Annotated in this window: 43 protein-coding genes (1 of these 43 running past the window's edge); all 43 read right to left on the reverse strand. The window is 37.7% G+C overall.

All coding sequences use genetic code 11. The features are described 5' to 3' along the window. On the reverse strand, nucleotides 1-3,206 hold the 5' portion of the coding sequence (locus KI363_RS10420) for a PolC-type DNA polymerase III (protein WP_158323441.1). The gene continues 1,114 nt to the left of window position 1, outside the view; 3,206 of the gene's 4,320 nt are visible here — the first part of the coding sequence; its start codon is at nucleotides 3,204-3,206; the stop codon falls past the left edge of the window. Between the two features lie 70 nt (nucleotides 3,207-3,276). Continuing rightward, nucleotides 3,277-4,986: a proline--tRNA ligase gene (locus KI363_RS10425; protein WP_212966283.1), complete on the reverse strand. Its 1,710-nt coding sequence runs from the start codon at nucleotides 4,984-4,986 to the stop codon at nucleotides 3,277-3,279. 24 nt (nucleotides 4,987-5,010) lie between these two features. Next, nucleotides 5,011-6,276 (reverse strand): RIP metalloprotease RseP, encoded by a 1,266-nt coding sequence (rseP, locus tag KI363_RS10430; protein WP_212966284.1) that lies wholly within the window; start codon nucleotides 6,274-6,276, stop codon nucleotides 5,011-5,013. A 15-nt stretch (nucleotides 6,277-6,291) separates the two neighbouring features. Continuing rightward, nucleotides 6,292-7,437 (reverse strand): 1-deoxy-D-xylulose-5-phosphate reductoisomerase, encoded by a 1,146-nt coding sequence (dxr, locus tag KI363_RS10435; RefSeq protein ID WP_158323438.1) that lies wholly within the window; start codon nucleotides 7,435-7,437, stop codon nucleotides 6,292-6,294. Between the two features lie 44 nt (nucleotides 7,438-7,481). Further along, nucleotides 7,482-8,276 carry a phosphatidate cytidylyltransferase gene (locus tag KI363_RS10440; protein ID WP_212966285.1) on the reverse strand — a complete coding sequence of 265 codons (795 nt, stop codon included), beginning with the start codon at nucleotides 8,274-8,276 and terminating at the stop codon, nucleotides 7,482-7,484. Beyond that, entirely contained in the window at nucleotides 8,273-9,070 is a 798-nt protein-coding gene (gene uppS / locus KI363_RS10445; RefSeq protein WP_158323436.1) for an undecaprenyl pyrophosphate synthase, read from the reverse strand. The genes KI363_RS10440 and uppS overlap by 4 nt, the downstream gene beginning before the upstream one ends. A gap of 319 nt (nucleotides 9,071-9,389) precedes the next feature. Beyond that, nucleotides 9,390-9,947, reverse strand: a complete 558-nt coding sequence (gene frr, locus KI363_RS10450) for a ribosome recycling factor (protein WP_158323435.1) — start codon at nucleotides 9,945-9,947, stop codon at nucleotides 9,390-9,392. After that, nucleotides 9,947-10,672 (reverse strand): UMP kinase, encoded by a 726-nt coding sequence (gene pyrH / locus KI363_RS10455; protein ID WP_212966286.1) that lies wholly within the window; start codon nucleotides 10,670-10,672, stop codon nucleotides 9,947-9,949. Before pyrH ends, frr begins: the two co-directional genes overlap by 1 nt. A gap of 238 nt (nucleotides 10,673-10,910) precedes the next feature. Beyond that, on the reverse strand, nucleotides 10,911-11,792 hold the full coding sequence (tsf, locus tag KI363_RS10460) for a translation elongation factor Ts (protein ID WP_158323433.1): 882 nt from the start codon (nucleotides 11,790-11,792) through the stop codon (nucleotides 10,911-10,913). Nucleotides 11,793-12,146: 354 nt separating this feature from the next. Then, nucleotides 12,147-12,875, reverse strand: coding sequence for a 30S ribosomal protein S2 (gene rpsB / locus KI363_RS10465; protein WP_158323432.1), 729 nt, complete (start codon nucleotides 12,873-12,875; stop codon nucleotides 12,147-12,149). Between the two features lie 156 nt (nucleotides 12,876-13,031). Continuing rightward, a complete protein-coding gene (locus KI363_RS10470; protein ID WP_158323431.1) occupies nucleotides 13,032-13,577 on the reverse strand; it encodes a hypothetical protein in 546 nt (181 codons plus the stop codon). Nucleotides 13,578-13,585: 8 nt separating this feature from the next. After that, nucleotides 13,586-13,906, reverse strand: coding sequence for a hypothetical protein (locus KI363_RS10475; RefSeq protein WP_158323430.1), 321 nt, complete (start codon nucleotides 13,904-13,906; stop codon nucleotides 13,586-13,588). After that, a complete protein-coding gene (locus KI363_RS10480) occupies nucleotides 13,903-14,682 on the reverse strand; it encodes a FliA/WhiG family RNA polymerase sigma factor (RefSeq protein WP_212966287.1) in 780 nt (259 codons plus the stop codon). Before KI363_RS10480 ends, KI363_RS10475 begins: the two co-directional genes overlap by 4 nt. A gap of 40 nt (nucleotides 14,683-14,722) precedes the next feature. Next, nucleotides 14,723-15,217 carry a chemotaxis protein CheD gene (locus KI363_RS10485; RefSeq protein ID WP_158323428.1) on the reverse strand — a complete coding sequence of 165 codons (495 nt, stop codon included), beginning with the start codon at nucleotides 15,215-15,217 and terminating at the stop codon, nucleotides 14,723-14,725. After that, nucleotides 15,210-15,854, reverse strand: a complete 645-nt coding sequence (locus KI363_RS10490) for a chemotaxis protein CheC (protein WP_212966288.1) — start codon at nucleotides 15,852-15,854, stop codon at nucleotides 15,210-15,212. Before KI363_RS10490 ends, KI363_RS10485 begins: the two co-directional genes overlap by 8 nt. Continuing rightward, nucleotides 15,844-16,314 carry a chemotaxis protein CheW gene (locus KI363_RS10495; RefSeq protein ID WP_212966289.1) on the reverse strand — a complete coding sequence of 157 codons (471 nt, stop codon included), beginning with the start codon at nucleotides 16,312-16,314 and terminating at the stop codon, nucleotides 15,844-15,846. The genes KI363_RS10490 and KI363_RS10495 overlap by 11 nt, the downstream gene beginning before the upstream one ends. Nucleotides 16,315-16,333: 19 nt before the next feature. Beyond that, nucleotides 16,334-18,382 (reverse strand): chemotaxis protein CheA, encoded by a 2,049-nt coding sequence (locus tag KI363_RS10500; protein ID WP_212966290.1) that lies wholly within the window; start codon nucleotides 18,380-18,382, stop codon nucleotides 16,334-16,336. A gap of 12 nt (nucleotides 18,383-18,394) precedes the next feature. Then, entirely contained in the window at nucleotides 18,395-18,985 is a 591-nt protein-coding gene (locus tag KI363_RS10505) for a chemotaxis protein CheB (RefSeq protein WP_212966291.1), read from the reverse strand. Nucleotides 18,986-19,037: 52 nt separating this feature from the next. Beyond that, nucleotides 19,038-19,907, reverse strand: a complete 870-nt coding sequence (locus tag KI363_RS10510) for a MinD/ParA family protein (RefSeq protein WP_212966292.1) — start codon at nucleotides 19,905-19,907, stop codon at nucleotides 19,038-19,040. Then, nucleotides 19,907-21,043, reverse strand: a complete 1,137-nt coding sequence (flhF, locus tag KI363_RS10515; RefSeq protein ID WP_212966293.1) for a flagellar biosynthesis GTPase FlhF — start codon at nucleotides 21,041-21,043, stop codon at nucleotides 19,907-19,909. The genes KI363_RS10510 and flhF overlap by 1 nt, the downstream gene beginning before the upstream one ends. Then, nucleotides 21,040-23,076 (reverse strand): flagellar biosynthesis protein FlhA, encoded by a 2,037-nt coding sequence (gene flhA / locus KI363_RS10520; protein WP_212966294.1) that lies wholly within the window; start codon nucleotides 23,074-23,076, stop codon nucleotides 21,040-21,042. Before flhA ends, flhF begins: the two co-directional genes overlap by 4 nt. A 129-nt stretch (nucleotides 23,077-23,205) precedes the next feature. Further along, nucleotides 23,206-24,288 carry a flagellar biosynthesis protein FlhB gene (flhB, locus tag KI363_RS10525; RefSeq protein ID WP_191967535.1) on the reverse strand — a complete coding sequence of 361 codons (1,083 nt, stop codon included), beginning with the start codon at nucleotides 24,286-24,288 and terminating at the stop codon, nucleotides 23,206-23,208. Continuing rightward, the gene (gene fliR / locus KI363_RS10530; RefSeq protein WP_212966295.1) at nucleotides 24,285-25,064 is read right to left on the reverse strand and encodes a flagellar biosynthetic protein FliR; all 780 of its coding nucleotides are present in this window, start codon (nucleotides 25,062-25,064) and stop codon (nucleotides 24,285-24,287) included. Before fliR ends, flhB begins: the two co-directional genes overlap by 4 nt. A gap of 4 nt (nucleotides 25,065-25,068) precedes the next feature. Further along, nucleotides 25,069-25,338: a flagellar biosynthesis protein FliQ gene (gene fliQ / locus KI363_RS10535; protein WP_158323418.1), complete on the reverse strand. Its 270-nt coding sequence runs from the start codon at nucleotides 25,336-25,338 to the stop codon at nucleotides 25,069-25,071. A 56-nt stretch (nucleotides 25,339-25,394) separates the two neighbouring features. Further along, nucleotides 25,395-26,063 carry a flagellar type III secretion system pore protein FliP gene (gene fliP, locus KI363_RS10540; RefSeq protein WP_158323417.1) on the reverse strand — a complete coding sequence of 223 codons (669 nt, stop codon included), beginning with the start codon at nucleotides 26,061-26,063 and terminating at the stop codon, nucleotides 25,395-25,397. Continuing rightward, nucleotides 26,056-26,736: a flagellar biosynthetic protein FliO gene (locus tag KI363_RS10545; RefSeq protein ID WP_191967534.1), complete on the reverse strand. Its 681-nt coding sequence runs from the start codon at nucleotides 26,734-26,736 to the stop codon at nucleotides 26,056-26,058. The genes fliP and KI363_RS10545 overlap by 8 nt, the downstream gene beginning before the upstream one ends. 6 nt (nucleotides 26,737-26,742) lie before the next feature. Then, nucleotides 26,743-27,105 (reverse strand): response regulator, encoded by a 363-nt coding sequence (locus tag KI363_RS10550; protein ID WP_158323415.1) that lies wholly within the window; start codon nucleotides 27,103-27,105, stop codon nucleotides 26,743-26,745. Between the two features lie 19 nt (nucleotides 27,106-27,124). After that, the gene (gene fliY / locus KI363_RS10555) at nucleotides 27,125-28,285 is read right to left on the reverse strand and encodes a flagellar motor switch phosphatase FliY (RefSeq protein ID WP_158323414.1); all 1,161 of its coding nucleotides are present in this window, start codon (nucleotides 28,283-28,285) and stop codon (nucleotides 27,125-27,127) included. After that, nucleotides 28,275-29,276 carry a flagellar motor switch protein FliM gene (gene fliM / locus KI363_RS10560; RefSeq protein WP_158323413.1) on the reverse strand — a complete coding sequence of 334 codons (1,002 nt, stop codon included), beginning with the start codon at nucleotides 29,274-29,276 and terminating at the stop codon, nucleotides 28,275-28,277. The genes fliY and fliM overlap by 11 nt, the downstream gene beginning before the upstream one ends. A gap of 54 nt (nucleotides 29,277-29,330) precedes the next feature. Then, entirely contained in the window at nucleotides 29,331-29,756 is a 426-nt protein-coding gene (gene fliL / locus KI363_RS10565) for a flagellar basal body-associated protein FliL (protein ID WP_158323412.1), read from the reverse strand. Next, on the reverse strand, nucleotides 29,749-29,967 hold the full coding sequence (locus tag KI363_RS10570) for a flagellar FlbD family protein (protein WP_158323411.1): 219 nt from the start codon (nucleotides 29,965-29,967) through the stop codon (nucleotides 29,749-29,751). Before KI363_RS10570 ends, fliL begins: the two co-directional genes overlap by 8 nt. A gap of 46 nt (nucleotides 29,968-30,013) precedes the next feature. Next, nucleotides 30,014-31,384, reverse strand: coding sequence for a flagellar hook-basal body complex protein (locus KI363_RS10575; RefSeq protein WP_212966296.1), 1,371 nt, complete (start codon nucleotides 31,382-31,384; stop codon nucleotides 30,014-30,016). A gap of 83 nt (nucleotides 31,385-31,467) precedes the next feature. Next, nucleotides 31,468-32,091 (reverse strand): flagellar hook assembly protein FlgD, encoded by a 624-nt coding sequence (flgD, locus tag KI363_RS10580; RefSeq protein WP_158323409.1) that lies wholly within the window; start codon nucleotides 32,089-32,091, stop codon nucleotides 31,468-31,470. Nucleotides 32,092-32,098: 7 nt separating this feature from the next. Then, a complete protein-coding gene (locus KI363_RS10585; protein ID WP_212966297.1) occupies nucleotides 32,099-33,349 on the reverse strand; it encodes a flagellar hook-length control protein FliK in 1,251 nt (416 codons plus the stop codon). Between the two features lie 21 nt (nucleotides 33,350-33,370). Continuing rightward, the gene (locus KI363_RS10590) at nucleotides 33,371-33,955 is read right to left on the reverse strand and encodes a MotE family protein (protein ID WP_158323407.1); all 585 of its coding nucleotides are present in this window, start codon (nucleotides 33,953-33,955) and stop codon (nucleotides 33,371-33,373) included. 20 nt (nucleotides 33,956-33,975) lie between these two features. Beyond that, nucleotides 33,976-34,422 (reverse strand): flagellar export protein FliJ, encoded by a 447-nt coding sequence (fliJ, locus tag KI363_RS10595; RefSeq protein WP_158323406.1) that lies wholly within the window; start codon nucleotides 34,420-34,422, stop codon nucleotides 33,976-33,978. Then, a complete protein-coding gene (fliI, locus tag KI363_RS10600; protein WP_158323405.1) occupies nucleotides 34,419-35,744 on the reverse strand; it encodes a flagellar protein export ATPase FliI in 1,326 nt (441 codons plus the stop codon). The genes fliJ and fliI overlap by 4 nt, the downstream gene beginning before the upstream one ends. Beyond that, complete coding sequence (gene fliH, locus KI363_RS10605) at nucleotides 35,741-36,511, reverse strand: flagellar assembly protein FliH (RefSeq protein WP_191967533.1); 771 nt, start codon at nucleotides 36,509-36,511, stop codon at nucleotides 35,741-35,743. Before fliH ends, fliI begins: the two co-directional genes overlap by 4 nt. Continuing rightward, nucleotides 36,504-37,511 carry a flagellar motor switch protein FliG gene (gene fliG, locus KI363_RS10610; RefSeq protein WP_158323403.1) on the reverse strand — a complete coding sequence of 336 codons (1,008 nt, stop codon included), beginning with the start codon at nucleotides 37,509-37,511 and terminating at the stop codon, nucleotides 36,504-36,506. Before fliG ends, fliH begins: the two co-directional genes overlap by 8 nt. Before the next feature lie 12 nt (nucleotides 37,512-37,523). Further along, a complete protein-coding gene (fliF, locus tag KI363_RS10615; RefSeq protein WP_158323402.1) occupies nucleotides 37,524-39,122 on the reverse strand; it encodes a flagellar basal-body MS-ring/collar protein FliF in 1,599 nt (532 codons plus the stop codon). A 39-nt stretch (nucleotides 39,123-39,161) separates the two neighbouring features. After that, a complete protein-coding gene (gene fliE, locus KI363_RS10620; protein WP_158323401.1) occupies nucleotides 39,162-39,467 on the reverse strand; it encodes a flagellar hook-basal body complex protein FliE in 306 nt (101 codons plus the stop codon). Nucleotides 39,468-39,490: 23 nt separating this feature from the next. Then, nucleotides 39,491-39,943 carry a flagellar basal body rod protein FlgC gene (gene flgC, locus KI363_RS10625; protein ID WP_158323400.1) on the reverse strand — a complete coding sequence of 151 codons (453 nt, stop codon included), beginning with the start codon at nucleotides 39,941-39,943 and terminating at the stop codon, nucleotides 39,491-39,493. A gap of 1 nt (nucleotide 39,944) precedes the next feature. Continuing rightward, the gene (flgB, locus tag KI363_RS10630; RefSeq protein ID WP_212966298.1) at nucleotides 39,945-40,328 is read right to left on the reverse strand and encodes a flagellar basal body rod protein FlgB; all 384 of its coding nucleotides are present in this window, start codon (nucleotides 40,326-40,328) and stop codon (nucleotides 39,945-39,947) included. Between the last annotated feature and the right edge of the window lie 455 nt (nucleotides 40,329-40,783).

Raw genomic sequence — 40,783 nt, forward strand, 5'->3', positions numbered from 1 at the left:
TCTGCCGGAAACTGAATGGGTGTGAAATCATAAATTTCCATATCATCTGGAACAACAATGATACCGCCAGGATGCTGCCCTGTCGTTCTTTTAACACCCGTGCATCCTTGAACTAATCGGTCTACTTCTGCACCTCTCTGCTGAAGATTATGATCTTGGGCATAACCCTTTACATAACCATAGGCTGTTTTTTCAGCAACTGTTCCGATTGTCCCGGCTCTATAAACATAATCTTCCCCAAATAGAACCTTCGTATAGTTATGAGCCTGTGGCTGATATTCACCCGAAAAGTTAAGATCAATATCAGGAACCTTGTCCCCTTTAAACCCAAGGAATGTCTCAAAAGGAATATCGTGTCCATCTTTTTGATAAAGCGTTCCACATTTTTCACACTCTTTATCAGGTAAATCAAAGCCTGATCCGACTGATCCATCATCAAAAAATACGGAGTGCTTACATTCAGGACATACATAATGTGGTGGCAATGGATTAACCTCTGTAATTTCTGTCATTGTTGCCACTAAAGATGAGCCAACTGAGCCCCTGGAGCCAACTAGGTATCCATCATCCAAAGATTTTTTAACCAATTTATGTGAAATCAAATAAATAACGGCAAATCCATGTCCAATAATACTTTTTAGTTCTTTTTCAAGTCTCGCTTCAATAATTTCTGGTAATGGGTCTCCATAAATACTCTTTGCCCGTCCATAACTCATGGAGCGAATTTCCTCTTCAGCCCCTTCAATTTTCGGGGTATACAAATCATCTTTAATGGGCTTAATAGACTCAAGTGAATCAGTAATTGCGTTAGAATTCTCTACCACGATTTTATAAGCCTTATCTGCACCAAGAAAAGAAAATTCAGCTAACATTTCATCCGTTGTTCGAAAATGAACGGACGGAAGGCGATGACGATTTAAGGGATTCGCTCCGCCTTGAGAATTGATTAATATTTGCCGATTAATTTTATTTTCCTCATGTAAATAATGCACATTCCCTGTTGCTACAACAGGAATATCCATTTTTTCGCCCATATCAATAATGTTCGTAATAATATCTTCAAGATCCTTTTGGTCTCTAACAAGCTCCATTTCAATTAAGGGGGCATATACAGGTTTAGGGTGGACTTCAAAATAGTCATAAAAACTTGCAACCTTTTCTGCCTCTTGGCGTCCTTTCTGCATCATCGCTTCAAAGACTTCCCCCTTGTCACATCCTGAACCGATCAATAGACCTTCTCGATATTTTTCCAAAACAGATCTTGGAATACGGGGTACCCGATAAAAGTAATGAAGATGGGAAATAGAAACTAATTTATATAAATTTTTTAATCCAATTTCATTTTTAGCTAAAATCGTACAATGGTAAGGACGAGCACGTTTATAAGCTTCTCCTTCTCCCATATAGTCATTGAATTGATCGTGATATTCAATTCCTTTTTCAGCTGCATCTTTCAACATTTTTAAAAACAAATAACCGGTTGCCTCCGCGTCATAAATAGCGCGGTGATGCTGTGTAAGATCGATATCAAACTTTTTCGCTAATGTATTTAAGCGATGATTTTTCAATTGTGGATATAATAATCTCGCGAGCTCTAATGTATCGATGACTGGATTCGTCGATTTTCCAAGGTCATACCTTTGATAACCTGTATTTAGAAATCCCATATCAAAGGAAGCATTATGAGCAACATAAATAGCATCCCCCGTCCATTCATGGAATCGATGTAGAACGACGTCGATATCAGGGGCATTTTGGACCATCTCATCGGTGATTCCGGTAAGATCAATCGTTGTATTGGAAAGTGGATGATGCGGATTAGCAAAACTTTCGAAAGTATCCACAATCTCTCCTCCACGAATCTTGACTGCTGCTAATTCAATAATCGTGTCATAAATTGCAGAAAGACCTGTTGTTTCCACGTCAAAAACCACAAACTCTGAATCTTCTAATTTAAGATGTGTACTATTATAGGCGATCGGTACACCGTCATCGACAAGATTGGCTTCCAAACCGTAAATAATTTTCATATCATGTTTTTTTCCTGCATTATAAGCTTCTGGAAAAGACTGAACTACAGCATGATCCGTTACAGCAATCGCTTTGTGGCCCCATTTTTTAGCCTGGGCTACATAATTAGACATTGATGTGAGGCCATCCATTTGACTCATGGTCGTGTGAAGATGAAGCTCGACTCTTTTTTCTTCTGCCTGATCCAAACGCTCTCTCGGCTTGACTTCATTAATATCATTCGCAATCATAACGAGATCACGTACAAATGTATCGTTCTGGATACTACCTCGCGCTTTTACCCACATGCCCTTTTTGACCTGTTTTAGGGTTTCTGCATCTTCTTTATCCCGAGAAAACATTTTAACAAGAATGGAATCCGTATAGTCCGTTATTTTAAAGGTTAAAAGTGTACGACCACTACGGAGTTCCCTTGTTTCTGCGTCAAAAATATAGCCCTCGACAGTAACTCTTCTTTCTTCGTCTACTATATTTTTTAAACTTATTATTTCTTCTGTAGGATTGATCGAAATACCAATTGTAAGAGGCCCACTTGCGTTTCCTTTTCTGGCTTCTTTTTCAGATTCCTGTTTCTGCATCTCAACTACTGCCTGCTTGGCTCTTTCTTCATCTTCTTTTTGTTTTGCTTCAAGGAATTTTTGATAATCATCATTTGTTTCTTCTTGATCCATCACCTGGCCATCCAATTGCAAAGGAGGAAAGCCAAATTTCATATAGATATCTTGAATGATTTGACTGTACTTTCGTTTTAATGTTTGTACTTCCGTATCATTTCGGGCGTTAATGAATATAATATTCCCGTTAACTTGTGGGACTTGGTTATTTAATAAGGATAATAGTACTGGAGATATGCCATCTAGCTCTTGAATGCAATGTGTCCAATAGGCTTGAACCATATCCTCCGTAATGGTGGAATCTTCTGTTGTAATTTCAAAACTAATGGAAGCAATATGTTGAAAAGACTGCTGCAGTTTTTGTGCAAATTGAATGAACAATTCATATGGAAGTATTTTTTCAAATTGAAAAGAAAAATGCCATATTTTTTTTTGGCGTTCCACAACTAACTTAGTAATTTCAGCATGCTGAAAAAAAGGCATACTAGCATCCTCAGTCAGTCCGATTTGTTGTAATAACACTTGAAATCTTTTTCTTTTAGAGGCGGGATCATTTGCCATTTCTCTCTCTCCCATCCTTGTTATTAATTTTCCAACGGAATAAGGCACCCTTTTTATAGGGTACCTTAAATTACTCCCCGCTTTTTAATAATTGTGCAATTGTTGCTAGTAGTTCTGCTTTATGAATCTCAAAGGTTTCACTTGAATTTCTCAACTTGACTTCTAGAATACCATCTGCAGCTTTCTTGCCAATTGTGACTCGTATTGGTAAACCAATTAAATCGGCATCTTTAAACTTCACACCAGGTCGTTCTATACGGTCATCCATTAAAACTTCATATCCTTGCTGCAGCAACTCTTGATATAAGCTTTCAGCAAGATCTTTTTGTTCTTCATTCTTCATATTGATTGGAATTAAATGGACTTGATAAGGAGCAATGTTTTTGGGCCATTTTAGACCATGTTCATCATTGTATTGTTCGGCAATGGCAGAAAAAGTACGAGAAACTCCTATCCCATAGCATCCCATTATGATGCTTTGCGCCTTTCCATTTTCATCTAAATATTTTGCCTCTAGTGCATCACTGTACTTCGTCCCTAATTTAAAAATATGTCCTACTTCAATTCCACGAGCAAAATGAATTGTTCCATTCCCATCTGGTGAAGGGTCTCCCTCTTTGATGAAACGAAGGTCTGCATATTGATCTACTTTAAAATCTCTTTCAGGTTGAACCCCGGTAAAATGGTATCCTTCTTCATTTGCTCCACACACTGCGTTCACCATTGATTGTATCGCAAGATCAGCATAAATTTTGATTTCAGAAGGTAATTGAACTGGTCCAATAGAGCCAACTGAACACCCTAGAAGTTTTTCAATATCTGCATGCTCTGCCAATTCAACGGACTCAGCCTGTAATATATTTTTCACCTTAATGTCATTAATTTCATGATCTCCACGTACCAATATCAAAACAAATTCCCCATCAACATTAAAAACAAGTGACTTTATACAATCCTCTGATTTAACTTCCAAAAAAGAAGAGATGTCTTCAATCGTTTTTTGATTCGGTGTTTCAATCTTTGTTAATGACCGTTCAGGCTCAGTTGATCTCTCGTATGTTCGTTTTACCTCAGCCATTTCAATATTCGCGGCATATGGGGATGAGTCAGAGTAAGCAATCGTATCCTCACCAATCTCCGATAAGACCATAAATTCTTGTGTATCTTTACCGCCAATTGCTCCTGAATCAGCTAAAACGGCGCGAAAATCCAAACCACATCTTGAGAATATATTGTTATAAGCTTCATAGATCTTATCATATACTAAATCAAGGCTTTCTTGATTTGCATGGAAGGAATAGGCATCCTTCATAATAAATTCACGGCCGCGTAATAAGCCAAATCTAGGGCGTTTTTCATCACGGAATTTTGTTTGGATTTGATACAAAGTGAGCGGAAGCCGCTTATATGATTTTAATTCATCCTTCACAATGGCCGTAATCACTTCCTCATGAGTAGGCCCTAACGCAAATTCACGGCCATGTCTGTCCTCCATCCGCATTAACTCTGCCCCATAACCATCCCAACGTCCGGATTCCTGCCATAATTCAGCAGGTTGCAAAGTGGGCATTAAAATTTCCGCTGCTCCTGCCTTCTCCATTTCTTCTCTGATGATTTTTTCTATTTTATCTAACGCTCGTTTGGCAAGCGGCATATAAGTGTACACACCACTAGCTGTTTGTCTAATAAACCCTGCGCGAAGAAGAAGCTGATGGCTTTTTACTTCGGCATCAGCAGGAACTTCACGAAGTGTGGGAATCAATGTCATACTTTGTCTCATTTGGCACCCCGACCTTTACTATAATTAATGAATAAAAAATCTTTGAATATCGTTCCATGTGACAACGATCATTAACAGCATAAGCAACGCAAAGCCGATAAAATGAACAACACCTTCCATTTGACGATCAACTGGTTTTCCTCTTAAGGCTTCAACACCAAAAAACAGAAGACGTCCACCATCAAGGGCAGGAATAGGTAAAAGGTTCATAATCCCTAGGTTGATACTGAGTAAACCTGTCCAGCGAAGAAGATTTAATAACCCTGTTTGCACTACTGTTTCCGTCGTTTTATAAATCCCAACTGGTCCAGAGAGCATATCTATGGAAAAATTCCCTGTCACAAGTTGTCCAAGTAACTTAAAAATTTCAATTGTCATAAGATAAGTTTCTTGGAACCCGCTTAACGCAATCTTGCTAAATGATTTATCTAACTCTGCCTGTACTCCTATTAAACCGATCGGTTCACTTTCTTCCACCTCTTGTTTTTCGGGAACAACGGGAATCTCTAAAGTTTGTTGATCCCTTTCAATCGTAAATACTAATTCTTCATTAGGATGTGCTCGCACAATGGATGTCATATCCGTGAATGTCTTAACTTCAGAACCATCGATACTTAAGACAATATCTCCCTCTTGAAACCCAGCTTCTTCTGCCGGACTACCTGGCAAGACATTTCCAAAAACAGCTTCTTTTACAGGCACCCCTTGGATCATTGATATAATTGTGAACACAACAACCGCTAAAATAAAATTAAAAAGTGGGCCGGCGAAAATCGTCATCGCTCTTTGACTTAGCTTTTTAGAAGCAAATTGACGGTCCCATGGCGCGATTTGGGTTTCTGTTTGATTCTCGACAATGACTGCTTCACGGGAAAGTTGGAAAGTTTTCAGTGAATCATCTTCCATGTCCTCATACCCACTAATAAATAATTGGTGTTCTAGATCGGCTTTTTCCACTTCGACGGTTCGGGCATTTGGAAAGCGATCCCGACCATTAAGAATAATCTTCGTGACAATTCCATTTTCATCAAGCAGGAGGCCAATCCTGTGACCTGGTTTGATTTCTGCCATTTCTGGATCTTCGCCAGCCATTCTCACATAGCCACCAATGGGAAGTAAACGGATTGTATAAATCGTCTCATTTTTTTTATAAGAAAAAACTTTCGGTCCAAAACCGATCGCAAACTCCCTTACTAAAATCCCAGCTCTTTTGGCAAAAATAAAATGCCCGAACTCATGAAAAAACACAAGAGCTCCAAAAATGATAATAAACGATATAATCGTATTCAACCGGCATAACCACCTTTATAAAGAGAGTGAATGAACATAATTTCTCGTTTCGGAATCTACTTCCCGAATGGTTCGTAAATCAGGATATTTAATATTCTGATGATGTGTGAGTGCTTTTTCTATTAGATTTTCAATCATTAAAAAGGAAATTTTACCATTTAGAAACTGGTTCACTGCCACTTCATTGGCTGCATTTAATACAGTTGGCATTGAGCCCCCTATTTTTCCCGCCTCATAGGCAAATCGCAAGCAAGGGAACCTTTCTGTATCCATTTCCTCAAAATGAAGTTTCCCTATTTTTACAAGGTCAAGCGACTCTCCGGCCTGAAGAGGTAGTCGTTCTGGAAAACTAAGCGCATATTGAATCGGAACTCTCATATCAGGACTACCTAGCTGTGCAATCACACTACTATCATGATACTCCACCATTGAGTGAATAATACTTTCCCTATGTAATACCACTTCAATTTGATCATAAGGAATTCCGAATAGCCAAAACGCTTCAATAACCTCTAATCCCTTATTCATCATTGTAGCAGAATCAATCGTTATTTTGGAACCCATCGACCAATTTGGGTGAGCAAGCGCCTGTTGAAGTGTCACTTGCTCAAGCTCTTTCCTCGTAAGATCTCTGAAACTTCCGCCTGAAGCAGTAAGAATGAGACGTGATACAGTTCCTGTTCTTTCACCATTTAAACATTGAAAAATAGCAGAGTGCTCACTGTCAACTGGAAGAATCGATACTTGTTTTCGCTTCGCTGCTTCCATAACAATATGACCAGCCGTAACAAGTGTTTCTTTATTCGCTAGTCCGATCGTTTTTCCTGCTTCAATCGCCATTAAAGTAGGCTCTAAACCAACGCTTCCCATCACGGCATTTAAGACAAAATCTGCCTTATGATGAACAGCCGCTTCAATCAGGCCATCAACTCCATAAGCAAGGGTAGTGCGTGGAAATTCACTTTGCAATTGCTCACAATCAGCTTTTTCCTGTACAGAAACAAATTGTGGTGCAAATTCCGCAATGATCTTTCTTGTTAATTCTATATTTTTTCCCGCAGTCATTGCCACTAATCCATAATGGTCTGGGTTTTTCCTAATAATATCAAGCGTCTGTGTACCAATGGAACCCGTAGCTCCTAATAAACTTATGAACTTCATTATTTTCTCTCCTTATAACCAAAGCGCTCGTTCGAAGTAAACAACTAGGGGAGCTTTGTTAATAAAAAGTACAGTAATGGTAAGACAAATAACCAACTATCACATCGATCTAACATGCCGCCATGTCCAGGGAAAATCCGCCCTGAATCTTTGACAGCAAAATGCCGTTTCAAAGCCGATTCAGCCAAGTCACCTAGTTGTCCAAATATAGACAAGATTACCGTGATGATCATTAACTTAATGGGAGTTACCGGGATATTAGTGAAAATAGCAAAGACAATCGCAACGATAATAGCTGAAAGTATCCCTCCAATAAAACCACCTATTGTTTTATTAGGGCTAATTTCGGGCCAAAGTTTACGTTTCCCAAAGTATTTGCCAACAAAATAAGCTCCCGAATCTGTCAACCAGACGACGAGTAGAGCAAAAAATAATAAAATGAGTCCTTCTTCTCGAATCTGGATCATGTAATAAAAACCGATTCCGATATAAAAAATTGAAAAAAACGTAAAACCTGTTTGATCAAAATTAAACTTATTTTTTACGATAACCGTATAAGAAAGAAAAATTAAAACGACAATAAATGAAATTTCCATTTTCGATAAATCAAAAAAATAGAGTCTTTCATACAAATCAGGAGGCAATAGAAAAATCCATAGGAACAAAGTTGCTAATCCTCCGTGTACAGAAAAAATTGATAGCTTCTTCATTTGCAATAATTCATAAAGAGCAATAGTTGCCATCACGTAAGTTAATATTAAGAATGGTATGCCTCCAATGATAACAATTGGCAAAAAAACGGCTATAAGTATAGCTGCTGTAATGATTCGTTGCTTCATCTTTTGGACTCCTCTTCATTTAATCCACCATATCGTCTTGTTCGCTGTTGAAAAGCTTCAACAGCCTCGATAAGTTGTGTTTCAGAAAAATCCGGCCATAATACATCGGTAAACCATAATTCAGTATAGGCAATTTGCCAAAGCATAAAATTACTTAATCGCAGTTCTCCACTAGTTCGTATTAGTAAATCCGGATCGGATAGAGATTGAGTCATTAAATAACGTGAAAAACATGAGTCAGTAATTTCATCCGGCGTTAATCGATCATTTTTAATATCCGCCGCTAAATGTTTGATTGCATCAATGATCTCAGCTCTTCCACCATAATTTAATGCAAAATTTAAATTTAAGCCTGTATTTTCTTCCGTTTTCCTTATTGCATCATCCACCGCTCTTTTTGTTTTTTGAGGGAGCCGACTTCTATCCCCAATCATCGTAACTTTAACATTTTCTTCAATTAATTCCGGTAAAAAACTGCCTAAAAATTCCTCCGGCAGTCCCATCAAATAATCGACCTCGAATTTTGGTCGTTTCCAATTTTCGGTTGAAAATGCATATAAGGTTAAGGTTTTGATATTTAGTTGATTAGCCAGCATTGTAATTTTTCTAACAGTTCTCATACCCTCGTGATGCCCAGCAACTCGAGGCAATGCCCGTTTTTTTGCCCATCTTCCATTACCATCCATAATAATCGCTACATGTTCTGGAATTGGGTGATCTAAAATCCGTGTTACCCTCTCGTTCATCGTGGTTTGTTTTTCGGGGGTATTCCATAATTTTAATTTTTTAAACATGAAAGGGTCCTCCATCAGCGTTGCATCCTATTTGACCTTAATCCATATCTTACCATAGGATGGAAGGCGCATCATACACTTTCTAATTATTTATGCAATAACCATGGATACTATTATAAAGAAAAAATTACTTTTTGGATAGTAACACACTAGGAAGACCAATAACACCGGTTAGATATTAGGGCTGACAGTGTGTTGTTTCCGATATTCCATATTTGAAGATCAGTCTGAAAGCCAGGACATGGTGTCCCTTTTAATGAGGAAATTAAAGTATAAAAGCTCCCAATATAGATGAATTGGGAGCCGGTCATTTAAGAGATCATACTTCAAGCACTTCTTGTTCTTTTTCCTTTGTAATCGTGTCAATTTGGTTAATGTACTCATCTGTTAGTTTTTGAATATCATCTGTGTAACCACGAAGCTCATCCTCAGTAATATCCCCCGATTTTTCTAGCTTCTTAAGGTCTTCATTTCCATCACGTCTAATATTTCGGATCACGATTTTAGCATTTTCAGATTCTTTTTTTACGAGCTTGACTAATTCTTTTCTTCGCTCCTCAGTAAGTTGCGGAATCGTTAGTCTAATTAATGAACCATCATTAGCTGGATTTAAACCAAGATCTGACTTTAAAATAGCTTTTTCAATATCTCCGATAATTGTCTTATCATATGGCTGAATAACCAACATTCTTGCTTCTGGAACAGAAATGGATGCCATTTGATTAATAGGCGTTGGTGCACCGTAATAATCTACTGAAATTTTATCTAAAAGAGATGCGCTGGCACGTCCCGCCCGTATACTCGAAAGATCTCTTCTATATGCTTGAATCGATTTTTCCATTTTGTCTTTAGTACTAGAAATAACTTGATTTGCCATTATTCCTTCCCCCTAACTAAAGTTCCGATTTGTTCGCCCATAACAGCTTTCTTTACATTGCCATTTTCCGTAAACGAGAAAACGAGGAGTGGGATATCATTATCCATACATAAAGATGAAGCAGTGGAATCCATTACACCTAAACCTTCTTTTAAGACGTCTAGGTAAGAAAGCTGCTCATATTTCTTCGCATCTTTATCAAACTTAGGATCAGCATTATATACACCATCTACGTTGTTTTTCGCCATTAGGATCACTTCAGCTTCGATTTCCGCCGCACGTAAAGCCGCTGTTGTATCTGTAGTGAAATAAGGATTTCCAGTTCCTGCCGCAAAAATAACAACTCGATGTTTCTCTAGATGACGAATCGCTCTTCTTCTAATATAAGGTTCGGCTACTTGTCGCATATCGATAGAGGTTTGCACACGTGTTTCAATTCCAAGTTGCTCCAAACTATCCTGTAGAGCTAGTGAATTCATTACAGTCGCCAGCATTCCCATGTAATCGGCAGTTGCTCGATCCATGCCCATTTCACTGCCTACTTTGCCACGCCAAATATTTCCAGCCCCCACAACAACAGCCACTTCAACACCTAATTCAGCGACCTCTTTAATTTGACCAGCAATCGACTTAATGACGGACGGATTAATGCCAAATCCTTCCGTCCCAGCCAAGGCCTCTCCGCTGAGTTTCAGAACCACTCTCTTGTATTTTGGCTTGTCCATATGAACCTCCAGTGTAATCTCTTATGTATCTTTTTCAAAATAGGGAACACAATGTGTTCCCATATAGAGGATGTTCAAAAAGTCCGGTAAAAATGACACTGCGAATTTCTTCGTTGGCTTGCTTCTCCGCTGCTCATGTATCTAAATGCATACATTCCGCTGCTCGAAGGCTGCGCCGCCTCGAACTTCTTGGTCCTTTTTATCCTCCTTTTTGAACTCGTGCATATACTAACCTGTATTATTTTTTGATTTGACTCATAACTTCTTCAGCGAAGTTTTCTTGACGTTTTTCAAGGCCTTCACCGACTTCGTAACGGACGAAATCACGAACAGTTGCCCCTTTTGATTCAACAAATTTACGAACCTTTTGATCAGGATCTTTTACAAAAGACTGGTCAAGTAGGCAAATTTGTTCAAAGAATTTCCCTAAACGCCCTTCAACCATTTTTTCAACGATTTTTTCAGGTTTTCCTTCATTTAAAGCTTGTTGGGTTAAAACTTGACGCTCACGGTCAACCTCTTCTGCTGAAACTTGATCACGAGAAATATATTTTGGATTGATAGCGGCAATATGCATTGCTACATCTTTCGCTACATCCTGGTCAGTTGTTCCTTCAAGAACAGTTAAAACACCAATTCTTCCACCCATATGCAAATATTCACCAAATGCGTCTTGGTCAGATTTCGTTTTAACTGCAAAACGGCGTAGGGTAATCTTTTCGCCGATTTTTGCAATCGCACTGTTAATATATTCGCTAACCACTTGACCATTTGACATTTTTTGTTCTAATGCTGCTTCAACAGAGTCTGGGTTGTTTTCAAGTAAATGCTTCGCCAATTCCTTTACAAGTTCTTGGAAAGATGCATTTTTAGCAACGAAGTCTGTTTCAGCATTCACTTCAAGAATCACTGCTTTATTTCCTTCACTTAAAATGAAAGTTGTTCCTTCAGCTGCAACACGATCTGCTTTTTTAGCGGCTGAAGCGATCCCTTTTTCACGAAGGAAATCAACTGCTTTTTCCATATTTCCATCTGTTTCAGTTAAAGCCTTTTTACAATCAAGCATCCCTGCGCCTGTTTTTTCACGCAGTTCCTTTACCATTTGTGCCGTAATTGCCATATTATAGTCCTCCCTATTCTGCTTCCAAATTTAAAGTTTTAAAGGAATCTTATTTGATAAAAAAGGTGATAAGTGTTCACCACTTCATCACCTTTGTTCGTCACGATTATGAATTGGTCTATCTCGCAACACTATTAGTGCGTGTTCAAAAAGGAGGATGAAAAGGACCAAGAATTTCAAGGCGGCGCAGTTTCGAGCAGCAGAATGTATGCTTTTAAATACATGAGCACAAGGAAAGCTTCCCCGAATCCGCATCGCACGCCGGAAAAGTGGTTTTCTTTTCCAAGGAGCGAAGAAACAGCCAGCGAAGAAATTCGCAGCGTCATTTTCACCGGACTTTTTGAACATCATCTATTAAACGTTAGCTGTATCAGATACTTCCTCAGCTTCTTCAACTTCCGCTTCTTTTTGAACTTCAAGCAAAGCATCAGCCATTTTAGAAGTTAATAATTTAACCGCACGGATCGCATCATCATTTGCTGGAATCACATAATCGATTTCATCTGGATCACAGTTTGTATCAACAATACCAACGATTGGAATATTTAATTTGCGTGCTTCTGCAACAGCAATTCTTTCCTTACGTGGGTCAATAATGAAAATAGCATCTGGAAGGTCTTTCATATCTTTAATTCCACCTAAGAAGCGAACAAGTCGATCATATTCCTTTTTCAACATAACGACTTCTTTTTTAGGAAGGACTTCAAATGTCCCATCTTCTTCCATTTTTTCGATCGCTTTTAAACGCTCAATTCTAGATTGAATGGTTTCAAAATTCGTTAGAGTCCCACCTAACCAACGATGGTTTACATAATAATGTCCTGCGCGTTCAGCTTCATCTTTGACAGATTCTTGAGCTTGTTTTTTCGTTCCTACGAAAAGAACTTTACCATTGTTTTCAGCTAGCTCTCTCATAAAGTTATAAGCTTCCTCAACCTTCTTAACTGTTTTTTGAAGGTCAATAATATAAATACCGTTACGCTCCGTGAAAATATATTTTTTCATTTTTGGATTCCAACGGCGTGTTTGGTGTCCAAAATGAACACCTGCTTCTAATAATTGTTTCATTGAAATGACTGACATTTCTGTTTCCTCCTCGGTTTTTATCCTCCGTCCTGGTCATATCTTGTACAAACTGTTCGAAAGTAGAGTTCCAATCAGCACCTTGTAACAAAATCGCAGAACGTGTGTATTAACACCATCAATGAATATAGCATAAACAAATGATCATATCAAGTATTAAGAATGCATATTTTTAAATTTTAAGGCAAGACTTACCTCTGTTTTTCCCTTGTTTAATCGTTGGGCAATGTCTTCAGCGGATAATCCCTTTGCATGAAGGGATTGAACTTGATCAGCAAATAAGTTGATCTGAGACAGATTTTCCGAATCCTCTTCACTGTCTTTTATTCCCGATTGCTCTGCAGAACTTACATGATACGCTTTTTCCGCTTGCATCCTCGCAAAGTTCTTCGTCTCCACAGTAGGTAGCTCATCGATTTTTTGTTTTTCTCTTCCAACGATTTCTTCTTTTTCGATTGTACTCGACTCTTTGCCCTTAGCTTGTTGTGATTTACGTAGGTCATCCAACTTCGACATAAATAATTGATTTTCCTCCTTAATTTCCAATAAAAAGCTTGTCATTAATTCTTCTGTCTCTGCTTGCACTTTTTGCTGGGCTTTTTCCATCTCCATGAGCCGATTTTGTCGCATATATAACAATATAACAGTAAAAATTAAAACGGCGTTTAAAATAAATAATAGGAAGATTAATGCACTTGTCAATTGTATCCCTACCCACTATAATCTATTCTTTTTCCTTTATAAGGATGTTTTTCATTAGAGGGCTTTTTTTCCGCTACTTGCTCTCTTTTATTCAAACTAGAATGGTGCTCTTTTTGTTCCTTGGAAGAACCGTCTTCTTTCCTTAATCGGACCTCATCATTCTCATCTAATTGATTTATTCTTTGTCGTTCTTGTTCAATTTTATCCTTTGCCTCTTCCCTAGCTTGTTCCGACATAACTTGGCCTCTTTGTTGCAGCTGTTCTGTTATTTTTCCCGCTTCCATTGTCCTAGGGAGTGCTACCTGTAATTCAATTAATTTTAAACTCATGGATTTCCCCTATTATTGTTTTTTAACAGAATCACTTTTAACTTTGCCAAGGTTTTTGAATGAATTTGCGAAATTCTCGAGGTTGATAGCTGCATCACCTCTCCGATTTCCGTAAAGGTAAGTTCTTCCTTATAAAATAAGCTTAAAACTAATTGCTCTTTTTCTGTTAAATCTTTAATGGCCTCTTCCAATTCACTAAGCCACTCTTTTTTTACAAGTTGATCTTCTGGACCTAGTGATTCTTGATCTTTAATGGAATGAACAGAATGATCTCCCTCTTCATTCGTGGCTATCTTCTCATCTATAGAAAGCACACTAGAAAATACATGCTCATTCAAAACACGACATACCTCGTCTTCTGTATAGCCACAATTTTTAGCGATCTCACTTATAGATGGCTTTCGCATCAAATGCTGTTCTAATTTATGTGTAGTCGTTTCAATCTTTTTTACTTTTTCTCGTGTACTTCTTGGTAGCCAGTCTTCTTTTCTTAACCCATCAATCACAGCACCTCTAATTCTAAAAGATGCGTATGTATCGAATTTCAGGTCTCGAGAAATATCAAACTTATACAAGGCATCTAATAATCCCGTCATCCCTAAACTTCTTAATTCTTCTCTACTGACATTTTTGGGAAGTCCAACAGAAATACGCTGGACATGATATGAAACTAAAGGCATGTATTTCTCAATCAACTTATTCCCGGCATCAGCATCCCGGGAATGGATCCATAAATCCCAACATTGTTGTTCATCAAGCGGTGGTGAGTTCGACATCCTATCTCCTCCTCACATTATAAGCGTTCCTCATGATGATCTATATTTCAATGGCTTCATGATAAGCCTTCCGAACATATAAAATAGACGACTCTGGAACAAATTCAATCGTTCTTCCACTATTTCCCCCTGTATCTTCTCCAACAAGAGGGATATTCAGATTTTTTAATTCTCGCTTTACTGCTTCCACATTTCTTGGTCCAATTCTCATCTGTTCCGTTTGTTTTGTGAAATGAAACATTTGAGCTCCTCCAGCAATTTTAGCTTTTAATTGATGACGAATAGCCCCCATTGCTAGCAAATCCATTACCAGTTTTTTAATAGAGGTATCGGCAAATTTGGCTACATTTAATTGTTGGCTTCCTTTAGCAAGTGATGATTCTGGCAACATTATATGGGCAAGCCCAGCTACTTGTGATTGTTGATCATATATTACAACACCTACACAAGAACCAAGCCCTGCCGTTCTAATCGTATTTGGTGCTTTTACTACATTCATATCCGCTATCCCTACACGAACTACTGTCTCAATCATCGATTTTGACTCCAAGCTTTTGAAAGATCGTTGCAAAAGAGCTTGGATCTGGCAGTAGAAAAAAGTGGCCTTTTACACTGTTTGAATCATCACTCGTCTCCTCATCATTTAACGCTGTATCAATTACGATCGCATAATCCTGAGACTGAGAAAGCTCGATTAACCCATAACTGATAATGGCTCCAGCCATATCAATGCTGATAGAAGGAACCGAAGCGTGTAATCGTAATCCTGTAAAATCCGATAAAGACGTTAGATAGGAGCCTGTTAAAATATTGCCTAACTCTTGCATCGCCGACAAAGCCATTTCTGAATATGGTGGTCGTGAAAAAGTGAAAGTATTGTCTTGTGTCACTTTTTGTACTAACCTTGTTGCTTGTTCAAGAGGTAGGATGAAAAACATACTACCTGAAGCGTCTCCCTCAACCCTTAAAAAAACGGCTGTTACAATGCGATCATGGCCCCCAGCTAACTCTAGCATTTGATCAAATGTGATGATTCGTGCGGTCGGTACTTTCATTTCAATATTTTTTCCCGTTAAAACAGATAGCGCTGTAGCGGCATTTCCGGCACCAATATTACCAATTTCTTTTAAAATATCAAGGTGAAATGGAGTAATTTCAGTTTCAAACTCCATTGTTCATTTTCCTTAATTCAGGTGGTTTTATCGTCAATTCTAAATCAAGAAGAATGAATAGCCGATGATCTATATTGGCTACTCCGGAAATAAATTCTTCTGCAATAGAACCTGTCACATTGGGGCATGGCTCGATAGCTTCAATCGGAATATCTAAGACATCATTAGCTTCATCTACGATCATTCCCACCGTAATGTCATCCCATGTTACAATAATAAGCCGTGTACTATCTGATTGTTCGGAATCCCCTATGTTAAATCGTTGCTTTAAATCAATAATCGGAATAATGATCCCTCTTAAATTAATAACTCCTTTAATAAAAGAAGGCATGTTCGGAACCCTTGTTATATGGAGCATTTTTTCAATAGCTGTTACATATTCTGCTGAAATACAATATTCTTTCTGATTTAGTTTGAAGACGATCACTTTTTTCTCAGATTCAACCACTGTTTCACTCACAATCTCTCACTCCCCTTTTTTACTTTATCAATGCATTGCAGTCTACAATTAAAGCTACCTGCCCGTCTCCTAAAATCGTTGCACCTGAAATAGCAAAAACCTCTGCTAAATAATTTCCTAAAGATTTTAGGACAATTTCTTGCTGGCCAATGAAAGATTCAACAGCTAAAGCAGCCATTTTTTCGGCTTTACGAACTATAACAATGGATACAAATTCTGAGTCACTTTGAGTTGCTTCCTCAACATGGAAAACGTCTTGTAAGGAAACGAGCGGAACGACACTTCCTCTAAAATCAATAACAGGTTGATTATGGGCAGTCATAATATCAGATGTTTTGATAATAGCTGTTTCAATAATCGATGAAAGTGGAATGGCATACTTTTCCGCTCCTACCTCGACAAGTAAAGCCGAAATAATCGATAGTGTTAATGGTAATTGGATAGAGAATTTTGAGCCCTTTCCTTCAGAGGATGCAATAGAGATGGACCCACCTAATGACTGTATAGTTGACTTAACAACATCTAAGCCTACTCCTCGACCTGATACATCTGAAATCGTATCGGCAGTAGAAAAGCCTGGGGCCATAATTAATTCGAAAGCTTCCTCATCTGTCATTAAATCTGCCTCATTTTGCGAAACAATGCCTTTCGATACCGCTTTGTCAATCACCTTATGTCTATTTATACCCGCACCATCGTCATCGATTTCAATGAAAACATGATTACCACTATGATAGGCTTTTAGATTAATTGTTCCCGTTTCTGACTTTCCATTTGCCCTTCTGACTTCTGGACTTTCAATTCCATGGTCACTTGCATTTCTTAATAAATGGACAATTGGATCTCCTATTTCATCAATAACAGTACGATCCAATTCTGTTTCAGCACCACTAATATGTAACTCCAACTGTTTATTTAAATCTTTTGCCAGTTGTCTAACCATTCTAGGGAAACGATTAAAAACTGTTTCAACAGGTACCATGCGCATATTAAGAATAATGTTTTGTAAATCACTAGAAATTCTCGACATTCTTTCAACCGTTTCATGAAGATCCGGATGGTTAATGTCTTGAGAGATTTGTTCCAGTCTACCTTTATCAATGACAAGTTCTTCAAAAAGATTCATCAAAATATCGAGTCTATCAATATTAACTCTTATCGTCTTGCTAACTGTTTTTGATTGTTTCTTATTTGTTATCTCTTTTTTGCTCATAGCCGCTGATGACTTGTCTTTTTCAGCTGACTCTGAAGATATTGTTTCTTCGTTTGTTGACGTATCTTCTACCCGCTTCAACTGTGTTAAATCAACAGCCTGAATTTGCACAGACTCAATCTCAGATATTTTCATAATCTTATTGACAAGATCGGCTTCTGACTCTTTCGTAATTAAAGTTGCTATGAATTGAGACTCAAATTGTTCTTCCTCTAGTTGCTCAACAGACGGCAATGATTTAATGATATCCCCTGACTTTTCCAATACTTCAAACACCATGAAGACGCGGGCCGTTTTTAATAAGCAGTCCGGCATTAAATTCACTTTGATTTCAAAACACTCATGCCCCTGCTCGCGTGACTGCTCAATCACCGTTTTTTCGTATTGATCATATTCAAGCTGATGATCAGCGGCAGTTTTCTCGTCGGCAACCGTAGCAGCTATCTCTTGAAGGGCTTCATCCTTATCTGGGTCTAAGCCTTTTTCTAATAATTGCAATTTGGCAATCACATCAGTGACATCTTTCTTCCCATCACCACCAGATTCAATAGAATCAACCATGGTTTCTAAATTATCGACCGCAAGAAAAACAACATCTAGTAAAACGGAAGTGACACTGATTTGTTCATTGCGAATTCCATCAAGAACATTTTCCATAATATGCGTAAGATTGGCCAAATCATTATAGCCCATTGTGGCTGACATCCCTTTTAATGTATGGGCAGCTCGGAATATCTCATTCACGACTTCTAAATCTTTAGGATTTTTCTCCAATGTTAAAAGGTTTTGGTTTAACACCTGCAAATGCTCTTTGCTTTCATCAATAAACACTTCTAAGTAATGATTCACATCCATACGCCCACATCCTCATCCTATTTGTTTCATAATATTATTTGCAATATCATCCAATTTGGTAACGGAATCGACTAATCCCGTTTCAATCGCTGCCCTAGGCATTCCGTATACGATGCAACTATCTTTGGATTCAGCCATTACGATTGTTTGATCATTCTTTTTTAAGTTTATGATCCCTTTCTTTCCATCTGAGCCCATTCCTGTCATAATGACAGCAATCTTTTTGTATTCTTTTAATTGACTTACTGATTGAAACAGCACATCAACCGATGGACGATGTCCATTGACAGGCTCTGTCTCCACGATCCTCACTTTTACTTCTCTTCCTTGCGATAGAAGAGACATATGTTTCCCACCTGGTGCAATATAAGCAGTCCCTTTTTGCAAAATCTCCCCCTCTTCCGCTTCCTTAACACGAATTTCGCAAAGAGAATTGAGTCGATTGGCCAAAGACTTTGTGAATTTTGGTGGCATATGCTGAACAATGACAATGGGAGCCTGCAAATGCCTCGGCAATCCTGATAAAACAGTTTGCAGCGCCCTTGGTCCTCCAGTGGATGTCCCGATACAGACGATCGTGTGATATTGGTCTTCTGAATGCATTTCTTATTTCTCCTCAATATTTTTGTGCAAATACCTTTTTGAACATCCTCTTTTAATCTTTTTGAGAAAAAAATTTGCGTAATTTACCAACAAATGAACTTGGCATATGCTGTTTGGTCATCGGCTTGTTTTGGTCGTTCAAGTAACGATCAAGAAGTAGATCCAATTTAATGGATATAGACGCCCTCGGAAATTTGCTAGAAAAAGCCGTTTGACTAATGACTGCTTTTCGAACATGTGAATCTTCTGGTAAAACACCTAATAGCCTCACTTCCTTATGAAGAAACTTTAGGGTTGTTTTCCGCAATCTTTCCAGTGTTTCCCTCCCTTGCCTTTCATTGTCAGCCCTATTGCAAATAAGAAAAAACTCACTTTCGGTCCCTTCCATGCAAATAAACTTCATCATGGAATAGGCATCTGTCATGGCAGTTGGTTCTGGAGTTGAAATAACAAAGATATCGTCAGCAGCAAGTAAAATTTTCATTGTTGCTGAGTTTGCTCCCGCTGCCATATCAAAAATAATATAGTCATATTGCAGTTGAATAGCATGTAATCCTGTCAATAGCTTGCTTAACATCGATGCATTTAATTCAATTGCTTCATTCAATCCATTTCCAGCCGAAATATAAGAAACACCTGCTGATGTTCGATAAATAATATTATCGATTGACAAATCTTTATATAAAAAATCGGATAAGGTGTAAGCAGAGGAATGGCCAAGTATAATGTTGACATTTCCCATTCCAAGATCTAAATCAAATAAAAGAACTTTATAGCCGCGCTCATTTAGCTGAGTCGCCATATTAATTGAGATATTGGATTTTCCTACTCCACCTTTCCCACTCACTACAGCAAGCGTCTTCGCTTGACTAGTGCTATTATTTTGGATCATTCTTCTTAATTCCTGAGCCTGATCATTCATTATTCTTCATTCCCAACCAAGTAATAAGCAATGATTTCTGGCGTTGCTTTCCTTATGTCATCGGGGACATCTTGTCCAGTTGTAATATAGGAAACACCTGTCTGATAATGACAGATCATATTGTACATAATCCCATAAGAATTTGTTTCGTCGGCTTTTGTAAAAATAAATTGATTGAATTTCATATCCAGGAAATTATCTGCTATTTTTTGCATATCTTGCTCCTTCATCGATATGGATAAAACAAGATATGTGAAAATATTTTTTTCATCTCCAAACATTTTCTTTAACTCTTCAATATATCGTTTTTCACGATAATTTCGTCCCGCAGTATCGATAAAAACCAAGTCATAGTCTGAAAACTTCTCAATTGCCGTTTTGAAATTCTTTTCCTCATAGATTACTTCTAAAGGAATTTGTAGAAGTTCTGCGTATGTTTTTAGTTGTTCAATGGCGGCAATTCTATACGTATCTAGCGTAATAAAGGCAACCTTCTTTTTTTCTTTAAGAACCGCATTGGCCGCCAGTTTCGCAATCGTAGTTGTTTTGCCTACTCCCGTCGGACCAACAAAATTAATCATTTTCGCATGTTCAGGAATACCCTCGAATGAGATCTCCTTCAATTCTTTTAAAATTTCTTGAAGGCACCAATCTTCAATATCAGATTCAGTTGGTTGTTGCTGGTTTGTTCTCCATTTTTCTAACAAACGATCTCCTAGGTTCTTTATATGTTTATTTTCCAAGTCAATTGCTTGTAATTTCGATAAACATAATTGGATTTCTTCCGGATAATGATTCATCATTACGGAACTAGCTTGTTTTAAATGCGACAGTTCTATTTTTAAATCGGCGAGTTCCTTTCTAACAAGTTGCTGTTCAGCGTTTTGTTTGGGTTGAACAGGAGACTGACTAGACTCTTTTGTTCTCCTCTCTCTATTTTTTCTAGTAGAGGCGACTGGAAGAGGTTTGTCATCAATAGCTGCCACAACCTCAATCATCTTTTTGCGAAATAGCCCCATGAAGCCACCCTTATACACGACTTTGGAATTTAAGATCACTGCATGATCGCCTAATTCCAGCTTCACCTTTTTCATGACTTCAGGCATTGACGCGGCCGTTATTTTTTTCATATTCATTCGATGTTCACCATCCCACTACTTTGAACTTCTACATCCGCCTCAAGTTCGTTATATGATAAGACAGGAACATTAGGGAAATATCTCTCAGTTAATTGACGATAATACATTCTAACCGCTGGTGAACAAAGTAGAATTGGCGTTTGTTGTCTCAATGATTGCTGTTCAATTTGATTCGCTGTTGATTCAAGAATGGCCTGAGAATCAGTTGGATCCATTGATAAATAACTGCCATGCTCTGTCTGCTGGACACTGTCCGCTATTAATTTTTCAACCTTACCCGAAACGGTAATCACATTTAATGTTTCATTTTCATTTACATATTGCTTCGTAATTTGTCTAGCTAATGCCTGCCGAACGTATTCTGCTAAAAGGTCAGGATCAGATGTCATTTTAGCGTAGTCAGCTAAAGCCTCAAAGATAATCGTCATATTACGAATAGAAACATTTTCTTTTAAAAGTTTAGCCAATACCTTTTGTACCTCCCCAATAGTCAAAGGATTAGGTGTCACTTCTTCCACAAGGATCGGATACGTTTCTTGTAAATGGTCGATTAACTGTTTTGTTTCTTGTCTACCTAATAATTCATACGCGTTTGCTTTTAGCACTTCAGTAATATGTGTGGATACGACTGATGGTGGGTCGACCACAGTATAACCCAATATTTCAGCTTGCTCCTTTACTTCTTCTGTTATCCATTTAGCCGGTAATCCAAAAGATGGTTCAATCGTATCGATTCCTTCAAGTGTATCCTCACCACCTGGACTCATAGCTAGGTAATGATCTAGTAATAGTTCCCCTTTTGCCATTTCATTTCCTTTGATCTTAATTCTGTAGGCGTTTGGTTCTAATTGAATATTATCTCGGATCCGTACAACAGGAATGACGATTCCCAACTCTAAAGCGAGCTGCCTTCGAATCATCACAACCCGATCAAGCAAGTCTCCCCCCTGATTCACATCAGCAAGTGGGATTAATCCATAACCAAATTCAAACTCAATGGCATCGACATGAAGTAAATTCACTACACTCTCAGGACTCTTCAAATCCTCTGCTTCTGCCTCTTCTGCCTGCTGATCGATTAAATCCGAATCAGAAATGGCAGGTGTGCGAGAGATCATCATACCGCCAATGGCTAAAGTAGCTGCAATTGGGATCGTTAGTATATTATTGATGGTTGTAAACAATCCTAATAAGAAAATCGTTGCCGCAGCTACATACAACATCTTGGAATCAGAGAAAAGCTGCTTAATAATATCACTGCCCAAATTCCCTTCAGATGCAGCCCTTGTTACAACAATACCTGTTGCAGTGGAAATAAGTAATGCTGGGATTTGGCTAACAATTCCATCCCCTACTGTGAGCATTGAATACTTTACAGCTGCTTCTCCAATCGGTAAACCTTGTTGAACCATCCCGATAATAATTCCAAACACTAGGTTAATGAGGACAATAATAATCCCTGCAATGGCATCTCCTTTAACAAATTTACTTGCCCCATCCATTGCTCCGTAAAAGTCAGACTCTCTCGCGACTTTTTCCCTACGATCTCGTGCCTCATGTTCCGAAATCACTCCAGCATTCAGGTCAGCATCAATACTCATTTGTTTTCCTGGCATGGCATCAAGGGTAAATCTCGCAGCAACTTCCGAAACTCTTTCTGCCCCTTTTGTAATGACAATAAATTGAATCACAATTAAAATGGAAAAAACAACAAGCCCTACAAGGATATTCCCCCCCGTTACAAAGGTTCCAAATGTTTCAACGACCCCGCCGGCATCCCCTTTTGACAATATTGACCTAGTTGTCGAAACATTAAGGCCTAATCGAAACAAAGTAAGTAATAATAACAGCGAAGGGAATATCGAGAATTGTAAAGCTTCGTTCATATTCATCGAAGTAAGTAATACTAGGAGTGCAAGAGAAATATTTGTGATAATCAATAAACTTAATAACCATGGTGGAAATGGAATAATCAACATGGCAACAATTAAAATCACACTAGATAATACAGCTATATCCTTAAACTTCATAACATTTCTCTCTCCCTATAATGAAAAGCGTAAGCGCCCGTTCAGCGACGTACAAACTTGGTTAATAAGGTTGAACGGCTAAAATCACGCCGTCCTGGCGCAACGCCGTTCTAACTACATCGTGTGGGCCTAAATCTTGTTTTGAATTCTATATACATAAGCTAAAACTTCCGCAACTGCTTTAAAAAATTCATCCGGTATTTTATCACCAATATCAAGTTGATCGTATAATGAGCGGGCTAATGGCCGATTCTCGACCATGACGATATTATTTTCTTTTGCGATTAATTTAATTTTTTGCGCTAAAAAATCAACGCCTTTTGCTAAAACCACTGGAGCATCTGCTTCCTTTTCATCATACTTTAAGGCGATGGCATAATGGGTTGGGTTTGTAATAATGACATCTGCCTTCGGTACTTCTTGCATCATACGTGACATTGCCATTTCTCGTTGTTTTTGCTTTATTTTTGATTTAATCAGTGGGTCACCTTCAGAATTTTTAAATTCATCTTTTATGTCCTGCTTGGACATCCTAATATTTTTCTCAAAGTCATATTTCTGATATAACCAATCAAAAATGGAAAGTACCAACAGTGAGATAGAAGCTGCCAGCCCCATTTGAATTGTTAACTTACCAACTGTTTTTAAAGCAGCCCCGACCGACTGTTGAGATAGGTGTAATACATCTTCAATATGAAGATATAGTACAAAAAAAGTTACCCCGCCAACAAAGCCGATTTTTAAAATTGATTTTAATAGTTCAACGATCGCCCTGATAGAGAAAATCCGTTTAAATCCTTTAATAGGATCTAATTTTTCTAGCTTTGGCTGAATGGATTCAGTCGAAAACATAAAACCAACTTGTAATAAATTAGAAGCAACCCCCGCAACTAAAGCAATTAGAAAAACGGGGCCTAACAAAAAGGCTACTTCTTTTAATACAGACAACATGATAGGTTGTATATTTTCTTCCGTTAAATCCATCAGCATGAATTCATTAAAGGAATGGCGGAAGGTCTGGAGTGCAATTTTTCCCATATTCGTTGAATAGAATTGCAAAAACATAAATACAGCTAACAAACCAATCGCTGTATTGACATCCTGGCTTTTGGCTGTTTGACCCTTTTTTCTCGTATCTAGCCGTTTTTTCGGTGTTGCTTTTTCCGTTTTTTCACCGGCAAAGAATTGAAGATCCAATTTAAGCTGCATCAACCAGTGCCCCCCATATAACTCATCATATCTCTTAGCACAACGAGCATTTCCTCAAAAAGATTTTGTACGGTGACGAATAATAACGCCATGACGATAAAGATCACAATAAAACTTACAGCTATTTTAATCGGGAAACCCACAACAAATATATTTAATTGTGGCACCGTTCTTGCCACAATTCCGAGTGCCACATCAACTAAAAATAAAGACGCAACAATGGGAATCGCCATTTGAAAAGCAATCATAAACATAAGTCCAAAAGATTTCACAACGTATAAAATAAAACCTTCTTCTCCAAATGCCATAACAAATTGATCGATAGGAATAAAATGATAGCTATTAAAAATACCATCTATGATTAAATGATGCCCATTTACGGCTAATAGAAAAAGTAAAGAGAACGTATATAAATATTGACCCATTAAAGGACTTTGCGCCCCTGTTTGTGGATCAATGACATTTGCAATCGCAAAACCCATCTGAAAGTCAATAAATCCCCCAGCAATTTGAATAGCCGATAGCATCATATAAGCAATAAAGCCTAATAATAGACCAATAACAGCTTCCTTTAAAATTAATAATAAGTACGTACCATCAATTGGTATTGGTGAAACATCTAATGTATAGTAGACCAACACAGCCAAAATAAATGAAAATCCTATTTTAAAGATTGTAGGAATGGTTCTATATGAAAACAACGGAACGGACACAAAAAAAGCTGATACTCTCATAAAAACAAGCAATACGATTGAAAATTGTGGGATTAATGTATCCATTGTATCATCCTATAAATCTAGTTAAGTTCTGAAAAATATCTGCTGTATAAGATAATAATTTACTTATCATCCATGGTCCTAAAACAACCACTCCTACTAAAACGGCAATGATTTTAGGAATAAAAGCTAGTGTCTGCTCTTGAATTTGCGTGGTTGCTTGAAATATACTGACCGCTAGTCCTACAGCTAGTGCAATCAATAACAATGGACCGGCTACAATCAAAATCGTATATACTCCATTTTTTGCTAAGGCAATGACTGCTTCTGCGCTCATTATGATCACTCCAAATATTTTAAATTTGTTATTCTGTTATAAATGATTTAGCCAATTTAGCCAAAACTTTGTAATAAGGACTGAACGACTAAATACCAACCATCCACTAACACAAACAATAATATTTTAAAAGGCAGTGAAATCATAACAGGTGGAAGCATCATCATCCCCATTGACATTAAAATACTCGCCACGACCATATCAATCACTAAAAATGGAATAAAAATCATAAATCCAATTTGAAAAGCGGTTTTCATTTCGCTAAGCGCAAATGCTGGTACCATGGCGGTTAAGGGAATATCTTCAATTGTTTCAGGTCGATCGGCTTGAGAGTAGTTTAGAAACAGTTCCAAATCTTTCTGTCTCGTGTGCTTACTCATAAATTCCTTAAAAGGTACAGCTGCACGTTCATAAGCTTCCTCTAAATTAATTTCATCATTAAATAAAGGTGTTAAGGCCTGGTCATTGACCTCGTGTAACGTAGGTGCCATCACAAAAAACGTTAAAAATAAGGCAAGTCCTACTAAAACTTGGTTAGGCGGCATTTGCTGTGTTGCAAGGGAAGTTCTTACAAAAGATAAAACGATAATGATTCTCGTAAAAGACGTCATCAAGATAAGGATCGCAGGGGCAATAGATAAAACTGTAAGCAAAAGAAATAGCTTAACGGAAGTCGAGACGGTATCAGATGAACTACTATTAAAAAACTCCATAAATTCATTCATCTTGAGAATCCTTCCTTTCAATCTGTTCCATTGCCTTCTGGCGCTCTTTCCTTACCAAATTCAACTCATTTTTTAATTGTTGCTGAAATGAAAACTGAGTTTTCACATCCCGCTTAGACTTCTGTGTAATAGATTTTTTTCCGAATACCTTCGTGATTAAATCAGCAGGCTCTAACTTTTGCTCAAGCTGTTCATTATGCTGGTGAAGGAACTCATTCATTTCCTTCTCGTCTGTAATTTCCTGCAATAACTGGATATCCTCTCCAACACCCAGGATTAAGATTCGCTTCCCCACTTTAACAAGCTGAACAGAGCGGTTTCCACCTAGTGCGGTTCCCCCGATATTTTGGATAATTTTATTTTGGTGATAAGATTGGCTTCTCTTTTGAATAAATTTCAATAGGAAATACAAGATTGCCAAGACGAAAACGAGGGATGCCAACATTTTTAATACATCTAGAAAATTGATCCCTACTTTTTCTGTTGTTTGATTTTCATTGATTTTTGTGTCTGTCTCATTTGACGTACTTTCTTGTTGGCATTCATCCTTATTTTCGCCAAAACAATCCGCAACACTCCCATCAAACGATGCGGCGGCATGACTATTGACACATATATTCCCTATAAAAATAATAACTAAAAAGATCAATAGCCACTTTTTATTTCTTTTCATTTTCATTTATCCCAACGTTTTTTGAATGGCTTCAATCACACGATCGGCTTGGAACGGTTTAACTATAAAATCTTTCGCCCCCGCCTGAATCGCATCAATCACCATGGCCTGCTGTCCCATTGCTGAACACATAATAATTTTTGCTGCAGGATCTGCTGCCTTTATCTGCTTCAAAGCTGTTACTCCATCCACTTCAGGCATCGTAATATCCATGGTTACAAGGTCGGGTTTCAACTCATTGTACTTCTCAATCGCTTGTTGCCCATCAGCAGCCTCTCCAACAACCTCAAATCCGTTTTTTACTAAAATATCTTTAATCATCATGCGCATAAAAGCTGCATCATCTACAATTAAAATTCTTTTTCCCATGTTTTTCCCCTCCAAATGATTAATTCAGTTTCTTTAATCGATCTGATTTACTGACAATATCCGTTACGCGTACACCAAAGTTTTCATCTATCACAACCACTTCTCCTTTGGCAATGAGGCGACTGTTTACTAAAATATCAACAGGTTCTCCTGCAAGCTTATCCAATTCAAGCACTGAACCGGCTCCTAATTCGAGAATTTCTTTCACCGAGCGATTTGTTCTCCCGAGCTCTACCGTAACTTGAAGCGGTATGTCTAAGAGCATGTCAAGATTTTTCGTTTCATAACTAGGTGTTTCCACTTCATCAAAATCTGCAAATTTAGCTGGTTGGACATTAGGCTGTGAATGCGTGTTATTTGCATATAAAGACTCTTTTGTCTCTAGTGTTTCTTTACTAGCGCTTGGGTCAACAACAATATTTTCAACAACCTCTGTTTTATTTGTACCCAATGGAGGCTCAACATTTTGCTGGTGTTGATCTGCTTCCTCATCCTCAACTAAAAGATCATTTACAAGATTGCGAGCAAATTCAATCGGTAAAACTTGCATAATTTCTGAATCGATTAATGTACCAATTTTTAATTGAAAAGCTACTTTTACTAGTAAATTATGCTGAGGGATATTGGCGGTTCCTTCTCCTTCAGAAATATTCATTAAATCTACTGTAGGAGGAGAAATATCTACACGCTTATTAAAAATAGATGACATAGAGGTGGCCGCTGAACCCATCATTTGATTCATTGCTTCCTGAATGGCACTTAAATGAATTTCATCCATTTCTTCAGCCGGATTTGTTCCATCTCCCCCAAGCATTAAGTCAGCAATGATTGTTGCATCACTTTGCTTTATGACCAAAATATTGACACCTGAAAATCCTTCTGTATATTTAACCCGAATCGCAGCATAGGGATGGGGAAATTCTTCTTCTAATCTAGCATTATCAATGATTGATACGAATGGAGTTGTAATTTCCACCTTTTGATTAAGTAATGCGGATAATGCCGTAGCTGAACTTCCAAACGAAATATTTCCTAATTCACCAATGGCGTCCCTCTGTATTTCATCTAAATAATCTTCCACGGAATGTACCACTTCTTCTGTTTTTGTTGTTTCTTCAGGAGTTGATTCACCACGTAATAGGGCATCAATCTCTTCCTGAGAAAGCATATCACCATTCATATTCTTGGTCTCCCTCCTTTATTGTATCTAAGATTTGGATGGCAATTTTTTTATTTCTTTTTCCAGGTTGACCGATAAATTTCGGTTTCCCTCCCGTTTTGATTAGAAGGGGGGCATCAATTCTATTATTTAGCTCAATGACATCACCACGGTCTATTGAGAGAAAATCTTCAATCGTGATGGTTGCTGATCCAAGTTCTGCAGCAACAGATATAATAGAATCTTTCACCTTTTGTTCAAGTAATAATGCTTCTTCCGGTTTCGTTACTTTCTTTTCACTTGCCATCCAATAATGAGCAGAGAGTTTCGGAATAATGGGTTCAAGCATAACATGCGGAATACAAATATTAATCATTCCACTTGTTTCTCCAACATTCGCATTCATAGAAATGACAACAACCGTTTCATTCGGGGAGACAACTTGCAAAAACTGTGGATTTACTTCAACATCTGATAATAAGGGCTCTATCTCCACCATACCTGACCAAGCTTCTTGTAGTTGATCTAATGATCGTTCAAATAAATTAGTCATTAGCTTCATTTCAATCTCAGTAAGATTATCAATCTTATTAAAGCCATTCCCTTTTCCACCTAACACACGATCAATCATGGAATAAGCAATCACTGGGTGAATTTCCATAATCATCCTACCGTCTAAAGGAGGAATCTCAATGACATTCATGACAGTCATATTGGGAACCGATCGAATATATTCTTCGTAAGGTATTTGGTCCGCTGATGCAACCGAAATATCAACATACGTTCGAAGTTGAGCTGAAAAATAGGTTGTTAGTAAACGAGCAAAGTTTTCGTAGATTCTTGTCACACTTCTAACTTGGTCTTTCGAAAATCGCAATGCACGTTTAAAATCATAATTCTTTACCCGATGTTTTTCTTCTTCTTTTTTAAAATCATCAGCAGTCATTTCCCCGGTGGAAATAGCCGATAGTAGAGCATCTATTTCACCTTGCGATAATATTTCATCAGACATCACGACACCTCCGTTTCGATATAGAAATTTCTTTTGAGCCGCTTGCGCTTCCTATTAAGAAATAATGTAGGAGGTGATGTACACTTTTTCTACTTTCCCTTGCTGCATTAAATCATTCATTTGGTCTTTAAGTGCTTCACTAAATTCCTGTTTTTCCTTCTTACCTTCTAAGTCTGATTCTTCCATTTCAGAAAGTTCATCAATTAACAGATTTTGGATTTGAAAATCTCTTTTGATAAACTCATCTTTAGCCTTCTTACTATCTGTCTGGACCTTTAATGATAACTTAATATATTTTCCACTAGCTAAATTTGTCGTTATTTCCGGTACATCTACAGAAACCTTTAATATTTCATCAATGTTTGGCTCTTTGTTCGTATCTTTATCGTCCATTTTCATAATGATGATGAGAGCTAAAACAGCAAGCAATAAAATGGCCGTTAATAGCACAATCATGGTTGATACTAGTTTTTTATTCATTTTTTTCATCCTTCCATCCTGGTTGGCCCATTAAATGGATAGATTGGTAAAAATCAATTATTTTTTCTTTTACCTGGTCCTCCGATTCAACAACAATATACTTTTGATTATTTGTTAAAGTAATCGTTGTATCCGGAAATGCTTCAACCTTCTCAATATAAAGGGCATTTAAATGAAACTTTTTGCCATTTAGTTTGGTGATCTCAATCACTTGTTGGCCGGGCTAGCTAATAAGTCTAGCCCCTATCCTCCTTGTATTAACGTTTTAAATTAACAAGTTCCTGTAAAATCTCATCAGAAGTTGTAATAATTCTTGTATTTGCTTGAAAGCCGCGTTGCGCGACAATCATTTCCGTAAATTCTTCCGAAAGGTCCACATTAGACATTTCTAATGATCCAGATACCAATTTTCCAGCACCAACATCAGCAGGAGCCAAATAGGTCGCTTCTCCAGTATTAGCTGAGCTAACGTATAAATTTTCTCCTACCTTTTCCAAGCCGCCCGGATTTGCAAAGCGGGCGAGAGCGATAGAGGCGTGAGTAGTGTATAACTCACCCTCTTTTTCAAGTCCTAATTTATCCGCCTGAATGTATTCAATGGCATCCATTGTCGCAGTAACATCATCAGCGGTAATGCCAGTAAGGGATGACATATCGTTACCATTTGTTAAGGCTGTTTTAGCTGCATTGACAATCGCGTCTTCATTTGCTTGAGAAGGATCTCCTTTATACGTTTGATAGGCATTGTAAACTTGGTCTACTGCTTGACGTAAATTCGTATAACTATTTTTAGCATTTTGCGCACTTTGAACGGCTGCTTGAGCCTTTTGTACAGCTTCAACTGCAGCGTTTATAGCTTTAGCATCTCCAGATTCGTTTGCTTCTGTTTGTAAGGCTGCCGCCTCGATTTCTAAGAGACTTGCTTCCTTTTCAGCTTGGATTGTTAACTCATCTAATTCATTCGTAAGTTTGTTTAGTAAATCAACGTATTTCTGTGATGTAGGATTTTCTACTATATTTTTGGCCGCTGCTGCTACTTTTCCAGCAATTTCTTGGGCTTTTTCAGCAGTTGTCATACCGGTCTTCTTAATAAAACTAATCTTTCCGTCTTCGGAAATACTTAGACTTTGAACCTCATCCACATTCCCGCCGTTCATTTGAACAGGCTCTAAGTTGCCACTTTCTGCATTTAAGGCCATCACATAATGTCCCGCGCCTGTAACAAGGTAGCCATCCGTATTTAAGTATAAGTTTCCAGCTCTTGTATAATAGGTGGATGTCGGGAAGAAAGTATCACCAGCAGGCGTTCCCTCTGCTACGACAAAATATCCATCCCCTTGGATACCGAGGTCAAGTACTCGGTCAGTCGATTGCATGGAACCTTGTGTATCAATTGTATCAATCGCAGCAAGCTGGGATCCTAATCCAACCTGTACGGGGTTTTTTCCCCCTTTATCTTGTGCTGGTCCACTTGCGCCTGACACTGTTTGACTGACCATATCTTTAAAGGTGACACGGCCTTTTTTAAACCCATATGTATTCACATTTGCAATATTATTTCCAATCACATCTAATTTTGTTTGAAAGTTCTTCATCCCGCTAATACCTGAATACATTGAACGGATCATAATTCATTTACCCCTTTCATATTATGCCACTTCAATCAATCAGCGGCATGCTAGCTTTCTCATTTATTCCTACTAGAATTCTATTAATCTTGGATTTTAGTTAGTTGATTCAATTTCACTTCCTGGCCATCTTTCATTTGAAGTAATAGTTGACCCTTTTTTTGTGTAATTGATTGAACAATATCTTCAAACTCAATCCCCTCTTCTTCCCATGTAATCGTCTTTCCAATCAAATGACTTGCTTGAACGAATGGTGATTCTAAGGATGGTTGATTGACTTGAGAAATGTTTGCCGGAAATAACTCTGTACCATCCTCCAAAATGAATTTAACACTGTCTCCCACAAACTGAACAGATGCCACGATTCCTTTTCCTTCTGTTACGATTGCTTCATCTTCATCCGTCACATTGTGCCAAGTTACCTCTTTCCCAACAAAATGACTATAATCGATTAAGCTTGATTGGATTTCTAATTGTACAAGCTTTTCGATGGAGTTATTCATATTTGTCATTTGTTCAAGCGAAGAAAATGTTGCCATCTGTGAGATAAATTCATTATCTTCCATTGGATTCATCGGATCTTGATTCTGTAATTGAGCCATTAACAACTTTAAAAAGTCATCTTTTCCCAAGCGATCGTTTTCTGTTTTTACTTCTCTATTCTGCACGGATGAATAAAATAAAGTAGGATCTAGTGAGGTTGTCAATTTCTCTTTACACCTCCTTTTCAAATAGAATGTGATTCATTGTTTCCTGAAAGTTCGATTCATCATCTGGTTGTTTATGTTTCTCTTGGAACGCTTGTCGATTTTCTTGACCTTGCTCATGTTGACCATGTTGATTCGTATACTTCAATTGACTGGCATCGCCATAAGAGACTTCAATGCGGTCAACCTGAATATTCTGTTGTGAAAAGGCCTGTCTTAAACTTTGCATCTGAACATCTAACATTTCCTTTGCAGTCGAAGAAGAAGCTAAGAACTTCGCCGTCATGACTCCATCTTTTTGCAGTAATTCAACTCTTAATGATCCTAATTCTTCTGGATAAAGCCTGATCGTAAGTCTAGCTGTATGTGTCGTTTGACTGAAGGTCGATCGTCCTATAAGATTGGATAACTCTCGCACAAAATTTCGGAAAGCTGGCTGTTGCTCAAGCGGCTTTTGCAAATTTAATTGATCTGTCGCTATGCGAACTAAGCGATCCTGACCTCCCGCTAGTTCCTGAGGCAGTGGAAAATCCAAATCCTGTTCGGTTGTATTGGCCATTTCGATTTGATTCTTAGTAAAATGAATGCCTTGCCTAGTTAAAAGCGGTGATTGCTCAATTGGCTCGTTCATCTTAGTAAAAGCTTTCGGGACAGCTTCTTTTAATAACTCCAACTTTGACACTGAATGAATTTTTTCTTTTAACAATTGCGTTAACTCTTCCAACTCGATCAGCTGACCCATCTCTTCTGCCGGGAGAGGAATTTGTTTTGCTAATGATTGTAGACTTTTTTCCATTTTGATCAAAGTAAATATTGATTCTTGCGGAAACCCTAACCAATCCGTTGGCTTCAAATCATGTAAAGCTTGAAAAATTTGTTTACTCATTACCAAAACATTATTTTGTTGATTTTCGGAAGGTTGAAAATCTATTTTCTCTTGTAACCAACTAGCAATTTCCGAGAAAGACGGTTCCCAATCGGGAAAATGGTTCATCATAATAAAGTTCAAATCGGGATCATGGGTTATTGCTTCATCACTCAGTAATTCCAAATTAGTATCTTCTTCAGTCAGCCATTCCAGTAATTTTTCAATAGGTGAATGTGTTTCCTCCGTTTGCACGAGAGAGATTTCTTCCAGTGCCGCTTGATTTTCTTTCAATAAACTGCCCAGAAGCATTGTAAAATCTGAAGTTGGTTCAGTTTCAAATGGAGAAGTGACTAGCATTCCCGGGCTCATATCAACCATATTAATCTTCAAATATCTCACCTGCCCTTCCACTTAGTTAGCATTTATAGATAATTTCTCTGTATACTTGGCCGCTTTATCGGCCGGCATATTTTCTAAAATTTTCGCTAGTGATTCAGTTGGCAAATTGGTAAGGATTTTCACTGCCTCATCATCATTCATCTCTAACACAATCGGAGCAGCTTTCTTTGGTGACATAGATGCATAGGTTGAAACAATATCCTTGAACTCCCGTTTATTTTGCTCTTGCTGTTCCTTTAATTCATCTATTGTCTCTTCTAATCTCTTTTTTTCTACTTTATAACGTTCTTGCTCAGCGTCTTTATCCTCTATTTTTTTCTTTAGTTGTTCGATTTCCGCATTTTTATTTTGAATTTCAGCATCCAATTGGATCATTTTTTCTTTATATTCACTTATATTTTCATTATCTTCTTGAACGGCTACATTTGAAATAAAGGGGATTTTTCCTGCAAGTTCCTTTGCCTGTTGGAAAACATTCACACCTGCAAAAGAAGCGATTAGAAGCCCTAAAAATAGTACAATCAAAAGCGGAATGAATCCCCAATAAATAAAGCGTTGAAAAAAGGTGGTTTCTTTTCGATCCTTCTGTTTTTTCAAGGCCTTTCCCACTTTCTCACCTAACTTCCTCCTCGAAAAAAGTACTGCCTTGAAGAAAATTCATCGAGGTTTAAATTTTCCGTTTTATGAAGTACTTCCATATAGGCTTGATAACTTTTCTCTTTTAATTTTTCGTACTTTTTTACTTCGATATTGCTTTCCTTCAATTTTTCTTCATGCCAGTTCATTGTATTACGTGCATGGATCACAATTCCTTGAGCATGTTCAATCGATTTTTCCAAATTTGAAACAAAGTATTGGTAATGTCTTATTTTGTCAACTGATAGACCATTTGCTAATTCTTCCGATTGAAATCGTTCAAGATCCTCTTTTTTCTTCAGCAAATCATAAAGATGCTCCGCTGCTATCGTGAACTTTCTTACAGATTCTTGATAAATATGTAAAGATTCTTCTTTCTCTCTCTCTTTTAAGCTTAAGATTTTTTGAAATTTATATTGAAAGCTCAATTTTTATCACCTGTTCCTACTAATTGGATCAGCTCATCAATGCTTTGATCGATTGAAATTTTCTCATCCGTCTTCTGTTTTAAAAAAGACAAAATATGTGGATAAAAGTCAATCGCTTGATCAATTTCTTTTGAGGAACCCCGTTTATAGGCACCTATATTAATAAGATCTTCAGAATTTAAATAAGTGCTAAGCATTTCACGTAATTTTTCCGCGCTACTTTGGTGATTTTTAGAAACGAGTTCATTCATGAGCCTACTTACGCTCTTCAAAATATTAATTGCGGGAAATTGACCTTTGTTAGCAAGCGCCCGATCAAGAACAATATGCCCGTCTAAAATCCCCCTGACAGCATCAGCTATCGGTTCATTCATGTCATCACCATCAACTAATACTGTATAAAAAGCGGTGATTGAGCCATATTCATTCGTACCTGTCCGCTCTAATAATTGCGGTAGGATAGAAAATACAGAAGGCGTGTATCCTTTAGTTGCAGGGGGCTCACCTACTGCCAGTCCAACCTCCCGTTGCCCCATCGCTACCCGAGTGACGGAATCCATCATGAACATTACATCCTGACCCTTATCACGAAAATATTCTGCGATCGCGGTCGCCGTGAAGGCCCCTTTTATTCTCATTAAAGCGGGCATATCAGAAGTAGCCGCTACAATAATCGATTTTCTCAATCCTTCCGGCCCCAAATCCCTTTCGATGAATTCCCTAACTTCTCTACCACGCTCACCAATTAAAGCTATGACATTAATATCTGCCTTTGTATTCCGGGCAATCATGCCAAGCAAAGTACTTTTCCCAACACCACTACCAGCAAAGATTCCAAGTCTTTGTCCTTTTCCAACAGTCAATAAGCTATCGATTGAGCGAACCCCTACCTCTAACTGCTCAGAAATAGGCGGCCTACTTAAAGGGTTAGGCGGTGATTTGTCTGTATTTGTTGTCGTCATGCCCTTAGGAATCCCCAACCCATCCATTGGTCTTCCTAAAGAATCTACAACTCTACCAATTAACTCAGGACCAACTTTTATTTGTAAAGGTTTCGCAGAAGCTTCCACTAAACTACCTGGTGCAATCTCGCGAATATCCGTATAAGGCATTAAAATAATATGTTGTTCTTTAAAGCCAACTACTTCAGCCATTATTTTTCTTTTCGCCGTGCCAGTCCCTATATGGATATAACATACATCCCCAATGGAACTTTCTGGACCTTGTGATTCAATCATCAGACCTACAACTTTACTAACTTTTCCATAGCGCTTATACGTATTGATCGTTTGGACAATTGACAATAAATCTTTCGCCATCATGACTCTTCACCTGTCAAGATTTCTAATAGTTTTTCTTTCAATTCCACTAATTGATTTGAAATGTTTGCATCAATTCTTCCGTGTTCTGACTCAATTTGACAAGCGTATTCCTCTAGATCTACATTTGGATAAATAAAGCATTCCACATCTTTTGGAAAAATCGTTTCAAGTTCTTGTTTTTCAGATAATAGTAATTCATATTGTGACGGATGGACATGAATTTGAATTTCTTTACTATTCCGAACCTCTTTTAACGCGGTTTGAACAAGTGGAATAAAACGTTCGGGTTCTCCCTCAAGGGTACTGCGGATAATCCTTTCAGCAGAAGCAATGGCTAATTCCAAAATAACGACCTCAGAACTATGGATATACTTTTCATACTCCTCTTTTGAAAGGTCAATAATATGTTTTGCCTGTTCAATCTTTAATTTATACTCATCAAACCCTTGTTGCCTGCCTTCATTTATTCCAATTTGAAAGCCTTCATCATATGCTTGCTGAATTCGTTTGTCCTTCTCCTGCTCCCAATGATTTTGCTGTTGCTTTATATCATCTAATAATATCTTCGCTTGTTCCTCGGCTTGGTGAATCAAGTTTTTTGCTTTCTGTTTAGTCTCAGTCATAATACGTTGTTCTTCTTGATCAAGATACTGCCTGTCCATTGAGGGAGTGTGATCTTTTTGATCCAGTTGTATTTGTTTAATTTGAATCATTCTAGGATTTTCTTGTTGGTTTCTATTGATTTGACTTTTAAAAAGCCTAGACAATAATATCATCTCCTCCACCACGAGCGACGATTATTTCACCAGCATCCTCTAATCTACGAATAATCCCAACAATTTTCGATTGTGATTCTTCTACATCACGCAATCTTACTGGCCCCATAAATTCCATTTCTTCCTTAATAGTTTCAACCATTCTAGTAGACATATTCCGATAGATAATTTCCTTCACTTCTTCACTAGAAATCTTTAATGCCAATAATAAATCTTCATTATCGCATTCACGGATCACTCGTTGAATGGAGCGATTATCAAGTGTCACGATATCTTCAAATACAAACATCCGTTTTTTAATTTCCTCTGCTAATTCAGGATCTTCAATGGACAAAGCATCTAAGATCGTTTTTTCGGTTGAACGATCTACACCATTTAACACATCCACAACAGCCTCAATTCCACCAGTTTGTGTGTAATCCTGTGTGACCGTTGTTGACAGCTTTCTTTCGAGTATCGACTCTACCTCGCTTATCACTTCTGGCGAGGTTCGATCCATAACAGCAATACGTTTTGCGATGTCCATCTGTACATTCTGTGGAAGTTCAGAGAGAATTTGTCCCGCTTTTTCTGGATCTAAATAAGATAAGATTAAGGCAATTGTTTGCGGATGCTCATTTTGAATAAAATTTAATATTTGAGCAGCATCTGCTTTGCGAGCAAAATCAAATGGTCGCACCTGTAATGAGGAAGTCAGCCGATTGATGATAGCAAGAGCCTGTTCCTCCCCTAAAGCTTTCTCTAAAACCGTTTTGGCGTACCCGATCCCACCTTGAGATATATAATCTTGCGCGATGGCAATTTGATGGAATTCGTCTAGAACATCCTCTTTCGCCTCTGATTCAACTTTTCGTACATTCGATATTTCCAAGGTAAGTTTCTCAATTTCTTCTTCAGATAAATGTTTATATACCGATGAAGCAACATCAGGTCCCAAAGAAATTAGGAGTATTGCTGCTTTCTGTTTGCCTGACAAACCTTTTTTAGACAATCTATAACCCTCCTAATCCTCAGCCAGCCATGTTCGCAAAAGCTTTGCAAATTCATCAGGTTTTTCCTTAGCTAATTTTTCTAATTGTTTTCTTCTCAATGAAGCCTCAGATACTGTTTCCTCTTGAATATCCGGTATTTCAACTTGTTCCGTTGTCGATTCCTCTAACCATTCATCTTCCTCATATATTTCTTCCTCTTTCTTGCGTGATCTTAGTAAAAATACAAGTAAGATTGCAATAATAACTAACAACAATCCTCCGGCCACGTAAACCCACCATGGAATTTTACTTCCAATCGTCTCTTCCATATCAACTTTTCCATTAAATGGTTGTACAGATACCATAATCTTATTTGCAATTTCATCATCTGAAAGATCGGTTCCAGCATCTTTATCAATGGAAGTTTTCACAATTGTTGACAGTAGATCTTGAATGTCCTGTCGGCGCTCTTCAGGAAATGTGTTGACATTTTGCGGATCTGGCGGTTCAACCATTACTTGGATCCCAAGGTCGCGAACCTTATAGGGGCTTTCCACAATTTCTTTACGAATGCGATTAATCTCGTTATTAATCGTTTCTTCCGTTTTTTCGTAGTCCCCATTACCACCTGTTCCTTCTAAGTATTGAGTTCCACCTGCATCGTCAGCATCCCCTGTTGGTGGTACTCCACCGGCTTGTTCGCCATTTCCTGTATAAGCTTCTGTTATTTTGTGAGCGCTAATTGCTATGCCCTCCATATTTTCTTCATCAACAGGTGACACTAAGTTTTCTTCGCGATTCTCCTGCGTAAAATCAATATCTGCTGTTACTGAAGTGACAACTTTGTCAAAGCCCATCAAAGTTCCCAACATGTTTTGTACTTGTCTTTGTATATCACGTTCAACCTGTTTTTTTATTTGCATCTGCTGTGTAACACCATTTTCAGCATATTGATCTTGGTTCAAGTCAAAATATTCAAGAAACTGATTGCGAATAACAATATTTTCCACGGGGAGATTAGGAACAGTTTTAGATACTAAATAGTAAAGTGATTTTATCTGTTTCTCATTAAATTCATAGCCTGGTTCTGTTTGTAAAACAATGGATGCAGAAGCTTCTTCAGTGGAATCATTTAGAAAGACTCCCTTATTTGGTAAATTAATCATGACCTTTGCTTGATCAATTCCCTCAATGGTTTTCATAAGCTCTGCCAATTCTGTTTGCATCGCACTAAGTTTTAACACATTAAACTCGTTATCAGTCATACCGAAACCAGCATTTTCACCGAAAAAAGAATAATCTATTTGGCCAGACTTAGGGATACCCTCTGAAGCTAGCTCCACCATTAATGATTCAGCCTGATCTTCTGGCACTTTAATCGTTGAACCGCCACCTGCAATTTCTGACTTAATCCCTTTTTCATCAAGACTTTCTTTAATAGCTCCAGTTTCATTCGGAGTTAGGTTTGTATACAAAGGTACAAATGTTGTTTTAGTTGAAAAATAAAAAATGATAAAAATGATAAAAAGAAAAACAAGAAGAGATCCACCGATTATATATCGTTGTGTTTTTGTTCTATTAATCCAGTATTCTTTTAAACGATCAAATTGCTTGTTTATTGTCTCTTTCATTTATAAGCCCCTTACTAAATCCTGCAAATGATTATCAAGTCAGATTTGCATTCTCATCATTTCTTGATAAGCTTCCACCGCTTTATTTCTAATTTCCAAAGCAGCTTGCATTGTAATTGCTGCTTTTTGTGCCGAAATCATCACATCATGCAACTCTATATTTTGACCGTTTAAAAATTTTTGGGTCGCTTCATCCGATTGTACTTGGGCACTATTGATCTCATTGATAGCATGATTGAGAAATGTCCCAAAATTATTTTCTTTTAATTGGGACACAGCCTGATTTTGTTCCTGACTACGCTCAGGTAAAGCTGCACTCTTTATTACATTATTGTTGATTAACATTTGCAAAATCTCTCCCTATAAATTTACTTCCCTATTTGTAGAGCTTTTAGATACATAGATTTACTGGCGTCAAACACAGTTACATTCGCTTCATATGAACGTGTAGCACTAATTAAATCCACCATTTCCTTTAATGGATCGACATTTGGAAGCTGCACATAACCATCTTGATTAGCATCGGGATGGTCAGGATTATACTCAAGTCGATAAGGAGAATCATCTTCAATTATCTTGGTTGCTTTCACGCCGTTCAGTTGTTGAGCCTGCTCCCCTAATGCAATATTCAAATGGGAACTAAATGACGAAGTCTGCGGTTGCATGACAACCATTTTTCTTGTATAAGGTCTCCACTCACCATTTATGTATTGGCCACGAGTTGTATCGATATTGGCCATATTAGAAGCGATTGTATCCATTCTTAAGCGTTGGGTAGTAAGTGCTGAAGAGGTAATTCCCATATTTTGAAACACTGACATGTTACTTACCTCCCCTTACTACATTTGTCAGCGTGGAAAAATTTCCATTTAATCTTTCAATAAGAGTTTGGTAGTACAGTTGGTTTTTTGCCATATCGGCCATTTCCTGATCAAGATCAACATTATTGCCATTATCATGGTATTGAAAATCCCGTTTTGTGTAGACAGATGGATTCTGCTTCAAATGATCAAACGACAGGTGACGAGAATTTGTGCGTTTTAGTTCCAATTCCGTTTTTTCTAAAATATTTCCGAAACTTACATTTTTCGACTTATAGTTTGGGACATCTGCATTCGCAATGTTATTGGCTATTACTTTTTGCTTAAGAGCCGAATTACCTAAACCTCTTTCTAATGAGGTAATAGTGTTGGAAAATAATTCCATTACTGTCACCACTTTCTAAATTAATCTATATTTCGACACATTTCTATTTCTCATTGTATTACTATTGTCATGTCACGTCCATATCTGTTTAGATAAATATATGTCTTTTTTTAAAAATATGTAACAAAATGGTACTTACGACTTATAAAAAAGCTAAATTTTTGTCGATACGCAGAATTTACGGACAATTCAACCATTTAATTACGCTAAAAAAGACCTAAGGACTAAACCGGAGTATACATGAGTTTTGTATTAAAAAAACCTTTTTCTCCAAAAAACAATGATATTACTAAGAAAAAAGGGCAATTACAATCAAAAAAAAGAAGCTGAGGCTGGGACAAAACTCCAGTAAATAAAATTAAGGCGTTGGGGCTTACACTTAAAAAGTGTAGACCCCACGCCTTTTTTTGTCGCTATTTTAGTAAACAAAAAGGACACCTTTTGATAAAATTAAA

Source organism: Lederbergia ruris (genome assembly GCF_018332955.1).
Taxonomy (GTDB): domain Bacteria; phylum Bacillota; class Bacilli; order Bacillales; family Bacillaceae_C; genus Lederbergia; species Lederbergia ruris.

Bases quoted from the DNA above. Each gene is read 5' to 3' on its own strand.
- KI363_RS10425 (WP_212966283.1), bottom strand. From the start codon at position 4,986: ATGAGACAAAGTATGACATTGATTCCCACACTTCGTGAAGTTCCTGCT.
- dxr (WP_158323438.1), bottom strand. From the start codon at position 7,437: ATGAAGTTCATAAGTTTATTAGGAGCTACGGGTTCCATTGGTACACAG.
- KI363_RS10440 (WP_212966285.1), bottom strand. From the start codon at position 8,276: ATGAAGCAACGAATCATTACAGCAGCTATACTTATAGCCGTTTTTTTG.
- uppS (WP_158323436.1), bottom strand. From the start codon at position 9,070: ATGTTTAAAAAATTAAAATTATGGAATACCCCCGAAAAACAAACCACG.
- frr (WP_158323435.1), bottom strand. From the start codon at position 9,947: ATGGCAAATCAAGTTATTTCTAGTACTAAAGACAAAATGGAAAAATCG.
- pyrH (WP_212966286.1), bottom strand. From the start codon at position 10,672: ATGGACAAGCCAAAATACAAGAGAGTGGTTCTGAAACTCAGCGGAGAG.
- tsf (WP_158323433.1), bottom strand. From the start codon at position 11,792: ATGGCAATTACGGCACAAATGGTAAAGGAACTGCGTGAAAAAACAGGC.
- rpsB (WP_158323432.1), bottom strand. From the start codon at position 12,875: ATGTCAGTCATTTCAATGAAACAATTATTAGAAGCAGGTGTTCATTTT.
- KI363_RS10475 (WP_158323430.1), bottom strand. From the start codon at position 13,906: ATGAGTTTAAAATTAATTGAATTACAGGTAGCACTCCCTAGGACAATG.
- KI363_RS10480 (WP_212966287.1), bottom strand. From the start codon at position 14,682: ATGTCGAACTCACCACCGCTTGATGAACAACAATGTTGGGATTTATGG.
- KI363_RS10485 (WP_158323428.1), bottom strand. From the start codon at position 15,217: ATGATTGAGACAGTAGTTCGTGTAGGGATAGCGGATATGAATGTAGTA.
- KI363_RS10490 (WP_212966288.1), bottom strand. From the start codon at position 15,854: ATGGAGTTTGAAACTGAAATTACTCCATTTCACCTTGATATTTTAAAA.
- KI363_RS10500 (WP_212966290.1), bottom strand. From the start codon at position 18,382: ATGGATGTGAATCATTACTTAGAAGTGTTTATTGATGAAAGCAAAGAG.
- KI363_RS10505 (WP_212966291.1), bottom strand. From the start codon at position 18,985: ATGCATTCAGAAGACCAATATCACACGATCGTCTGTATCGGGACATCC.
- KI363_RS10510 (WP_212966292.1), bottom strand. From the start codon at position 19,907: ATGAATGATCAGGCTCAGGAATTAAGAAGAATGATCCAAAATAATAGC.
- flhF (WP_212966293.1), bottom strand. From the start codon at position 21,043: ATGAATATGAAAAAAATAACGGCCGCGTCAATGCCTGAAGTCATGAAA.
- flhA (WP_212966294.1), bottom strand. From the start codon at position 23,076: ATGAAGTTTAAGGATATAGCTGTATTATCTAGTGTGATTTTAATTGTT.
- fliR (WP_212966295.1), bottom strand. From the start codon at position 25,064: ATGGATACATTAATCCCACAATTTTCAATCGTATTGCTTGTTTTTATG.
- fliQ (WP_158323418.1), bottom strand. From the start codon at position 25,338: ATGAGCGCAGAAGCAGTCATTGCCTTAGCAAAAAATGGAGTATATACG.
- fliP (WP_158323417.1), bottom strand. From the start codon at position 26,063: ATGAATGAATTTATGGAGTTTTTTAATAGTAGTTCATCTGATACCGTC.
- KI363_RS10545 (WP_191967534.1), bottom strand. From the start codon at position 26,736: ATGAAAAGAAATAAAAAGTGGCTATTGATCTTTTTAGTTATTATTTTT.
- KI363_RS10550 (WP_158323415.1), bottom strand. From the start codon at position 27,105: ATGGGAAAAAGAATTTTAATTGTAGATGATGCAGCTTTTATGCGCATG.
- fliY (WP_158323414.1), bottom strand. From the start codon at position 28,285: ATGAATGGTGATATGCTTTCTCAGGAAGAGATTGATGCCCTATTACGT.
- fliM (WP_158323413.1), bottom strand. From the start codon at position 29,276: ATGTCTGATGAAATATTATCGCAAGGTGAAATAGATGCTCTACTATCG.
- fliL (WP_158323412.1), bottom strand. From the start codon at position 29,756: ATGAATAAAAAACTAGTATCAACCATGATTGTGCTATTAACGGCCATT.
- KI363_RS10575 (WP_212966296.1), bottom strand. From the start codon at position 31,384: ATGATCCGTTCAATGTATTCAGGTATTAGCGGGATGAAGAACTTTCAA.
- fliI (WP_158323405.1), bottom strand. From the start codon at position 35,744: ATGATGGCGAAAGATTTATTGTCAATTGTCCAAACGATCAATACGTAT.
- fliF (WP_158323402.1), bottom strand. From the start codon at position 39,122: ATGAAAGAGACAATAAACAAGCAATTTGATCGTTTAAAAGAATACTGG.
- fliE (WP_158323401.1), bottom strand. From the start codon at position 39,467: ATGTTAATCAACAATAATGTAATAAAGAGTGCAGCTTTACCTGAGCGT.
- flgC (WP_158323400.1), bottom strand. From the start codon at position 39,943: ATGTCAGTGTTTCAAAATATGGGAATTACCTCTTCAGCACTTACTACC.
- flgB (WP_212966298.1), bottom strand. From the start codon at position 40,328: ATGGAATTATTTTCCAACACTATTACCTCATTAGAAAGAGGTTTAGGT.